We start from the raw sequence: 54,642 nt of genomic DNA, 5'->3' as shown, positions 1-54,642 counted from the left end.
TTACTCTCACGCATTCTGCTTAACCGATTAATATACCTGTTATGCCAGTTTTGATGCGCAAAAATGGCTTCAAAACTGGCATATCGGTTGCGCGTATCGACTTCACGCATAAAATAAACACATTCACACTGCAGTCTTAACACATAACATTAGGAAGAACCAACTGGAGCCTAATGGGCAACATTCTCCCCTAAGCCCCACTAGCTCCCGAAAGCCTTCGAATATACAACCTCGCCCGATCAAAAATCAGTACCCTTTTTTATTACATCATTTTGCAAGTTCTAACCGTTGTGAGCAAGGACACGTTCAACACACCTCGCTCACAACACGTGAATAAGCATAACCCACATGTTAAAGCACAAGTCTCACGTATCGGTTACTGCCAAGCCACGTTAAACAGCCCAAACAAACCAAACCCCACACTAAAATCCCACAAACTGCTGTAGATTCAGCAATAGATAGGGTTGCTTAGCATAATTGAGAGAGAACTCGCAGATACGTAGAAGTTCTAAGCACCCGCGCTCAGCGTAGCCCGCACGCTCAGCGCACCCCGCCCTCTGTTAGAGCACACCTTCAATCAACTGAGTAATCAACTCAGAGTATGGCAACCCGCTTGCTTCCCACGCCTTGGAATACATGGAAATCGGCGTAAATCCTGGCAAAGTGTTAATTTCGTTGACCAGCACATCACCTTCAGCAGTAACGAAGGTATCTACGCGACTCAATCCTGCACCATCCACAGCAGTAAATGCTCGGGCAGCTACGTCTTGCACTTTAACCAGTAATTCTGGAAGTAAGTCAGCAGGAACTTCTACGTGAGAGGCTTCGCTATCCATGTATTTGCTGTCGAAATCATAGAATTCAGTGGTATTCGCAGAATCAATAACCACTTCACCCGGCCAAGATGTGCGTGGCTCATCACCGCTGCGAGGCGCCAAAACCGCGCATTCAATCTCTCGACCGTTCACACCCTGCTCAATAAGCACACGCCAATCGTGTGATGCCGCTTCTTCAACAGCAGCCTGAAGCAACTGTTCTTGCTCTGCCGCATCTGTTACCCAGTCAACGCGCGTTACACCAAAAGAAGATCCTGCACGCGATGGCTTCACAAACAGCGGATAGCTGAGCTTTTCTTCCACAACGCGAGCGCGCAACCAAGCGCCATCACGCTCCGAAGCTTTACGAGCGTCAATGCTGAAGCCTTCTGCCACACCAATGCCCGCCTGACGCAATAATTCCTTCGTATAATGCTTATCCATGCAAGCCGAAGACGCCAAAACGCCGCATCCCACATAAGGAATACCCATCATTTCGAGCAGACCTTGCACTGTGCCGTCCTCTCCATAAGGACCGTGAAGCACAGGGAATACGGCATCAATGTATCCCAGCGATTGCAAGCTTCCATCCGTCTGCAGAGCGAAGAAACCTTCGTGCCCGCCTGCTGGATCAATCACAACGCGCCGACTTGTTTCGCTTGCACGCACCTGCGGCATACTTCCGGACTGCTGTGCCTCGTCAAGTGACCATGCGCGCGGGTCTTCACTGCCGATAATCCATTCGCCTTCGCGCGTTATACCCACGGGAATAGCGTTAAATTTTTCTGTGTCGAGAGCGTTTAATACTCCGGCTGTAGAAATGCAGGAAATAGAGTGTTCATCTGCTTTACCGCCATAAAGAAATACGATATTTTTCTTATCTGTCATCTGCTTCTCCTTATGCATGTATCTCGTCAGTTCGCGCTTCGCAACTGCATTAGTAGCTACCCTAGCTTGAACGAAACTTTACTCTTCAATAGAACCGTCAGCAAAAAGTTGGCTGAGCATTTCTGCGCAGGAAATACCCTGTTCAAGTACGTTATTCATAGCGCTTGCCAAAGGGGTTGGCACACCGTACTGCTTGCCTAAGGCTACAACTGCTGCTGTTGTTGGCACGCCTTCCGCCACGCCATTAGATGCTGCGGTAGCTTCTTCCACGCTCATTCCCTTACCGAGGTTAGCGCCGAAAGTATAGTTACGGCTGAGCGGAGATCCACAGGTAGCAATCAAATCGCCTACGCCTGCTAATCCGGAGAACGTGCGAGGGTTAGCGCCCAAAGCTTCACCCAAAGCAGTTAGTTCTGCTAAACCGCGCGTTTCAATCATAGCGGCAGTATTTTCTCCGTATCCTGCGCCACGAGCCATACCTACGGCGAGCGCGGTTACGTTCTTTAACGATCCGCACATTTCTACGCCAACAACGTCATCGGTTACGAACATCTTAAAGTAATCGTTGGTTGCTGCTGCTGCAACTTTTTCCGCAGCCTGACGGTTAACCGATGCAACTACTGCTGCTGCTGGCTGGCGCTGTGCTACTTCTTTCGACAGGTTTGGACCAGATACAGCAGCAAAACGTTCCATAGGCAGGTTCAGTGCTTCGGTGACCACTTCATCCATGCGCTTGTCTGTGCTGCGCTCAATACCTTTCATGAGCGAGACCACGATAGCATTCGATGGAATTAAGCCCGCAAATTCTTCTAATGCTTGACGTGCAAACTGCGCAGCGATAGCCACAATAATGATCTCAGCGTCTTTCACTACTTCTGCACGGTCTAAAGTTGCGCGCATGGAGTGAGGAAGTTCCTTGACCACAGGCAAACGCACAGGATTCGTATGCTTCGTGTTAATAGCATCGATAATTTCTGGCTCGATGCCCCACATCATCACATCGTTGCCAGCATCGGCCACAACTTGACCGAATGCTGTTCCCCACGCTCCTGCACCTAAAACAGTTACCTGTGCCACACTTACTCCTCTACTTCCTGATTATCGTTATGCTTATCTATTTGCGATGGTCGCGGTTTACGGCTCATCGAGCGGAAATCCCAGCGTCCCCAAGTTGGTCGTTCTTCGCCGCGAATTTCTTCCATCAGCTCTTCCATGCGGTTAGCTACACGCTCGGTCAGCTCGTCTATTGCTGACTGCGGTGCTCCGTACTCACCCCAGTTTTCGCTACCCTTAAGTAAGTCCGCATAGTCGAGAGCTGTATCGTATGCCATAACAACGTTTTTGCGCGGCCACGGGAACACATGATTAATACTGGCTGCTCCCCACGTTACTGAAACAAACAGAGGGATTTGATGTCCGAGTTTGCGCGAGGCTTCGAGAGCAATGACAGCGAGACCGGGTTTAAGACTCATCGGCCATTTTTGAGGGTCGCGCGTAACCGTACCTTCCGGCCAAATACTGAGAGGACGATTATCCTCGGTTAGGATGCTCACAGATTCGTGGATAATAGCTTCTGCCTTGCCACTGCGACGTGGCACTGGCTGCATACCCACTGTTTTGAACCAGTTACCGATGATTGGCCAGTTCGCCATTTCCGCTTTAGCCATATAGCGCGGACGACGTCCTTGATGGAACAGACCGCACATAGGTACGAAAACATCGAACTGCGTAACATGCGTTGCTGCGGTAATAAAAACGCTTTCTTCGGGAACATTTTCGAGCCCCCAGGAATACGCTTTCATGCGGGTATGCGCTACCCACGAAATCATGTCGAGCAGACGCTTGGCTTTTTTAGGCTGCTGAGAAGCTATTTCTGCATCATTATTTTTACGCTGAACACCGGTTGGTAAGTATGTAAAAGGGTCGCTGAGATGATGTTTCTGTGCGAGTTTACGTACTTGAGCATTGCTCAAAGCTGGCACAGATTTTCCTGGACTTGGTTTGCCGCGAGATACCATAGACTTTATTCTATACTGGAGGGCAACATAAACGCTCAGTAAGCCTGATACGACTCACTGAGCGTTAACGCAAATATTTTAGTTAAAGTCTGCTCCTAAAGCAGTAAGTTTGCCTCGGAAATCAGCGTATCCGCGGTCAATCAGAGAAATACCGCGAACATTTGATTCGCCTGTTGCAGTTAAAGCAGCAATCAAATGCGAGAAGCCGCCACGCAAATCAGGAACATCAATATCTCGACCTTCCAAAGGAGTCTGACCGAAAATAACAGCAGAATGCTCAAAGTTGTGCTGCTCAAAACGGCATGGCAAAGACCCCAAGCATTCACGGTATAACTGAATGGTTGCGCCCATCTTCACCAAAGGTTCAGTAAAGCCGAAACGGTTCTCGTACACAGTTTCGTGCACAATCGACAAGCCTTTCGCCTGCGTTAAAGCGACTACCAAAGGCTGCTGCCAGTCAGTCATAAATCCTGGATGAACATCCGTTTCAATAGCAACTGGCTTCAAATCTCCACCTGGATGCCAGAAGCGAATGCCCTCATCAGTAACGTTAAACTCGCCACCAATCTTGCGGTAAACATTCAAGAAAGTCATCATTTCTGGCTGAGTAGCACCCTTAACGAAAATATCTCCGCGCGTAGCCAGCGCAGCAGCTGCCCAAGAAGCAGCTTCAATACGGTCGGTCAAAGCAGTATGCGTATAGCCCTTAAGCTGCTTGACGCCTTCGATGCGAATAGTGCGATCGACATCAACAGAAATAATGGCACCCATCTTCTGCAAAATAGCAATCAAATCCATAATTTCTGGCTCAATAGCAGCACCCGACAGCTCAGTCTTGCCCTCAGCAAGCACAGCAGCAAGAAGAGTCTGCTCTGTTGCACCCACAGAAGGGTACGGCAAATGAATCTTCGTACCCTTCAAACCGTGCGGAGCAGTAATATGAATGCCGTCTTCATGCTCTTTATCTACCTCAGCGCCAAGCTTGCGCAAGGTTTCCAAGTGATAATCAATCGGACGATCTCCAATACGGCAGCCACCCAAACTAGGAATAAAAGCCTCGCCTAAACGATGCAGGAGCGGCCCAGAGAACAAAATTGGAATGCGCGAAGAACCAGACAGCGTTTCTACATCGGATACAGCTGGCATCTCCACATGCGAAGCATCAATGGTTACAATGCCCTTCTTACCATCGACAGTGGTGTCTACACCATGCAAACGCAGCAAGTCGGATACCACTTGCACATCGCGAATTTCCGGCACATTCTTCAGCACCGACGTACTCGGAGCTAACAAAGCGGCGACCATTGCCTTGGACACAAGATTTTTTGCGCCACGCACTTTAATTTCACCGCCGAGAGGCTTACCGCCTACAACATGCAATACATCGTCTTCGCGTGTCATTTTTATGCTTTCTCTTTACGGTCTTTGAAAGTCTTCAAAGTAGTCTTACTTATTCTAGTGTGTCATACCTATTGTGCGCGAGGTGTGAATACACGTTCTGAGCGAACAGCTTGTTGCGTTTGGTTCGCTTGTTTTTGTTACTTAGCGTCCGGTTGCTCGAACATCCAAGCCCAAACGAGCGTTCCACATAGCTCCCGTTGCACTCATAACCGCGCTGGCTCCGCTGTTACGGTAACTTAAGTAATCAGCTGCCGAGGTAACACCACCTACGCCAATAACATGGAAAGTATCATCCGATATTCCTAGATTATGCTGTACGCGACGCACGCGCTCAACCATCTCTAATCCTGCAGATTTAATCGCTGCCCCACACACTCCCGAGGTTTCTCGCCCTTCGCCTGGCAGAGCCTGATTGCCGTTCTTATCTACCAGTTTCGCAGAAATCGTGTTGATGGCGGCAAAGCCCTGAACCGTCCCGCGAGCTGCCGTGTGCTGAAGCATTGTTTCTACGCTTTCATCGTTAGGCATAAATGCCAGCTTGATGATCAGCGGAATATCGCCAATTTCGTTCTTGACCGCTTCCGTTATGCGCCCTACCAGTTCCGCGTTATGGCACAGCAGGCGACCATGCCCCTCGTTTGGGCAACTTGTATTCATTTCTAAGACGCGAGCGCCTGTTTCTAGGACTAACTTGGCTGTGGTGACGTGATCGGCAATGTACTGATCTTCGTTCATCCCTGGGGTGCGTGAGCCTTGGAAACTGGCCAGTAGCACTTGTGCGTTGTGGGCGTTGTGGATTGCGCGCTGCATATCTGGCTGCCACACATCAGGATCTTGGCTTGGCACGCCAAAAGAATTGGAAATAGAAATACTGCTTGGTTCACCAAAGTTTGTGTCGGCAAGCAAACCGTTTTGCGTTTCTTCAGAGTTCGGAGTAAGAGTTCCATCTGCGCTTGTTGGGTGTACAGACAGCACGTTTGGGAAAGGATTGCATCCCCACGCGCGAGAACGCACTGTTTTATAGGTAGCAATATCAAATCCAGCGCGCAAAGCCGCGGTGGTAAAGTGCTCGTTGAGCAGAGGACCTGCCGGAATGCCGAAAGGTGAGAATACTGGTTGACCAAAGAAATCAAAAAGCTCGCGGCTCTGCTCTTGAGTGGCTTGGATGGCTTGCGTATCGAGCTTGTTTAACGCCTCGCCAGCGAAGTCACCAAATGGTCCGCGTTCATAGTTGTCTTCATACGTGAGATTTACATCGTAAAAAGGCGTTGCTTCCATTGTTCTCCTATCGCAGACCTCGCGCTTTGGTTTTTTATGCAAAAGTTACGTATCTTTTTGCATGCCACTGCACTTATCTCTTAAGTGTAGCGATATGCATGATTTTATGGGAAAGGTGGTGATTGTTGAGAACTGCGGGTGAAGATGGAGGGTGTTCGGGGTTTGTGTAAGTGGTGGGGTTCACTACGGTGATTTTATTCACCCCTGGGATTGGTCTTGTTTGTTTAGTGCTGGTTGGTTGACTACGCTTGCTGTGAGGGTTCTGCATGTTGTGAGACAAGGCAGGACGTGTCAGGTTTTGTGTGTATGTGGTTTTTGTTGGATCTGGCTCGCTGGAGCAGGGCTTGATTATGTAACTGAGTGTAAGTGACATGGTCTTTCGGTAAGTCATACCCGTGAGGTGCCACTTGATGAGCGAGGTTCTTCTGTGGGGTTTTAGCGGATTCGTATGTTCCCAGACATGACGTGTTCAACGCAGCCTGATTGGGAGCAGTGTGTTGCCATGTAGCACTCTTAAAGAAGAGCAATACTTCTTATGGTTGTGTGTGCTGCACGAGAACAACGAAAGGTTATGGTGTGCACAACACACTGGCTAACCTTTTTTTAATCAACTGTGCGATGAACCAAAAATAGCTCACCATAGGGCAACCCACCATCTACACAAAAGCCCTGACACCCTCACAAGGCACGTTCGACATGCCCTAAGCTATACCATGAAAATGGGCAATAATGAGCCTCAATCGCGTGATGAGACAAGGAGCGTTCAACGTGTCTTGTCTCATCACATGCCGATTAGCAGAACTGAGGTATGAACAAACGTGCCAACGGTCACATCCGTCGTATAGTGCACACAAGCACGTCACCCGTCAACACCACGACGCAATCAGGCCCCCTGCGTTGCCACCAATAAAAATCCTCCCGTTCCTTAAACATAAATTCCCCAATCCAAGAATCGGAACGCAGTTCATCAACGCGTCATAACTCACAATAGTCAGGACCTTCAAAGCATTCTTAGTAAAGGCGAAACAGCACACCACCATGTACTGTCAAAGCCAACAATAAAACGCTCACGAGGAATCTCCCCCCCCACTCACCATCAAAAGCAAAGCGGCTGCACTCACTTGTGATGAGCACAGCCAACCACTTCTTGCTTGTGGCAAGTCATATTGAGTTATCACGTGCAGGGCGAGGCGCCGTTGTCTGCACGAGCACGTGAAATCCCAGAAAACCTATGCAGAGCCGAAGTTATCTATCTGAAAGCGGTCCATCCCATGGCACGACTACTTCAGGAGCAGACGAAACCTTTTCGGTTGCCGTGGTAAAAGCAGGAATGGTCTTTGGCTTAAACGGATACTTTACAGCACGCATCTTTTCATACGCCTCAATATCGTCTTCGTACTGAAGAGTCAAATCAATATCGTCGTAACCGTTCATCAGACGCCAACGCACGTAATCATCAACTTCAAACGGAAGCGTAACATCTGCACAGGTTACCGTGCGCTCATCTAAGTTCACAGTAATCGACAGTCCTGGTTCTTCTTCCAAGAGCTTCCACAGCAGTTCAATTGATTCCATAGGCATCAAAGCAGCAAGTACGCCATTTTTTGCCGTATTCCCGTAGAAAATATCCGCGAAACGAGGAGCAATAACTACGCGGAAACCGTAGTCATGCAAAGCCCAAACAGCATGTTCACGCGAAGAACCAATACCAAAGTCAGGGCCGGTAACGAGAACCGAGCCGTTACGGTAAGATTCCTGGTTCAAAATAAAGTTCGGATCGCGACGCCATGCGTAAAACAGAGCGTCCTCAAATCCCGTACGGGTAACGCGCTTCAAAAATACTGCAGGAATAATCTGGTCAGTATCCACGCTTGAACGTTTCAGCGGCACGCCTGTTCCTGTAAAAACAGTCAGCTTTTCCATGTCTTGAAATCCCTTACTTGTTGTCCGTCAGTAAAACCTGCAGCCCGCAAAGCTTTAGTTTTAAAACCTTTCAGTTTTAGAGCCTGTGCCTAGGCTATTGCTGCTATATTTTGTGCGTCATTCAGCGGTTCCAAATCACTTGGAGAGCTAATAGTTCCGCGCACAGCCGTAGCTGCAGCAACGAGAGGAGAAGCCAAGTGAGTGCGGCTTCCCTTACCCTGACGTCCTTCAAAGTTGCGGTTGGAGGTAGATACTGCTCGCTCATGCGCAACCATTTGATCTTGATTCATACCTAAGCACATGGAACATCCAGCATTACGCCATTCAGCACCAAAGTCAAGGAAAATCTTATCGAGACCTTCTTTTTCTGCCTGCAGACGTGCGCGCGAGGAAGCTGGAACAACGAGCACGCGGTGAAGGTTCTCCGCCTTATGACGTCCCTTCATGATTGCGGCAGCAGCACGCAGATCTTCGATGCGTCCATTCGTGCACGAACCGATGAAAACAGTATCTACTGCAATATCGCGCATTGGAGTGCCAGCCTTGAGACCCATGTATTTAAGCGCGGACTCGGCGGCAGCCTTATCGGTCGAGTCCGCGAAATCTTCTGGCGATGGAACGGAATCGTTGAGCGGAATGCCCTGTCCCGGGTTCGTTCCCCATGTAACGAATGGAGACAGCTCATCGGCGCGAAGGGTAATTTCCTTATCGAAAACAGCGTCATCATCGGTTACGAGAGACTTCCAGTATTCAACTGCTTTATCCCACATCTCGCCCTTAGGCGCATGTGGACGTCCCTTGAGGTATTCGAAAGTTGTTTCGTCTGGAGCAATCATGCCCGCACGAGCGCCACCTTCAATAGACATATTGCAGATGGTCATGCGCGCTTCCATAGACAGCTTGCGGATGGCTTCACCGCGATATTCGAAGACGTAGCCCTGACCGCCGCCAATACCAATTTTGGCAATAATTGCGAGAATAATGTCTTTAGAGGTTACGTCTGGCGAGAGTTCGCCTTCCACATTAATAGCCATGGTCTTAAATGGCTTCAAACTCAAAGTCTGCGTAGCCATAACATGCTCTACTTCAGACGTACCAATACCGAAAGCAAGAGCACCAAAAGCACCGTGCGTGGAGGTGTGCGAGTCACCGCACACAATGGTCATGCCAGGCTGAGTAACGCCTAACTGTGGCCCCATTGCATGCACAATACCTTGGTCAGCATCGCCAAGAGGATGCAGACGCACGCCAAATTCTTTACAGTTGGCTTCCAGCGTGGAAATCTGCTTAGCGCTTGTCTCGTCTGGAGAGACCTTGTCGATATTAAAAGTTGGAGTATTGTGATCCTCGGTGGCAAGAGTCAACTCGGTGTGACGCAGCTGGCGACCAGCTAGGCGCAAACCTTCAAATGCCTGAGGACTTGTTACTTCATGCATCAGCTGTAAATCAATATAAATGAGGTCAGGAGCACCATCTTCGCCTGTGCGAACGAGGTGGTCTTGCCACACTTTTTCTGCCATCGTTTTTCCCATGTAACTATTGTGCGCGACACGGTGGGATTGTCCGTGTTTGCATGTCACATATTGAGATGCCATAATACTTATATGACGAATGAGCAAATCAGTATCCACAATACGAACAGTAGCCCTGCAAAGCCTGAAATTGTAAAGTCTGGCGTGGGTGTTCTCGACAAAGCTGCTCTGATTCTCGACACGCTCGAGAAAGAGCCATGCTCGCTTGCTCAGTTGGTGAATGCCACTGGTTTAGCTCGACCAACTACACACCGCTTGGCCATTGCGTTGGAACGCCATCGTTTTATTTCTCGAGACCAGCAAGGGCGTTTTACAGTGGGCTCCCGTTTCGCAGAGTTGGCAACCGCCGCTGGTGAAGACCGTTTGCTTGCTTCTGCTGAGCCAATTTTGCAGACTTTGCTAGAGCGCACTGGGGAATCGGCGCAGATTTACCGACGTCAGGGCGATCAGCGCGTGTGCATTGCGGCTGTGGAGCGCACAAGTGGATTGCGTGATTCGATTCCAGTGGGGGCTATGCTGTCGATGGAAGCTGGATCTGCCGCTCATATTTTGCTTGCGTGGGAAGATAATGAACACATGCATCAAGGGCTGCGGCACGCTCAGTTCACTGCGCAGACTTTGAACACTGTGCGTAGGCGCGGATGGAGCGAGTCGATCAACGAGCGAGAAAAGGGTGTTTGTTCTGTCTCCGCTCCGATTCGCAACGCTGCTGGACATGTGATTGCTGCGATTTCTATTTCGGGTCCAGTTGACCGTATGGGTATTTCGCCTGGACGCCACTACGCTCCGCTGGTTATGAAAGCCGGTCGTTACCTCAGCGAAGCGATGTCGCGCGCGAAATCAGTATAACTTATAATATTTTTTACATGTTCAGGTAAATGGAGCAGTAAATAGAGCAAAATAGAATATGCCTGCGGTGTGAGGTTGAGAATATCCCTCACACCGCTTTTTGTGTGATATGGTGATTTTTGAAGCAGGTAGAGACTTAAGCGATTCCTAACACACAGCTTGAAGACTTGAGAGATTTCTGGCAGCTAACTCTTAGTTCTTGAGCCTCACACAGTTGAACAAGCTCCTGCGCCCACCAAATCAACGTGTTTTTTATCCATATGGCGAACCGCTTACAGCTATCGATAACGTTCCGCGTTAAAGCTGTCCGCACTTCAAATCAGTCTTGGAAAAGTTTTACCGAGCACAGATAAGCTCGACGGTATACGTTTTAGAGCGTGCTGTATCGTTCGTACCTACCAGTTAGCGTTACGTGGTAAAGCTTTTACCACGCGAAAGTAGAAGCCCATTTGGCTGTATCATTCATAGCTAATCACAACGATGAATAATACAGCAAACTAGTTCTTCGGACTTAGCGAGGTGTGTAGGTTACAAGTGCGCGAAAGTTGCTAGCGTCCACTTTTAAGAGTGATTGAAATCCGCGTTCATGCGTGAAGTCGATACGCGCAACCGATATGCCACGCGTGAAGCCATTTTTGCGCATCAAAACTGGCATAACAGGTGTATGAATCGGTTAAGCAGAATGCGAGAGAGTAAAAAACCCTCGAATTGAACACAGTGTAAAGACTGGTTGTACGAAACAGCTACAAGCTATGCACCTGCAAACCCCACCAACCTCCAAAACCCCCTAAAATCCCATGAGACATAACAGTTCATCGGACTTAGCAGGGGTTTATAGGTTGAGTCAGCGTGCAGATTGTGAGCGCTCAACGCCCACTGCCCTGCAACTAGCCGTCCACAGCCCCACAGCACAACAGCCCTACCCTACTTCTTCCTCCTAAAAGTCATCAGCGACACAATCCCCGCCACAACAGCAGCAACGCTCGCCAACACCTTCGGTTTACGCAGTAAATTAATGGCTTCTCCCGTATTATTTGGCATATATGTGCTCGCCAATGCATACGCCTTATTACCCGATGGCTTGCCCACTAAATCACCAAATTCCAACAGCTGCGTGCGCGGTTCAAAAGGATGCCGCACATCGAACTCGAATAATCGCGTCGCGCGCTTTTCAGGGTTTGGTCCGTAAGTACTAAATCCTGCGGTCGGCGTGCTCGTTAACAGCAAACCATCAACCACACCCGCCAAAGCGTTGCGGTGATCATGCGCAGCAGACAACGCAAAATAGTTATGCTCTTGCAAGAAACGGAATTCCCCACTGTCTTTATCCGGACAGCTAATCCCCTCACCCAAATAACTTCCTGGTAGTGTTCGTTTCTCATCAAGCACATAGCTATGGTTTTCGAAAGCGCGATATCCCTGAATAGCGTTAACCGTCGTTGCTGGTACCGAGTGTAGTAAATCATAGTATTTCTGTACTGGCATGTGCTGGAACGCTATAGCACGCACATTCATCTGACGTACTGCATGCTTCAAAAATTGCATAGCGCGCACGCTCGGCTGAGCGTAACCGCCTTCACGCGCATAATCGCCTGAATTAATAATAGTTATGCCTAAAAGATTGCTGCTGTTATATTCATCTCGCACAGGTAGCGCAAAAGTTCCCGCTTCACCTGAGTTAAGTACTTGCTGATTTTCAAGTGACGACGGCTTTTCCTCTTCGTCAGCACGAAGAGAAGGATTAATACAGCCCGAAAATTCGCGGTAAATATCTGTAAGCTCTTCGAGGCTCAAACCGCACTGAAAATCATGATTACCGAAAGTTACAGCAAAAGGAATACGACGATCAACAAGCGGTTGCAAGAACTGCGTTAAAGTTCCACGAACGATTTGACGGGTTCGCTCTTTTTCTGCAGAGTTCGGCTCGGCTGCGCGGTCAAGCCAGCGGCGCTTGATAAAAGTTGGAGAATACGCGGCATCATAGCCCGCGATTTGATTACCTGTAAAGATAACAAGATCAGGACGAGACGCATCGCAAGACGCAGCAATAAGTTTGACGGTATCTTTCGATACTTTTGGACCGTCTTGAATATCGCTTATCTGTAAGATGCGAAACTTACCGGACGCATGAAACTGAAGCTGTCCTAAACGCGCGGATACAGACGTTGACGCTGAGATTGCGTTTGATTCAGACTGCTCGCCGTCATTGTGCGATGTTTGCGTTTTTTTCTGCGTGTGTTTCTGCATATGACCCTCACTACCCATGAATTAAGCATACGGCAGGCAGCTTACGTTTTGCCTGAGAAACAAAAAATCTCTCAAGTCACCTGACTGAGAGATTTAATCGCTGGGATACCTGGACTCGAACCAAGAACGGCTGAACCAGAATCAGCTGTGTTGCCAATTACACCATATCCCAATATGGCGTGTCTTGAATGTGCACAATGTGCAACATGAAAGGCACTTCGTACCCCCAATGGGATTTGAACCCATGTTACCGCCGTGAGAGGGCGACGTCCTAGACCGCTAGACGATGGGGGCTTAAGTTATCCGTTACTTTTGACTACTGCCAACGCAACGGATACTTACAATACACTAATCCAAATGCTTGCGCAACTCGGCGAGTCGCGCAATGCTCAGGTCTTTTCCGAGAATCTCCATAGACTCGAAAAGAGGAGGAGATACGCGGCGACCAGACACAGCAACACGCACTGGCCCGAAGGCCAAGCGAGGCTTAATACCAGCGTCTTCAACGAGTACCTGAGTCAACACCTCATGCACATGTTCTGCCTTGAAATCTTCAGCTGGAATATCCTGCATTGTTTTCACAGCCATATCCAGAACCTCACCTGCAGATTCTTTCAGCTGCTTACGAGCATCCTTCTCCGGCTCAATATATTCTTCGGTCGACAGCAGGCTGCCCACCATGCCAGATACTTCGCCCAGCAAGCGCACACGTGGCTGTACCAGTTCGACGGAGTCAGTCAAAATCTCGCGCTCACGATCCGTCAAAGCATCCCAAGAATCAGCAGACACAACACCGTCCTTAAACAAGTACGGTACCGAGCGACGCAGGAAGTCAGCAGGCTCGAGCATACGGATGTGTTCGGCATTAATGGCAATCGCCTTATCCAAATCGAAGTGCGCTGGGTTAGCCTTTACGTCGCGCACGTCGAAGTTTTCAATCATCTCGTCCATGCTAAAGACGTCGCGGTCAGCTGCAATAGACCAGCCCAAACCGGCCAAATAGTTAAGCAAACCTTCGCGAATAAAACCGTTCTCGCGGTGCAAGAAGAGGTTGGACTCTGGATCGCGCTTGGACAGCTTCTTCTTTCCCTCGCCCATCACATAAGGCATATGACCGAACAAAGGCACTTGCTGAGCAATACCCAACTCAATCAAGTAACGATACAAAACAATCTGACGAGGTGTAGAGCTGAGCAGATCTTCACCGCGCAAAACAACGTTAATATCCATCATGGCATCGTCGACAGGATTGGTGAGCGTGTAGAGCGGGTCACCATTTGGACGCACGATTACATAATCTGGAACACTGCCGGCCTTGAACTCAATCTCACCACGAATCAAATCGTTAAAGCTAATGTTCTCGTCTGGCATCTTAATGCGGATAGCGGGCTTGCGACCTTCGGCACGGAAAGCTTCTTTCTGCTCTTCGGTGAGGTTGCGGTCGTAGCCGTCGTAACCGAAAGCAGCTGGACGACCAGCAGCCAAGTTACGCGCTTCAATCTCCTCAGAGGTGGAGAAGGACTCGTACGCATAGCCAGCCTCGAGCAGCTTAGACGCTACATCCTTGTAAATATCGCCGCGCTGGCTCTGACGGTATGGACCGTGAGGACCGCCCACATCGATACCCTCATCCCAGTCCAGACCAAGCCAACGCAAGGCTTCGAGAATCTGCTCGTAGGATTCCTGAGAATCGCGCTGAGCATCGGTATCTTCAATACGGAAAACGAAAGTGCCCTTGGTGTGGCGCGCTTCAGCCCAGTTAAACAAAGCGGTACGCACCATGCCTACGTGAGGAGTTCCTGTTGGCGATGGGCAGAAACGCACGCGCACGTTTTCTGGCAGTTCTGGCTTAGAAGTTGCTGCTGCATCGCTTGCCGTATCACTTATTGCACCGCTTGCTACAGCTGCGGTATTATTCACATTTGTTTCAGTGTCTTGTGTCATAGGGACTATTGTAGGTAGGAGGCTGTATGAACGCGTTTTTTGCGTGACGCGCGGGACACTACTTCGTGCGAGCAGGCTTACAAGAGCATGACCGCGCAACTGCGAGACGGGCAAGAGACCGCGCGACCATGCAACGTATGCGAGCATGACCGCACACATACAGTCCGTAATGCTGTAGGAAGCCACGGGTGGCAGCAAGAGGCAAAAGCAGCACACAAAACTGAGTAATAGTGAGTGAGTAGGTAGAAGCTTTTATGGCATCCTTAAAAACAGGTAATACGAGAAGAAAAAACGCAACAAGCGGTTCATCGAAAACAGCACAACAGCAAACTGCATCTTCCCCTCTTTCCTCGCAGGCGCAGGATTACAGTAAGTCATCTTCGCAAATCATAAACACGCTCACCGCTCTCACCACCCCTCTCACCACCGCTCTCACCCACGCAGCTCCCACCATCATCGTCCTAGCTATTGTCTGCACAGCGTGGCAAATCAGCGCAGACAAAAACCCAACCGTTGCGCGCGCTTTCGCTTCACCAAGCGCCATCATTGAAGCAGTTCGTCTCAACTGGCCCACGCTCACCATGCATTTGAGCGTTACTATTTTCGAGGCCGCATGGGGTTTTGCGCTCGCCGTCGTTATCGGCATACTTCTGGGCGTGGCGCTGTATTTGTGGTCACTTGCTAACGCAGCTTTTATGCCCATCCTCACCACAATCCAAACATTGCCGCTTATCTCAATTACGCCTTTTGTGCTGTGGTGGTTTGGTTTTGACGAAATTGGCAAGATTGTGCTCGTTGCCGTTTTTGGCGCCTTCCCTATTGCCATCCAAACTTCGCGCGGACTGCGTGCCGTTCCTCAATATTTTGCTGACGTTGCGCTCACCTGTGGCGCTACTCGCTCGTGGACGTTATGGCATGTTCTAATCCGCGTGGCTACGCGCCAAATTTTTAGTGGCATTCGCATTGCCGGCACCTACACCTTAGGCACGGCTGCCACCGCGGAATATATGGGAAGTCGTCGAGGTATCGGTATTTTCCTGCAGTCAGCCTATAACTCTTTCCAAGCGCCTCTCGTCTGGGCGTGCACGTTATCCATCGCTCTTCTCACCGGCATTCTCATGCTGGTTATTGTTGCAACCGAACGCATTATGCTGGGCGACCCTGAGCAAGATTTAATTGATTAAGCCCGCAACCATGTTTTACAATAAAACGAGTCGCATGTGAGGAGTTAATATGGCAACGATAACGTATTCACCTGCTTTCGGTGAGCCGCCCAAGCATCAACCATATTATGGCGCTAATCCGTTGCAAGCCGCGAAGCGTTTCTTTACGAAATACGCGACTTTTACCGGTCGCGCTTCCCGCAGTGAGTTTTGGTGGCCACTTTTCCTCATCTGGCTTATTATGCAAGCTTTGAACATTATCAGTTTTATTATTCCGCCTCTGGAAATTCCTGCAGCTGTTATTGACGGGATTCTTTTTATTGGCTCAATTACTCCATTTTTTGCTGTAGCAACCCGACGTATGCATGACGTGAATTTATCCGGTAAATGGCTATGGCTACTGCTGGGAGCCAGCACGATTGGCCTGTATGTATGCTTTATTATTGGCATAGCTGTGATGATTGTGACGATGAGAAATATGACTGCTTCTCTGCCTGCATTTTTCACCGCTTTTATTTTGATTCTGCTCGTTTTGGCGTCTGTTTTGTGTTGGATTGCTTTTGTTATGCTGATGGCTAAGTCAAGCGTAGATAAGGGTGTGCGTTTTGACGTAATTCGCACGGTGATTCCTATAGCAGTACCAGCGCCAGCAGCATATGCACCTGGACAGTTTGCGCAAAACCCTGCTCCAGTTCCATCCTCGTATCAAGCTTAAACAGCTCTTGGGGATTTTAGTGGGTCTTAGAAGAGGACGTTGCCTAAAATACATCGCCTCGATGTGAATGTGGTTTGGCTTCATGCGTGAAGTCGATACGCGCAACCGTTATGCCAGTTTTGAAGCCATTTTTGCGCATCAAAACTGGCATAACAGGTGTATTAATCGGTTAAGCAGAATGTGTGAGAGTAAGAACTCTTCGAATTTAACGCAGTTTGAAGTCTGATTGTGCACGCCACAGCACCACATCACCACAGCCCTACAGCTCTACTTCTTCCTTATTCGGATCGTCCTTAATATGGGCAAACTTCTCAGCCAAAGCCGCTTTACTCTTGCGCTCATCCTCTTCCTTAGCCAAACGCTTTGCCTCATCTTTATCCCACAAAATTTCATCGTGACGATACTGCCAGTGCTGAGCCGCAGTCTCTACCAATTGAATAGCAGCGGAATCATCCACACCTGACTCATACACAGTAACCAATTGCTCAGCGCGAGCAAAAGTACGCGGCGTATCGCAAGAATCCAAGTATTCGTTGGCAATCAAAATCATCAGAGCCGGACCGCTTACCAGATCTTCCGAACCATCAACAATCACTTTTGCTACAGAAGCAGCAAGCCTAAAACCGCGCACAAGGTTCGCAACATCATCACCCTCACCCTCTTCAGAAGCCTGAGCATCGTCAGCGTCAAGCAGCGCTTCAATCGTCCCCAAATCAGCAGATACAGCGCCTCCGTTAGCCAAACATGCAGCTGCCTGAACAATCGCTATTGCTTCCCCAGTCTCCTGAATCTCGTGAGCCTGCTCAAACGCATCATTTGCAGCCAACAGAGCATCTACAAGCACCTGGTTGCGCCCAGGGATCTCTTCTGCTCCCTCAAAAACATACTCAGCATCCGCAATAGTCAGGTCTGCAGCCTCAGGGCTATCTAAGCCCAGCAGCAGTTTGGCAATCTCAAAGGTCTGACGAACCTGCATATTATCGCCAAAATGTACGTCATTATCGAGCTGCTGAGCATCCGTCAGCGGCCATAGAGACTCCAAACGTGCCGCGGCTGCATGAGCCTGTTCCAGAAGAACCGCTGGAATATTGCGCGTTGACTGAACCATCGTATCTCCTCGTTGAGCTTGTTCCTCGTTTATTGTACGTCAGCGGCTGGGTCTGCGTATTCAATACTCGCCAGTTTGTGCGTTCCCACTTCGAAAGTAAAACTTGTTACCGAGGCAAGCGCCGTTTTGCGCAACAGCATATTATGCTCCGGACGGCCTTTTTCCATCAGACAGCGGAACGACCAGATAGGCGACTCATGCATGACAGCAAGAACGTTTCCTTCTGGGTATTCGTCTACTTTTTCGAAGACGAAATCCTGCACGCGCGTAGCTATCTCCTGATAGCTCTCTCCCCAGCTAGGACGCCATAAATTTTGCACGAGCTTCCAGTTACCGTTTTTCCATAGCGCGCCTTCACCATAACCGATACGTTTACCTCGAAACTCGTTACGCGCCTCGATAATACGCTCGTCTGTGGTTATAACGTCGTAAATATTTCCGCTCTGCGGCATCTTTCCGAGCTCCTCAACGATAGCAGTAACTGTGTCGATTGTGCGGTCGAGAGGTGAGGAAAAGATAGCGGTTGGATTTTTTGTTTCTGCTTTGTTGGCTAGATAACGTCCGGTTTCGTGAGCCATGCGCATACCGCGCTCAGACAGATGAAAACCCGGTAAACGCTCGTAGAGCACGTGCTCGGGGTTATAGACCTCGCCGTGACGGATAAGATGAACCGTTGTGTATGTGCGCTCTGTCATATTAGAAGTTCGATCCGTTCCAGCCCCAGTCAGCTGTAGCAGTGTAACGAATGTAGATATGATCTTGGGCGATGCCAAGAACCGAGTGGAGCGCTGCCATAATCTGTTCAGTTAAGGATTCCCAAGACTCGCGGGCGATTTGATTACGTCCCAACACATTAACTTCCACATAGGCAGCCGGCTCAGAATCATCGCCGCCAAAATAAATAGGCATATTATCTTCAAACGGACACATAAGCCATGTTTCGGATTTTCCAGGAATAGCAGTAATAGCTTGACCGTAGATAGTTTTCAGTTCCTCGCGCTGATTTTGCGTGGTTCCTACGCTGACGTGTGTATGGATAACTGGCATAATAACCCTCGTCTTTCTTGAAGTTCTCGTTCTATTGTAGCTTTTCTCTGCGTCTATTTACCATATTTCAATGACCACACGCCCAGTTTATGAGAGAAAGAGTTTTCATCGATAGAACCGTCTTTAGGTGCGTCCAGCAACCATTTACGGATAACGAAGTTCCACACTGCAACAACAACTGTAGCTGTAATCTTTCCACCGTTTGTATAGAGAGCATAGGTAGCATCTCCTGGCTTAGCACCTGCTGGAAGCATCACTTCAGTAGCAAACCACAAGATGGCAAAGTTAATGAGCAGACCGACTACTGCAGAGAAGATAAAAATAGTCATCTCCATCCAGCGAGCCATGTCGTTACGATGAACAAAAACAAACTTCATGCTGGCAAGGTAGTTAAAAATTAACGACAAACAGAAAGAAATTGTTCCTGCGACAGTAGCATTCATATGCAAGGTTGCTACTAAAACGTTAAGAATGCCGAAGTCTAGAACAGCAGCAATAACACCGACAATACCGAATTTAGCAATTTGAGCAATAAGGTTCTTCATTCTGTCTATTAAACCGCGCCCATTGGAACGTTTACTAGGAATTTAATCAGAATTGACCGAGCCTGCACAAATGTTTCATGTTCTGCGCATAACTGTTACCTGAAGGTATCTGGATATTATTGTCATGGTCAGTAGAAACTTGTACGTGTATTTTGCAGAAGAAATATACTCCTGCTACGAAGAAGGGCAAGCTCACATTGAGAACGAAGATATAGGTTACAACACCGAGTAACACGGATGCGATGAAGTTTGAGGCGATATTGAGCACGTTACCTGTAAGACATTGCACGTCTACGGACTTTTCGATAAGTTCTTCGTTATCATCCAGGACTATAGGAACAAAGCTCATTTCTAAAGCACTCATAACAGTGCTGACGAGGTTGAAAACAAAGTTAATCGCAAAAAGAGCTGTAACATGCCATCACCAGGTTAAGCAGGTAATAATGAGTATAACGAGAACAATAAAAGATATTTGGAAGATGACGAGATAAAGCTTTTTATGATTTATGCGGTCAATGATATGACCATACAAAAAGCTGAACATCGTTGGAATCATGGATACAAGCACGAATAAAGACAGCGAACTCGCCTCGATGTTATCCACCTTAACTAAACCAATAGTTACTGCCGCAGCGTAAAACTATCAGCGATATTAAGAAAACTTTTACCAAGAATAAGCTGCATGAAATCATACGTAAAATCTTTAACCGATATCACAAAGAATCACCTGCTTATTGTGCGCTATTTATAATGTAGCGCTTCACCTCGTATTTTTTTAATTATTTTGAGAAAAAATTTATATTATTTATTAATAACATGCTCTCAACCTGAGGTTATAACGTGAGGAGCAAAGTTCATAAAAATGCTGATGAACGATATGGACATAATACCGTTCATCAGCATGGAAGGAAGGTGAGAAAGGCATCGGCTTGCAGTAACCGATATTTAGCAACTTCTACTCAACATTGGCATGATTAGCGCCAGCCTGGGCATCCGTTCCGCCAAAACACAAAAATCGTCCCATCACTTTCCAATCAAAAGCAATGGGACGATTGATTTTAAATGCTTTTACAAGCCTAAAGCTTACTCAGCAACAACCTTCACAGTGAACTGTGCGGAGATTTCTGGGTGCAACTGTACGGTTGCAGTGAAATCACCAGTGGTCTTAATGTTGTCTACAGTAATAGCCTTAGCAGAAACTGCATTACCCTTAGCACTGAGAGCCTTAGCAACTTCTGGAGCAGAGATTGCACCGAAGAGCTTGCCGGATTCAGATACCTTAGCAGTAATTTCTACTGTAGTACCTTCAATAGCTTCTTTAGCTGCAACTGCATCTTCACGGGAAGCAAGAGCCTGCGCACGGCGAGCACGCTGAAGCTGCTCAATCTGTGCTGCTGCACGCTTGGTCCATGTGAAAGCATAGCCCTGTGGAATTAGGAAGTTACGTGCATAACCTGCAGAAACTTCTACAACGTCACCGGACTGACCGAGACCGTTCACAGAATCAAGGAGAATAACCTTAGTGTTCTTTGCCATGGTATTATCCCTCTTTCTTTAGCGACCGTTGGTTGCGTATGGAAGCAAAGCCATTTCGCGTGCGTTCTTAATAGCGCGTGCGATCTTACGCTGTTCCTGTACGGTTACGCCGGTAATACGACGGGAGCGAATCTTGCCGCGGTCAGAGATGAACTTGCGCAGCAATGCAACGTCCTTGTAATCAATTTCGGTAATCTTTGCAGCCTTCAATGGGTTTGGCTTCTTCTTGAAAGGCTTTACTGGTGGCTGAGGCCTTTTGCGTGACATGTCACACTCCTTAAAAATTTAACTTTAGATGCGCTTTCTTCGTGCTTCTTATATCTATCTGTTAGAAAGAAATCTCGTCAGAACCGAAATCAGGTGATCCACCGAAACTAGAACCTCCGCCGAAGGAGTCTGCAGAGTCATCGGATGCACTCCATGGATCTGTTGATGGAGCAGATGCAGCGTTATAGCTTGCACCGTTCGAGTAGTTTGGAGCCGATGCTCCGCCCTGGAATCCACCATTACCAGCTGGAGAGTTCTGTGCTCGAGGAGCAGAGAAGTTTCCTGAGTTACCAGCACCAGAAGAAATGCGGTTCACGGAGGCAGTCGCACGCAACAAGGATGGACCAATATCGGTAACACGCAATTCCACCACAGTACGGCTTTCGCCCTGCTGCGTTTGGTAGGAGCGCTGAACGAGGTTGCCCTGTGCAATAACGCGCATACCCTTCGTGAGGGACTGTGCAATATTGCTGGCCATGGTGGTGTACTGGGAATCCCAGCAGCTGCAACGCATAAAGAGCGCTTCACCGTCTTCGAACTGACCTGTAGAGCGATTGTATGTACGAGGAGTGGATGCAATAGTGAAGTTCACTACGCGGCTTCCATTTCCTGTGGTACGCAACTCAGGATCGGCAGTGAGATTACCCACTACAGTAATGACGGTTTCTCCAGCCATGACTATCTCCGTTAATTGGAAAGTAAAATCTAAAGTTTTACGTTTACTTTATTTTTTCGATCGCGTTCGCCCGGCTTAAGCAAAGCAAGCGAGCGCGGATAACAACGATTTACTCAGCGTCGGTACGAAGAATCTTCGTGCGAACGATGGACTCGTTGAGGTTCAGCAAACGATCAAGTTCGTCGCTTGTTGCTGGCTCGGCAGTGTAGTTCACTACAGCGTAGTTACCTTCGGTCTTGCCTTCGATTTCGTAAGCCAACTTGCGGCGGCCCCACACGTCAACATTGTCGACGGTACCCTTTTCGTTGGTGACTGTTTCCAGATAGGTATCAACCAACTTCTTCACTGCGCGTTCATCCAGTTCAGGATCAGCAATGAGCATGAGTTCATACTTGTGAGCAGACATCACCCACCTCCTTCGGACTTATCGGCTGCAGACCTTCTGCAGCAGGAGAATGTGTTTACTCTATGTTTGACGCAATCCGCGTCAAGACAACTCTTCTAGGATACTCGCGCCACCCGACGAGAGCAAGTTAGAGCGCACGATACGCTTCCTCGAGTTCCGCTCGGCTCGGACAGGTAGACGGACCGAACTTTTGCGTAGACAATGCGCCCGCACAATTGGCCAGTTTGAGCGCTTCCTCGAGGCTCATTCCCTCAAGCATGGCTGCGCATAGAACACCCGCATGTGCGTCTCCTGCTCCGTTCGTATCCACCACGCTGACCGTGGGCGTTGGAATATAGGCCGCGCCTTCACTCAGCCAAGCGCCCTGCTCTCCTGCCCGCAGCAAAACACGCGCAGATAGCGCTTGAGCCAAGTTTGTGCAACGCTCGGCAAGGTCGTCCGAAGCGCTGACTGCGAGGCGCCCGCACAAGATCGCGCTTTCACGTTCGTTAAGCGACCATAACGGGTTGAGATTGGCTACCGCGTCGAGACTGCTCTGTTCGATAGAGCCAACCATAGGACCGACATCGAAAAGCGTAAAACCGCTACGCCCTGCATGAGCGCGAGCAAAGCGTTCCAGAGCAATACGGTTATCCGTGTGAGCGAAAGAGTAGCCCGAGAGATACACAACATCGTCATCGGCTACTTCGAGGTTTTCGTAGAAGTCATGAGGAACGTGCGTTTCAGCTCCGCGGGTAGACACAAAAGTGCGTTCACCACTGGAATCGGTCATAGCAACACAGATGCCAGTATCCATGCTAGGAACGCGCGCACCGCAGAACACAATGCCAATCTCATCGAGCGCCTTGAGAGCCAGCTGAGCCATTGGTCCTTCTCCTACAGCGCCGACATACACAGCATCCGCACCCATCTGTTTGGCCGCGTACAGCACGTTATAGCCGCCGCCCGCGTGAACGCCTGAGTCAGAAGCGAAGACATCGCCGCCCGACTCGGGTAGAGCGTCAATGAGCAAAGTAAAGTCAATAATAACTTGACCAAAATGCAGTACGCGCGCCATAGCTACTCCTTCGAGCGAGCGCCGCCCCACGCGGCGTAAATGCCGGCGGCCAAAAGCATGGTGACGAGCCACGCCAAACCGTTCTTGCCGATAAACGTGCCGGCGAGCGGACCGGAGAACCAGACTTCATCGGCCGAAACGCGTGCGGTAACGAACAGGTAGCCGACAATAAACGCAACAACCCAGCTGACGCAGCCAGACACGTTAAAGCCGGCGGCGTACCAGTAGCGCGAACGAGGGGAAAGATCGACGAGGGAATCGCCATCATAGGTGCGGCGGTCAATCATATCGACAAGGAAAATACCTGTCCACGCGGCGAGCGGAACGGAAAGTAGCGAAATGAAGGTGATGAACGGGCCATAGAATCCGTCGAAACCGAGCGTAAAGTAGAGCGCGCCTGCCGTGGTCACAACGACGTCGACGACCACTGCCACCGTGCGTGGAATGCGAATGCCGGTAGCCAGCGTGGCTAAACCTGCGGAATACACGGACTGACTGTTGCACATGAGCAGACCTGCGAAAGCGGAAATCAAGTATGGCACAGAAACCCAAGCTGGAAGCTGATCGCGCACAGCAATCACTGGGTCGGCAGCAGAAGCGATACCGGAGCCACCGGCGGTTAAAATCGCGCCAACGGTAATAACGAGAACGAGCGGAATGCCTGCGCCGGCAGCGGCAGACCAGATGAGCGAGCTGGTTTTTACGTCTTTCTTCTGGTAACGTGCCATATCCGCGCCCGAGTTCACCCAGCCAATACCTGTTCCCGCAGCAATCGTGCCGATGCCAATCAGTACAGCGCTCAGTGAGCCAGGCTTGCCGGACAGAACGAGCGACCAATCAACGGTTGCAGCCAAATAGCCAGCGACCAGTAGCGTGAGAGCACCGAAAATCCAGGTTGCCCATTTTTGGATTTTGAGGATAAAACCGTGACCGGCCACGGCCACAATAATCGTGAGGACCACGAAAATGAGGATAAAAGCGAGGACTAAGCCTGGCGCTTCTTTCGCGGTAACCGGCGTCTTAAAGATGATTGCCCACAGAGAGAGCAGTGCGAAAGCGCCGGTAATCGTATTAACGGTTTCCCAGCCTAAACGGCTACACAAGGCAACAACTGCCGGACCGATGTTTCCGCGCACACCGAAAATGGCGCGCGATAAACCGAGCGATGGCGCTCCTCCGCGGCGACCGGCAACAGAAATAATGCCGACGAGGGCGAAGGATCCGAACGATCCGATAGCCGTAACGAGCACGGACTGCCAGACGTTCAAGCCCAACGAAATGAGCGTTGCTCCCAGTGGGATGCCCAAAATGGAAATATTGGCGGCGAACCACACCCAAAACAGCTGACCGGGCGTACCGTTGCGCTGATCGTCGGGAACTGGTTCCAAACCGCGTTGCTCAACTTTGGTGAGCATGTACGATTGCTTTGACGAATTTTCAGCCATAATTTTTCTTTCTCCTTTTCTCTTTTTGTCTCGCTCAACATGCTCACCGCGCGTTTAGCCGCGTAGAGCGCATAACTGTTGAGCAAGGGGCTCTAAGTTCAGGCGCGAAACCTGAGTGATGGTGGCGATGACGTGCTCAGGGAATGCGTTCGCCGCTCCGCTTGCGCCGAGAATGGCGCCGCACATGGCTGCAATAGTGTCGGTATCTCCTCCGAGCGATACAGCTTCGCAGAGTGCGACAAATGGTTCGTCAGCGAATCGCCAGGCCAGCGCGAAAGCTGCTGGAATCGATTCGTTGGATTCAACAGAAGTGCCACACACATTGTGCAGGAAGTGTTCAAACTCTGTATCGGTAGCATGGCTGGCGGCATTGAGCGCCACTTCTGTGCGAGCTACAACGTCTGCTTTTGCGCTCCAGGCACAGTCGAAATCGGCGATAAAGTCGCGCATGCGCGTAATGCACTGCACTGCCTCTTCAAGAGCATCGCGGGTATTCGCACCGTCAATACCGAAACTCACCGCGGCTGCAACAAGCGCCGCGGAAGTAAAACCATGCACCGTGTTATGCGTTACTTTGCAGGATTCATGCACGCGTTCAGCTAAACGGCGCACATCACTCGACGGATTCGCTATACCTACAGGAGTAACGCGCATGGCCGCACCGTTGGTTGTTCCTGTGCGCCCGGTAGTGCGACCATCTGCACCGTTTCGAATGTGTTCGAGAGCAAGTTTGGTAGAAGGTCCAAGCAGATCATGCGAGCCTCGCGCCCGCATATCGTCTTCCCAATCGAGCAGTTCGTGAGCTAAAGCGAGCGCATCAATATGCCCTTTGCCGTTAATAATTAAGCGCGCTACGATAAGCGCTTGTTCGGTATCGTCTGTGACCGAGCCGGCAGGCATGTTCGGAGCAATAGGCTGGTCGGCAATGGCATCGCGCAAACCATCGATAGTGCCGTACGCTTGCTTAATCCACTCAGCGCTCATGCTTTGCGTGGGCATACCTAAGGCATCCCCCAGCGCGAGGCCTTGTAATGCTCCTAAGGAACGAGAAAATGCTGGCGAAGGCGTAGTCATGCTCATGCAGCTTTCTGTAAGAGGTTAGGTTACGAGTAAATGCGATGACTAATAATAAAAACTACTGCATCTGATGCACACGATAACAGAGCGCATGGAGCATGTATAAAGCCGCTACGCATACTCATCGGTATACGTAGCGGCTTCAAACTATTGAAGCAAGGCTGTCCATTATTCGAGCACTGCAACACCGTGCGTTGAGGCTACGAGCTCGCCGTCCACACCCAAGCGAGCACGGAAGTCACGACCGTCCGAGCTGGTCACTTCTGTGCGACCATCTTCGAGAACACGAGACGAAAACACAACCGAGCTGCCGTCTTCTTCACTTACACGCACCTGCGCTTCGCCAAATACAGCCAAAACAGCATCCTTACCATACTCATATTCAGGCGAGGTTGCGCCTGGATGCGTTGGAATAATACTGCCATCACACACCCACAGTGGTACTGTATCGAACGCGTGGTTTTCCTTGCGCCACACGCCATGCTCAGACTCCGCTTTTTCGCCGGTAAACCAGTTCGTCCACGTGCCCGCTGGCAGATAATATTCCACATCTCCACTGTAGCTAAATACTGGCGCGACCAGCAGGGATGGGCCGAACATGTACTGGCGATCCAGCACACGCGCTGTTGGATCTTCTGGGAATTCCAAGAACATCGAGCGCATCACTGGCGTTCCATGCGCTTCTGGTTGCAATCCCAATTCGAACAGGTACGGCATCAGTTCCAGCTTGAGCAAGGTAAACTGACGCAGCACGTCGACAGCGCTCTGACCAGGTGCATTGATTACGCCGTTCTTCTCATCTTCTTCGTCGAACAACCATGGCACGCGATACACAGTCGAACCATGCAAACGCGAGTGGGAGCCGAGCATACCAAAGGCAATCCAACGCTTGTACACCGCTGGGTCTGGGAAAGCACCTTCGAAGCCACCAATATCGTGACTCCAGAAGCCGAAGCCCGACGATGTGAGCGACAATCCTGCACGCAAGCTTTGAGCCATGCCGTTAAAGGTAGATTCGCAGTCACCACCCCAATGCACTGGCTGCATTTGACCGCCCACCGTGGCAGAACGCGCATACAAGCAAGCCTTACCCTTGCCATAGGTTTCTTCGAGTCCCTCGAAAACCGTCTGATTATACAGTTGCGTATACCAGTTATGCATCGACAGCTTAGGAGAACCATCCGCCCACACAACGTCTCGAGGAATACGCTCACCAAAATCAGTCTTAATCGCGTCTACGCCATGAGCGAGCAGAGCCTTAACTTTACTCTTATACCACGCGCGCGCATCCGGATTCGTAAAATCAACCAATCCCATGCCTGCTTGCCAAAAATCAGTCTGCCAGACCTCACCATTTGGCTTCTTCACGAGATATCCGCGCTCTAAAGCTTCCTTAAACGCCGAACCGCGCTGACCCAGATACGGGTTAAGCCATACGCACACATGCAATCCCTTGTCTCCGTGCAGACTGCGCAAGCTCTTCTCCACCTGGTCAATCGTGCCGAAGAAACGCTCATCGAACTCGAAATCAGTCCACTGGAATTCACGCATCCAATAGCAGTCGTAATGAAAAGCGCTTAGCGGAATATTGCGCTCAGCCATACCATCAACAAAACTGTTTACGGTCTTTTCGTCGTACTTGGTGGTAAAAGAGGTGGTGAGCCACAAACCGTAACTCCAGGTCGGAACGCGGGTTGGGCGGCCGGTCAGCGCCGTGTAGCGCTCCAAAATTTCTTTTGGTGTCGGACCGTAAATAATGCAGAAATCAAGCGCTTCTCCCGGAACCGAGAACTGCACAGCCTCAGTATTTTCGCTACCCACCTCATACGAAACGTGACCGCGATTGTTCACGAGCACGCCATAGCCACGTGAGGTCATATAGAACGGAATATCCTTGTAGCCCTGCTCGGAAGCGGCGCCGCCGTCCTCGTTCCAAATATCGATGCTCTGGCCGTTCTTAATATACGTGCCGAAGCGCTCGCCGAAGCCATACACCTGCTCGCCCACGCCCAGATGCAGCTGGATAGAGCTAAAAACCTCAGACTCATCGCGCGCCGTTCCGTCGAGCGACACGCCAAACTCGCCCGCTGGCTGAGCCGACACAGCAGCTCCCTCAGCCAGCGCGAAATGAGCCAGAGACTTACCCGCCGAACTGGTGAGCTCCTCGCCACGCGCCTCAAAACTCAAGTTCCACGGAGCACCCTTGACTACGCGGGCAGACAGCTCGCCCGAGGTGAGCGTAACGCTCGCTCCGTCCTCGCCTGCCTCACCATCGCCGTTGCCCTGAGCCTCTACCGACACGCGTGGATTGTTGTGCACATCTTCCTCGTTGAGCGGGAAGCCTGGATACTGCGTAGCTCCTGACCAATGCTCGGATCGCACGCGGATAACGCCTTCTGCTGGGGAGCTGAGGGTTACGTCGAAAATTGGCAGGTTGAGCGTGTTCGCACGATCGTTGACTTTCATGGATGTCGCGACGATATTTACTTCTTTACGCTCTGTATCCGGATGCAGCTCATACGCTTCGCGCGCATAGATAGCGCTTACTCCGTCTCGCAGGAGCCAGTAGCCGTTCGTAAACTTCATTGTTTATCCTTCTCCGTTTCGTTTTTGTTGGTTTGATTGTATTACTTGACCGCGCCGGTGGTAATACCTCGAGCCAGTGTGCGCTGGAAGATAAGGTAGAACACCAAGGTTGGCACAATGCTAATAAGCGAGGCGGCGGCGATAGTAGTAACATCCATCAGGCGGTCGCCCGACAGCGATGCCACTGCAATTGGAATTGTTTGCGTATTGTTGTCGATCAAGAATGCCATTGGAATCATGTACTCATTCCAGGTCCAGATGAAGAAGAAGACGAGCATAACCGACAGTGTTGGCTTAGAAATTGGGTACACAATCTTGGTAAAGATAGTCCACCTGTTTGCACCATCGATGGTAGCTGCTTCCAGAATTGCTGAAGGGAATGTGCCATACACGCTAGAGAGCAAGTAAGTTCCAAATGCGCTTTGAATAACGGTGAAGATAATAACCACTGCCCACTGTGAGTTGTACAGGCCAATTTCCTTGAACATAATGTAGAGCGGATAGAGCATTGCTTCTTGTGGAAGCATATTCGCCAACATAATGAGCAGAATAATCCAGCGACGCCCCTTAACACGGCCGATTCCTAAGGCGAAAGCGTTGAACATCGACAAAATAACAGCCAGCACTGCCACCAGACCGGAAGTCCATACGCTATTCCAGAGCTTTTCTGGATAATTCACGCGGTTCCAGAACTTCATAAGGCCATCGAATTGGAGCTCGGTCGGAATGCTTAATGGCCCAGAGCTATTGTATTGCGCTGTTGTTTTAAACGCATTGAGCAGCAACACAATAAATGGGAAGAGCATAACCAATCCACCCACAATAAGGAAGGCAAGAATAAGCCAATCTCCGCCGGTGCGAATTTTGCGAGCGCGAGGAATACATGTTGATATACGTGTTGAGGTAGCCATTTTATGCCTCATCTTCCTTTGCAACCTTCTCCTGAAGGGTGGTGAAAATTACGGATACGATAACAACCACAATGGTGAGTGCGGTTGCAATTGTTGCACCGTAACCAACTTGTTGCGATTGGAAGAACTGTGTGTAGGAATAGTAGGACGGAACGATAGTGGAGGTACCTGGACCGCCTCGAGTAAGCATGTAGACTGGCCCGAATACCTTAAGTGCTGCAATGGTGCAGGTAAGAGCAACCACGAAAATTTCTGGGCGAATGGACGGCAGAGTAATGGCGGTAAAGCGTTGCCACCAGTTTGCGCCATCTAAGCTGGCTGCTTCATACAGTTCTGGATCGACGCGCTGCAGGCCAGACATAAAGATAATGAGCGGGTAACCAATTTGAATCCAAATCATAATAAGCATAAGGAAGATGAGTGCTGTATCTGGCTTTCCTAACCAGTCATGCTGCAGAGCTCCCAAACCAATTACCTTAAGAACCGCGTTGAGTGCACCGTTTTCTGGACGGAAAATCCATCCCATCACCAACGCTGCCACAGAAATCGGCAGAAGCTGAGGGAAGTAGTAGATTGCTCGGAAAGTGGAGGCTGCTTTCGCACCGAACTTCTTTTGCACAACATCGAACATAAGTGCCGACAGAACCAAGCCAATCAAAATAGGAATAATTACCATAGCGATAATCATCCAAATAGAGTTTCTAAACGAGGCCCAGAACGTGGCATCAGTCATGAGTTTCTGCCAGTTTTTAAGCCCCGCCCATACCGGCGGTTTAATGCCACGGTATGTGGTAAAGCTCAGATAGAGATTCCAGATGGCTGGGATAACGATAATCCACAGCAACATAATAAAGCCCGGAATAAGGTAGAGCCAGAACCTGTTGGATGGACTGCCCGGGATACGCGAGGCTTCAGCTGTGCGCGTTCCTGATTTATGTGATTTCTTTGATGTACTCATTGTGTACTCCACTGATTGTGCGCGAGATTGCACGCGCGTGCTGCTGGTGCTGTTGGTTGCCGAAAAAGAGCGCGCGGGGTCTTGCCGGGGAGAAAACGGCTTCCCCGCACGCATAGTTATTGGATTTTGTGAAGGTGTCTTTTTATTCTTTAACGCCAGCGTCTGCAACACCCTTGTCATAATTAGACTTCATCTGTTCCAGCGTCTTCTTTACATCAGATGTGCCATTAACCAGCTCTTGGAGAGATGCATTAAGCTCATCGTAGAAAGTGGATGTTGGCCAGTCTGGGTAGAATCCCAAACCATCATCTTTAAGAACAGTGTTAAAGGATTCGATGAGTTCCTTAGACTTTTCATCGGTAATAGCATCTGGATCTGCAGCAATTGGCAAACCACCTGCGTTGCCCATAAGGTTTTGCACTTCTGTGCTAAGAGTAATGTCGATAAACTTAGCAGCCAAATCCTTGCGTGTGGAGCGTTCTGGAACAACCCAAATGTTGCCGGACGAGCCCACAACCTTCTTACTGTCCGGGAAGGTAGAGAAGGTCCAGTTCGTGTCTGGAATTTCAGTCTGGAAGCGACCAAACCACCAGGTTCCCGAGAAGAACATCGGGTAGGTACCATTCATAAAGGCCTGACCTGCATCTTCTGCCTTCACACCAGTGGAGTCCTTAGAAATGTAGCCTTTCTTTACCCAATCAGCAATAGTTTGGGTAGCATAGGTGAGCTCTTCGTCACTCCAATCGACATCGCCCTTATACATTTCGTAGGCATCGATAAACTTGTTATCTGCCTTACTCAGAGCCAGCTGCCACCACAGGTGCTGCAATGGATATTCTGCTACACCTTCGGACAGTGGAGTTACGCCATTATCTACGAACTTTTGCATTGCAGCTTCCAGTTCGTCATAAGTCTTTGGAATTTGGATGCCGTACTTGTTGAACATGTCCTGGTTGTAGTACATCACCACATCTTCACCGTAATTGGTGATGCCGTACCAGTTACCAGAGCCCATAATGCCCTTGTCATCGTATTTTCCGGTGGCTGCCAGGCTGCCGGAAATCTTCTTATCCCAGCCGTATTCCTTTACGTAATCGCCCAAATCAGTAAGCAATCCCTGACTTGCAAGCAAACCAGCTGTTGCATTGCCCTTGTTGTATTCCATAACGTCTGGAACCTGATCGGAATTGAGAATTTGCGAAGCATTCTGACGAATCTGTTCGAAAGACTTCTTCTCGAACTCAACCTTTACACCGTACTTCTTCTCAAAAATTTCGATAGCTTTATCCCAAGCCTTACCCTGAGCACCACTTGATTCCTCATAATGCCAGACCTTGAGCGTTTTAGGATCTTTCTCCTGCTGAGTGCTTTGCGAGCCGCAGCCAGCAACAGAGAAGAGAGCAGCAACAGCTACGCCTGCAGCTACAAGTTTGGATAGCGTTTTCATGTCGTCTCCTTCGACGATGTCCTTCTTAACTCTCACCACATCTATGTGGTTCTGATTGTCTTCTCGTCCTCATCTTCGAGTCGAACAATCATGTAGTAATAGCGTACGGAGAACAGTGCAAGGAGAGCAATATAATTTCGATAAATTTCGATGGGTTTATACCTTACGTTTTTCCAAAGGAACCGGGCCAAGCGTGCCCATCGGCATGTATTCCCCATGAATAAGTTCCACCGATCCCACATCATCGCGCTGATGTTGCAAAACTTCCATAAGAACATCTACCGCGCGTTTGCAGGCGGCTGCTGGATCCATAGGAAACTCGTCGATGGGCTGAGGCAAGCGTGAAGCCCCATTTGTACAGGCAGAAATAACAGACATATCTGCTGGCACACCGATGCTGCGTTGATGCAAAATATCCATGAGCATGCCTGCGCCAGCTGTGCTACCCTGCCAAAAAATGGCTGAAATCTGAGGGTCTCGCGCAAGTCCCAGGTCAAGAGAGTGCTCAATTTCTGTTTTCGAATACCCACTCAAACTTTCAAAACTAACATGCACACCTAAATCAGCACCACACTTTTCTGCTGCGTCGCGGTAACGTACAAGATAATTCGATCCATCTTCAAACGCACTATCTACACCGCCTAAAATCAAAGCATGTGTATGACCAAGTTCATGCACTTTTATCACAGAATCACGTCCCAGCTGCTCAAAATCCAAATCAACAGCCCAAATATTTTCCGTATTATTCGGATACCCCACAGCTACCACAGGAACTGGCAAATTTTTAGCAATCTCTGCACGCGAGTCAGACAGCAAAACATCAAGCAGTAAAATACCGTCAACCATATTGTTTTCAACTACACGATACATTTCTGCATCGCCGCTTTCATGCATAAGCAATAAAATATCGTAGCCGTAACGGCGAGCGTGCTGCGCTAAAGCAAAGAAAAATACGGCATAATTCGTGTAATCCGTATACCGATGAACTGGCGAACTGAGCGCAATCACTTTCGTAGGTTTCGAGGACGATGAATCCAACAAGCCTAACTGTTGAGCAATTATACGGTTTTTCGGCACATAGCCGAGCTTTTTTGCTGTATCAAGAACGCGAGCGCGCGTTTCCTTACTAATCGAACGGTTTCCGTTAATAACGTACGATACCGTACTAACCGCCACACCGCAGTGACGAGCAACATCGCTAATGCTTACTTTCTTTGACCGCACTCTTGCATTGTATCTGCAGAAGTAAACGAGCGCACTTGGCACCTCGTACCTGCTCCAACCTCGCTACTCCTGCTTCACGGTTGGCGAGCCGAAATAACTCGTATAAATAATCATAAAGTTACGGTTTCCGTATGACGAGCACTCGTCTCCCGTACCTGTTCCTGCAGCTAAAGCGGCTGCATTCGGCTGATAAGGCGTGTAAATGTAGAGCACTGCTGTAGCGTCATTGTAAATATACACGTCGCTTGCACCGCATGCCTCGTTCGGCGAGTACCGCACAGAGTTGAGCGTTCCGGCGTGATAATTATATTGCTTTTCATGGTTGAGATAGTACTTAAAACGGTGAGCGGCGCCATAGACCTGCTTAAAGAAGCCGGCATAGTTCACGTCGCATGCCTCGGTATCTGGGCACGATAGTCCGAGCGCTTTATCCAGCTCTTCCTGAGTAACAGAAGTTTTGCTAATAAGGTTTTGTTCTTTTTGAAGAATGGTCAGCAAAACTTTTTGACTGATTCCGCAGGCACGCGCGGACGCATCGATAATCTGAGCAACCGAAGCAGTACCTGAGTCAGGGGCTGTATATGCGGAGCACTCGTTATCGGCATTTTGTGACGTAACAGGTACCGTTAAATTTTTTAAGCACAAATCTCCGCTGCAGTTCGCGCCTTTCTCCTCAAGGAAAGACTGTATTTCTGCAGTCGTCATGGAGTCGGAATCAAAAAACTGCTCGTCTGAAATAATGTAGCCGGGGTCGAAACTGTATTTAGTGTACAACGCGGTTTGTGAGTTTTGTGCTCGTTCGACCGCTTGCTGCCACGCGATAAGCTTTGACAAGCCAAACGCGAGAGCGCAGATGAGTGCTGCCGCGAAACACCATAAGGCAAGGGTGTGAGCAGACTTAGAGGACAAGGTCGAAGTTTTCTGAGCCATAATGCACCACTGTAGCGCAAAAGTGCATTTTGTTGCACGTCCCTATACACTAAAACATGGGAAATGTTCATATGTACTTCACATATACTACTTTCTCAATACATGTGCTCATGCAAAGGACAAGACAATGGTTCAGATTCGTAAAGCTGCCGAGCTCAGCGAAAACACGCCACTTCAAGCCGATGTTGTTATTGTTGGCGCTGGCTTATTCGGTTTGGTTACAGCTCAGCAGATTATTGAGCACACCGATAAAACCGTTCATATTATTGATATTCGTGACCATATTGGCGGTAACGCTTACTCCTACTTTGACAAGGAAACAGGAGCAGAAATTCACAAGTACGGCGCACACCTCTTCCACACCTCGAACGAGCGCGTATGGAATTATGTGAACCGCTTTACTGAGTTCACCGATTATGTGCATCGCGTCTACACCACGCACAAGGGCGAGGTTTTCCCGCTGCCGGTAAATTTGGGCACGATTAATCAGTTCTTCCGCGCCGCGTATACGCCGGCTCAGGCTCAGAGAGTGATTGAGGAGCAGGCTGGCGAGTTCGCGCATATTGAGCCGAAAAATTTGGATGAGCAGGGCAAGAAGCTTATCGGCGAGCCGTTGTACAACGCGTTTATTCGCAACTACACCGGCAAGCAGTGGCAGACCGACCCTAGCGAGTTACCAGCCAGTATTATTCGCCGCTTGCCTGTACGTTTTAATTACGACAACCGTTACTTTAAGGACACCTGGGAAGGCTTACCTAAGGACGGTTATACCGCTTGGTTTGAGCGCATGATTGATGATCCACGTATTACTGTGACCTTAGGCGTTGACTTCTTCGACGAGAACCAGCCATATAACAAGGCTGCTTTGGTAGGAACGGTTCCTGTTATCTACACTGGCCCAGTTGATAAGTACTTCAACTATGAGCTAGGTGAGCTTAAGTGGCGTACAGTTGATTTTAAGGAACAGCGTTACGATGAAGCTGACCACTTCGGTGTTCCAGTAATGAACTATGCTGATTCAGATGTTCCATACACTCGCGCTATTGAGTTTAAGAATTTTAATCCAGAACGTCGCGACCAGCAGAATCCTCATAAGACCGTAGTCTGGGAAGAATACTCGCGCTTTGCTAACAAGGATGACGAGCCATACTACCCAATCAACACCGAAGCCGATAAGCAACTGTATGCTCAGTATAAAGCTAAGGCAGAAGATGAGCCATCTGTGGTCTTTGGCGGTCGTTTAGGAACCTACGCTTACTACGATATGCATCAGGTGATTAACACTGCTTTGATTGCTTTTGAGAAACAGGTAGAGCCTTTACTCAACGCATAAAAACTACGAAATACAGAAAAAGTCCTCGTATCTTTCATTCCTGAAAAATACGAGGACTTTTTTACGAGTACACACTATCATATTACTGAGCGATAGGATTTTCACTCAGACCAATCTGTTCCTCAATGATATAACGTGGACGATGTTTAACTTCCGTGTAAATTTTACCAATGTACTCCCCCAATATACCTAAGGCAAAAAGGATACAGCTTCCTAGCAGCCAGACAGATGCCATTATTGATCCCCAACCAGCAACAGCTTTCCCTTCAAAAACGGATGTAATCGTATATATCAGAGCAATAATAGAGACAAAAAATGATAGAACACCCAAACACGAAATTAAGCGTATTGGCTTAACTGAGAAAGAAGTAACTCCCTCTAGTGCAAACGCAATCATTTTACCTAACGGATATTTGGATTCACCAGCTTGACGGGCAGCACGCTTATAGAATACTCGAGCTGAGTTAAATCCTAAATCTGGCACTAAACCGCGCAAGAACAAATTAGATTCCTGATACTGGGATAATGCACTAATAACAGGTGCACTCATCAATCTAAAATCGGCATGATCAGGAATAGTTTGCGTTCCCAACCACGACATCATTCGATAAAACATATGCGCAGTTCCACGTTTAAATGCCGTATCAGTGTCACGATTATTACGAACACCATATACAATATCTACACCTTCGTGATAAGCATCAATCATCGATTCAATTGCTTCTGCATCATCTTGCAAATCTGCGTCTATAGAGATTGCACAGTCACATCCGAAATCTTTCGCCTGCATTAGTCCTGCATACACGGCATTCTGATGCCCTTTATTATGGGCAAACTTAATCCCTGCAATGTCATGCTTATATGTTTTTTCTAGAGTTTTCACTTTCTCCCAAGTATCATCTCGAGATCCATCATCAACAAAAAGCACCCTACTCCGCGCATGAATTTTCTTTTTATTGCGTAGCTGTGCAATCTTACTTACTAAGACACGGGCACTCTCATCGATAACCTCGGACTCGTTAAAACACGGCACAACGATTACGCAAATCGGTGCAATATTTTGCTTTTCCTTCTCCATGACGTCGCCAATTACTCCCTTACATGGAATATAAATTCTTTTGCCTTGTTCCAACTATATCAAGTCGATGTAATCTAATTTCACACTTACCAGTAAAATATATTGAATAGTAACATTTCCTCAGACTTAGATTCAAGAAAGAGTTGTTATGCAAGACAATCTTAATACATGCATAAATAAGATGCATGAAAACAATTGTAGCGATACAGCTATTATGCAATTTGAGAGGATGTATAAAGTTTGGCAAGAAGATGATGCTGGCTGGATGCGTGAAGAGGATTTCCTTCCTTTAAGTCTTACAAATGTTCCTGCCGTGTCAGATATTTATGACTCTATGCCATCGCATGTTGCTCATTCGGCATTAGCAAAAACGGCAATCATTAAGCTTAACGGTGGATTAGGTACTTCCATGGGGCTAGATGGTCCCAAATCTCTTCTCCCTGTACGCAGGCATAAAGCTCGTCGCATGCGTTTTATTGATATTATTCTCGGACAAGTTATTAGTAAACGCGAACAAGATAAGGTTCAGTTGCCGTTACTCTTTATGAATTCTTTCCGCACTTCAAAAGAATCTTTGAATGTTGTGAATCATAATCGTCGTTTCCACCAATCTGATATACCAATAGAGATTATTCAGCACCAACAACCAAAAATTATTTCTCACAACGGCAAGCCCGTTACCTTTGATTCACAACCAGATTTGGAATGGTGTCCGCCAGGCCATGGCGATGTATATTCCACGTTGTGGGAATCAGGTATCCTCGATGTATTACAGTCGCACGGCATTGAATACATCTTCATTTCTAACTCAGATAATCTAGGCGCACGCCCCTCTAGTATTATTGCAGGGCATTTTGCCCAGTCTAAGACTGATTTCATGGTGGAAGTATCAAAAAAGACACCCGCCGATAGAAAAGGCGGACATTTTGTTATTAATAAACAAAGTAATCGCCTTAATCTTCGTGAAATGAGCCAAGTCCATCCAGACGATAAAATTCAAGCCTTAGATGAAAATATTCACCCATATTTTAACACCAATAATATTTGGATACGCATTAGCGCTCTGAAAAAAATCCTCAAAAAATACAAGGGGGTTCTTCCCCTGCCTGTTATACGTAATAATAAGAATGTTGACCCTACAAACCCTTCTAGCGCTCATATCGTACAACTAGAAACAGCTATGGGTGCTGCTATTAGCCTCTTCGAGAATTCCACCTGTATCGAAGTAGATAGGTCACGATTCTTACCGGTAAAAACGACTGAGGATCTTTTTATTCTACGATCTGACCGCTTCCATTTAACTGATTCCTATGAGTTAGAGGACGGAAATTATATTTTTCCTAATATTTCCTTGGACCAGCGCTACTATAAAAATATTCAAGATTTTAACGAGCGTTTTCCTTATGGTGTTCCATCTCTGGCTGCGGCCGCAAGTGTAACAATTGAAGGAGATTGGACTTTCGGACAAGATACACATTGTTTTGGTAGAGCTCATCTTCAAGATTTAGGTCAAGCCTCCTACGTCCCCAATGGCGAATACATTGGTCAACATGGTATTGAACCTAATGAGTGGCTCCATTAATCAATATAATGAGTATGGCAGCACTTTTATTCAAGCACTGCCATACTTTTATTCATTACGGTTTAAGATATTCTTTTAAAATACCATTGCTGATTTCCGGCATAAGGTGCTTTAGTATAAACAATCACCTTGGTACCAGACTGAACGTGACCACCGTAAATATCTAGAACTAAACTACTTGACAAAGCGGACTCTATCGTAAATGAACCATTGGCTTGCTTTACAGGTTTCCATAATTGGTTCCTCGCATCTTGACGGTCAGAATAAATAATTGTATCGGTACCTGCGCGAGAAAACTCTCCATATACATCTAATGGTTTACCTGAATTTACATCAAATAACTTTATATACCCATTCTTCTGATTAACAACACGCCATTGCTGATTCTTTGAACCATTCCTTGCTGTATAAACGTCTACAGCTGTGGCATCATTTTTAAATGCACCATACACATCAAGCGTAATATTTCTGTGAGTATTGTTTTGAATGCTATATATACCATTAGGGATAACATCCTGATTTTCAGGATAGACTGCCCAGAATTGGTGTGATGCAAAGGACGGATCAGCAGTACGAATACTTGTATCTTGGTATGCACGACCGCCGTAGACTTCAATATTCTTGGCCGATAAGACGGAGGAAAACGCCACCTGATTGTTCGCATTAAAGATTGCTGCCCAACGTTGCCAAGCACTTGATTTATTCGCGTACAAGTCTACCGGTGTGGATACGGCTCGGGACGCACCATAAATATCTACGACATACCCAGTGCTAGAATTCTGTATGGTATATATACCATTACCAACTTCAAACAACTTATATTTCTGATCTGCGCTAGATTTATAGTTGCCCAATTTGAGTTGGGCGCCCAATGTAGCTTTGCCAGATGCAGCAGAAACAGTCATGTTGCCATTAAGAACCGAACGAATTGTTACATCTAAACCAGTAGGCAAAGCTCTCGTAGAAGACAATATGAATCGCTGATTCATATTGCTATGTCCAGGTTCATACAAAATAATTGGTGTATTATCAGATTTGCCCGCAGATTGAACATCCAGAACAAAATTACCCAAAGCACTTTGGATGATGTATCCATTTCCTGCATCACGTATAAACCACCGCTGATTGTTGCCGCCGTTTGGAGACCATAGAATAACACGAGCATTATTGCGCGCTTGGCCAGACTGAACATCTAATGCTAATCCCGAAGCAGAATTAATAATGGTATATGATCCATCAGACTGCTTCACGAAACGATACTTTTGAGACTTTGCGTGTGCGTATCGATGTAGCACAATTGAATTGTTCTGATTAAGAGACTGATTATAAGTATCGATAGATGCTACATCCAACATGCTCGAATTTATGTAGTATTCTCCATCAGGAACCGTCACCTTCGTTAATGAAGAAGCTTGAAAAGCAGAAGACGATGGCGAAGTTTTTGGCTTTGTACCGTTTAAGTTACTAGTATTTTGAACGTTAAATCGATATGCATTCAAATCAACATTCCCGCTAATACCGTTCACAGATCCAGTAGAGGTATACTGCCACCCCTTTTCGTAGGAGTTAATGACAAAACGCGGTGATGATCCGTACGAAGCTACCCAACTAGTACGTGAGTGAATATTAGAGGTATTCAGTACGGATTTTAGGAAACTTGTATATGAGTACACGCTAACTTTTCCATAGCCGCTGAGTTGTACGCTCATAAAGAAATTATTCACAATAGTGTCGTACACTGCCGGACTTGTGGGATGCTTATGCCCGGCGTAAGTCCAATTCTCTAAATCATAAAAAATTGGCATACTCATTTGCTTGGAACTAGTTATCCCAGCCTTCTTTAAGATACTGACAACATTAGAACCTTCAGCCCATGCTTCTGACCAGTTACTCGCGTACGAATACAGATAGACGCCAAAAGGCAGTCCCACTCGTTGAACCTCACGAAGGTTACGCAAAGCTTTTTTATCAGTTGCATCAGTACCATAGCCAATACGAATAATAGCGCCCTGAACACCATCAGCTTTAACTGCGTCCCAGTTAATATCACCCTGCCATTCAGACACGTCAATTACCTTGCTCGCAGGCACCACAAACAGAGAACCATCTCCCTCGAAAAATGCCTGCTGCCCGTTATAACTACCCCACTTAGCACCATAGTTACTTGACCAGTTGCCTACAGAACGAACCGATGGCGCACTTGCTATATACGCAGCTGAACTAGCTTGCAACTGGGTTGGGTCATCTTGCTGAGCACTATTTTCTCTGTCTGGATTCTGAGGCGTATCTTCCTGTTGAGGAATCTCTTCTTCAGAAGTATCAGCGTCGTCAATAATTTCGCGCGCAGCTTCTACCGACACAGGAATAAAAGATTCACCATTAGTACGCGCTAAGGGATCCGGAACCTCCTCCTGCGTGCCTACTATCTTAGGATCAGTTACTTTTTCCCCAGTCTGGGCATACACTAAAGTACCGTCGTCTTTAGCAACGTATTCACTCGATACAACAGTATCTCCATTGCTAATCGAATCAGCAATATCTTCAGGAAGTTTCTGCTCCTGAGCCTGCGCTTCAACAATATCATGTTCTCGCGTAGCATCAGCTTGTTCTGCTACGGTATGTATTGTCGAAGTATTCGATACGTATGTTTGAACTTGAGACGAAAGTTGAGGGGAAAATATGGTAGCTAGGCTAGTTAGTACAGCAAAAAATACTCTCACTGTCTCTCCTCTTGGTCTTAAAAATTGTCACTCATCAATGAAATCCGATAATGAGATATTTTCAAGATTACTGGAAAAGTAATAAAAGATTGTATTCTTTAGCCTTTTTCACACCTCTAATACCTTATCTATGCCAATTCTTTACAAGTCCTTTTTATATAAACACGCCTCGAGCCATATTTGACATATTTCTTTCCCCCGTGCTATTATGAACTCCGTTGTTCTTTGAACACAGTGGAGAATTCGCCTAGTGGTCTATGGCGCACGCTTGGAAAGCGTGTTGGGTTAACGCCCTCACGAGTTCGAATCTCGTATTCTCCGCCACTCAAGCGCTCTTCTCATGAAGAGTGCTTTTTTCTTGTACCCTCCTCTATAATGTGCATAAGTTACAAAGGAGGGTGTATGACCAGCACAGCTCAACCTACAGTTTCGATTATTATTCCTGCTTATAATAAAGAAAAATATATTGGAGCTTGTTTGGACAGCGCCGTTCAACAGACTTTGAATACTATTGAAATTATTGTTGTTGATGATGGCAGCACAGATAATACGAGTGCTATTATTTCTGATTATGCGCACAGTGATTCTCGTATTATTCATCTCGCGCATGGCGTTAATAAAGGACTGCATACCACTCGCCTCACAGGAGTTGCCCGAGCTTCAGGACTTTATACAATGTTTCTTGACGCCGATGACACGCTGGCACTCACCGCTTGCGAAACCCTATATAACTTTGCTTCATCAAGACCTGACGCAGATATAATCCGTTATGGTGCACATGTAGAAGTAGCGGATACAGAAGATTCTTCCTTGGAAACCAGAGTTGAAAGTTTATTTAATGCAACTCTTGGAGACTGCAGCCATGCACAAATCCTCCAGGCATCATTTAGCCCACCTTTTGCGGCATGGGTGCCTTGGAACATAATAACTGCTTTCTTCAAGACATCACTTATTCAAGAAGCATTCAAAAATCTTTCAGTTACAAGACTCAATAAAATCGAGGATGGCTACGAATATCTAGCAATTTGCTCATTGAGTCATAAATTATATTCCTATGTTGAATATCGAGGGTTAAATTATCATTTTGGGCGAGGGATTTCCAGCCGCACCACCGCAAGTTTAGATATTTTTGATCGAGATCAGCATAGCGCTTGGGAAGTGGATCAGGAGGTTCAGGCTTTTTCGACTCATTACAGTTCAACTGAAATTAATTCTGCTGCCCGGAATTTCCACGCACGAGCACTAAAAATCGTCGGTGATGATTTTGTAGAGCGTTTAGCGTCAAATGATTATTCAGAGGGATTACGAATTCTACAAATAACATGGGGAAAGAACGATGCTTATCTTGCCCTTCATTATCACATCAACTCTCATTTATATGACGAACTTACCAAGGATGCTTTCCCTCCCACAGCAAACTTTGCGCTCTGGTCAGACCTTTTTTCCGAAGCAATAGCCGAGACTCATCTTGAGCTGAGTGAGGAGGAGCAAGCAACACACGCCAGCACACTCTATATTCTTGAACAAATTCGTACACGGACTGCTCAGCGAGAAGCAGAGCGTCAACGTGTCATATATGAAGAATCACTCCGTATTTTCAAAACGGGAACAAAAGCTCGATATTATTTTGACAAGTTTATTCCTCTAGGAACTCATCGCAGAGGTTTGGCTCGCCGTTTAGCTAAATTGATACTTCATAGATAGTATTCGTACAGCATAATGGGTGTTCTTTTCTCCTCATAGGGAAAAGAACACCCATAAAACGTTTATTTTACTTTCTAATCCTCGCCAGTAACAATAAACTTGTTATCTGCCACAGATTTCAAATGAGCTCCATACGGACTCTTTCCATAATGTTCAGCCGCTTCGAGTAACTGTTCCTTAGAAATCCATCCATGCTCATAAGCGATTTCTTCCAAGATGGCAATAGGCATACCCTGAGCGCGTTCCACAGTGCGCACAAATTCCCCTGCTTCATACAAAGAATCCATTGTGCCCGTATCTAGCCACGCAAAGCCACGTCCTAGTGTTTGAACGGTGAGAGATCCGTCATCTAAATACATCTTATTAAGATCAGTAATCTCTAATTCCCCACGAGCAGAAGGCTTCACTTGCTTGGCGAATTCAGTTACTCGATTATCGTAGAAATACAAACCTGTTACTGCATAATTAGTCTTTGGATTCTTCGGTTTTTCTACAATAGAGATTGCCTTATGATTTTCATCAAATTCTACGACGCCGTAACGCTCTGGGTCATCAACAAAATAACCGAAAACACGAGCTCCATGTTCAAGAGATGCAGCTTTTTTCAGTACTTGGGTCAGACCGTTTCCATAGAAAATATTATCTCCCAAAACCAAAGCACAGGAATCCCCATCAATGAACTCCTCACCTAGAATAAATGCTTGCGATAAACCATCTGGAGAGGGCTGTACTTTGTATTGGAAATGCACTCCAAATTGTTCACCTGTTCCCAATAAGCGCTCAAAATTAGGCAAATCATGTGGAGTAGAGATAATAAGAATATCGCGGATTCCTGCCATCATAAGCACGCTCAACGGATAATATACCATCGGCTTATCATAAACAGGGAGAAGCTGCTTCGATGTTACTGTGGTTAAGGGGTACAAGCGCGTACCCGAGCCACCAGCTAGAATAATACCTTTCATGAAAGCCTCTTTACCTCTCTAAAAGATGATGAATGTAGGCAGTCAGATTATCTTGCCATGGCTGCGGTGTAAAACCAGTAGCCACTAGCTTAGATAAATCCAAAGTACAGAAACGAGGTCGCATTGCTCCGCCCGTTGTCTTCGCATATTCTTCAACCGAATTCCGATCAATTAATGAGCTATCAGCCCCGACCTGATTGAAAATACTCACTGCAATGCCATACCACGAAGCACTATCTCCAGACCCCGTTAAATTGTACGTTCCATATGGAGCATTCTCATTGAGCAAGTGGAAAATACCATTTGTAAGCTCATCGACAAAAGTTAAGCGTCCAAATTGATCAGCAGGAGCCTGAGCAGTTGTTATACCATTTTGTTTAGATTCCTGCGCTAACGATACCATGCGCGAGACGAAGTTCTTTCCTTCACCTACAATCCAGCTAGAGCGCACAATATAGTGGCGAGGAACATTCGATACAATCGCATCGCCTGCAGCTTTTGTCTGACCATACACACCCAATGGAGCAAAAGCTTCTGTTTCGTTATGTTCTTCTCTTGTTCCATCAAATACATAATCACTGGAAATATGAACGAGGGTAATCTTATGCTCAGCTGCTATTTTGGCTAAATTAGCAACACCAGCCACATTAACTCTCCACGCAGCTTTGCGCCCCTCAGAAGTCTCAGCTTTATCTACAGAGGTAAATGCTGCTGCGTTAATAATGGTGCCGTATAAATCCCAATCATAGTTCTCATAGGCTGCTGAATCTGCAATATCAAATGTATCTGCATCTGCAAACTCGTACCCAGTCAGACCTTTTTCTTGAACATATTTAGAAATAGAGGTGCCTAACTGACCATGAGATCCTAATACCAGCGTGCGCTTAGGCATCATGGGAATAACATCCTTAAGCATAGGATGATTCAAATCAGCTTCAGATCGCTCAGTCTCTTCCAACGGTATAGGCCATTGAATGTTTAATTCTGGATCCGCAAGATTAACAAAGGTATAAGTCTTTTTCTGCTCCATACTCCAGTGAGCATTGACTAAATAGGTATAAGCAGTGCCATCAACTAATGTTTGGAACGAGTTGCCCACACCACGTGGCACGAAGATAGCTTTAGATGGGTCTAAGCGAGTGGTAAATACTTCACCAAAGCTCTTACCAGGACGCAAATCCACCCATGCACCGAATACTTCACCGGTAGCAATGGAAATATATTTATCCCAAGGCTCTGCATGAATACCTCGAGTTACACCACGCATGGTATTAAAACTAATATTATTTTGTACAGGACCAAAATCCGGCAGACCTATTTCTGTCATTTTGGCGCGTTGCCAATTTTCCTTAAACCATCCACGATTATCGCCGTGTACAGGTAAATCAAAAACAACTAAACCCGGAATATTAGTTTGTGTCGCTTTGAGCTCTTTCGAAAATTCTAATACCATGCGTAATTCCCCTAGACCTTACTGGCCCTGCTTCTTGTAACGTGCTTCAGTAGCTTCCTTTGTTTTTTCCCACCACTGCGGATTATCAATATACCACTGAATAGTCTGCTGGAGTCCTGCAGCAAAATCAGTATGCTGCGGAACCCATCCCAATTCAGTCTGAAGCTTTGTCGAATCAATAGCATAGCGACGATCGTGACCTGGACGATCTTTTACATGATCGAAGTCATTTTCATCTTTACCCATAGCTTTAAGGATTTCACGAAGAACGCTAATATTGTTCTTCTCACCATTGGCTCCGATGAGGTAAGTTTCGCCGATACGTCCCTTTGTAAGAATGGTCCACACACCAGACGAATGATCTTCTGTGTGAATCCAGTCACGCACATTCAATCCATCACCATAGAGCTTAGGGCGCACACCCGTAAGAATATTCGTAATCTGGCGAGGAATGAACTTCTCTACATGCTGGTATGGCCCGTAATTATTCGAGCAATTCGAAATTGTAGCGCGCACACCAAAAGTGCGATGCCATGCACGTACAAGCAAATCGGAGCTCGCCTTTGTTGACGAGTATGGCGAAGAAGGATGGTATGGAGTTTCCTCAGTGAACTTTGCAGGATCGTCTAAGGCAAGATCTCCATACACCTCATCAGTAGACACATGATGATAGCGAACATCGTACTTGCGAGCTACTTCCAGTAGACGGTAGGTACCTTCAACATTTGTTTTGAGGAATGGTTCCGGATCTGCAATGGAATTATCGTTATGTGATTCTGCAGCATAGTGCACAATAGCATCCACACCAGGAACAATCTTATCCAATAATTCTGCGTCACAAATATTACCGTGTACGAATGTCACGCGATCTTCTGGTAACCCTGCAATATTTTCGATATTACCTGCATAAGTAAGCGCATCCAGAACAGTCACATGAACTTCAGGATGATTATTCACCACATAATGCACGAAGTTAGATCCAATAAAACCGGCGCCACCGGTGACGATAATGTGCTTTGGCTCAAACAGTTCACTCATAATTTCTATCCTAACTGATTATTTATAGATGCGCGCGCATTACTTCAAAAGCTTCATCAGGTTTACCATCAAAAATCTGATGCGATTTAGAAATCACAATGCATCGATCAGCAAGCGCCTTAATCTGATCTTCGCTATGAGAAACCAACACCATGGTTTGACCTTGCTTTTGCTGCTCCTTTAATCGCATAATGCACTTATGCTGGAAAGCTTCATCCCCCACAGCTAAAATTTCATCAATTAAGAACACATCAGGATCAGAATGTACAGCAACAGCAAAAGCTAAGCGCAAAAACATACCTGAGGAATAAAACTTAACCTCTGTATCCATAAAAGGTTCAATCTCGCTAAACGCGACAATGTCATCATATTTGGCGTCGATTTCTTCTTTAGACATTCCTAAAATCGCACCATTGAGGTAAACATTTTCGCGACCTGTTAAATCTGGCGAAAAACCTGCACCCACTTCAATCAAACCTGCAATAGTGCCACGCACCAAAACCTCACCATCATCAGGTTGCATAACACCCGACATTAATTTAAGGAGAGTGGATTTTCCAGAGCCATTCACACCAATCAAGCCAACGGTTTCACCACGTTTAATATCAAAATTAACATGATCTAAAGCAGTAAAAGTCTCGTTAGGACGACGCTTCGATTTTGGCGTAAAAGCCTTAACAATCGCTTCTTTAATTGAACGATTCACTCGAAAGTGGAAGCGTTTAGATACATCGGATACACGAACAGATACATCATCAGGAAGTACATTATCTGCCACTACTATCACCTACATTTCCTGGGCAAAATTGCCTTCAAGCTTACGGAATGTTATTTCACCAATAATGAGCGCAATCATAGAAATAACTAGACTGGCAATTAAACTCACTGTCCAACCATGCGCAAAAGTAAAGCTTCCGTCTGTTGCCCCCCACCAGAAACCACGATGGAATGCCTCAACAGCAATAGCAATAGGATTTGCCATATATATCTGGAACGCCCACCCTGGAACTTGACTTGCCACTTGATGCCACGTATAGAAACTAGGAGCTAACCACATTGCAACCATAGCGACTAAATCAGTAACATTTTGGGCGTCTCGGAAGAAAACATTAACGGAGCCAAAGAAGAGACCCAAACCAAAAGCAAACATAGTTAAAGATATAAAAGCAACTAAGGCCACTACAAGACCCGCTAAGTCTGCTTTCCATCCCAGAAGAATAGAACCCCCAACGAGAACCAACCACTGAGGAAAGAAATGCACTAAAGAAACGCGCAAGGACGCTAGAGGAAAAAGCTCTCGAGGCATATATATTTTCTTAATCAGCCCCGCATTAGACACAACACTCATCGTGCCACTCATAAAAGCTTCTGTAAAGAAATTTGTGACAATAATGCCTGCAAAAAGATAGACGGGGTAATTTTGTATACCGCCTCCACGCCCGATACCTAAGAAGATTCCCATGGCAACATAAAAAACAATGAACTGCGTAAGAGGCTTCACATACGTCCACACCATGCCCAGCCATGATCCGCGGTAACGTACCCGCACTTCTTTCTGGACAAGTAAATCAAGTAGATAACGATAGCGCGAAACATCGAAAATGCCCCGGCTCCTACCCGGTTGTGAAACAATTTCAGAAGTACCTGCCACGGGGAACCTTTCTGTAGATTTTGCGTGAAAACGCAACTTTACTCCATATAGTTTAGCTCAAGGTACATATACCACTGCTAGACTAGGAAATTATGACAAAGAAAATTTTGGTTACAGGAGCAGGCGGATACATTGGACGTCATGTAGTAACTGCACTTCTGGATGCAGGACATGATGTTGTTGCAGCAGATATTCGCACCGAAGGAATTGACGACAGGGCAACAAAGATTCAGTTTAATCTTTTTGAATCGCAGGATAACATTTTTGAAAAGTTAGGGTCTCCAGATGTGTGCCTTCATATGGCATGGCGTGATGGCTTTAAGCATGACTCTGACGCTCATTTAGCAGATCTTTCCAGCCACTATTCATTTATTGAAACTCTGCTGAATGCAGGTTTGAAGCAGATTGCAGTAATGGGCTCGATGCACGAAGTCGGCTACTGGGAGGGCGCCATCGATGAAAATACACCATGCGCCCCCGCTTCCATGTACGGTATTGCCAAAAATGCTCTACGCGAAGCTACGAAACGTCTAGCTGAACGTTACGATGCCACTTTCCAGTGGATTCGCGCTTACTATATTGTTGGAGATGATGTCCATGGTAATTCCATTTTCTCCAAACTATATCAGGCTGCTCACGAGGGAAAAGACAAGTTCCCTTTCACTACTGGTAAGAATAAATATGATTTTATTGATGTAGATGAGCTAGCGCGTCAAATCGCTGCAACAGTAGGTCAAAATAAGATTAATGGCGTTATTAATTGTTGCACTGGTCAGCCAATGAGTTTGGCTGACCGCGTAGAACAGTATATTCACGATAATAATCTCAGTATTATTCTCGACTATGGTGCTTTCCCAGATCGCCCTTATGATTCTCCAGGCGTGTGGGGAGATGCCACTAAAATTCATGACATTCTTGGGGCATAAAGCGTAACTCTTTTTCTTTGTATTGAGGCTCAGTAATCCATATGGATTACTGAGCCTCAATTTGTATTTTCTATGGTCAACTCTTAGTGAGAACCCTCCCTATTGCTGTTCCGCCTCGTACAATAAACTTTTCTACGTAGAACAAAACAACGGATGCTATAGCAATAATCACGTAATCAAGCAGGAATAAACCGTATATGTGTAATTGAGACCAGTGCATATAGTCGGAGAACAATGCGAATACATCCACAATAATTACATGATGCGTTAGGAAAATCGCATAGGAGAATTTGGATACCCAGTTGACTGGATATTCAATAACCTTCGATGGTTGTCCAATAAGCTGGCAGAGCCATACAAGTGCTAAGAAGAATGCAATTCCTACAAAGGTAACTGCTAATGGCCCAGACAAGAACTCTTTCCACTGTTGCAATATCAAGAAGATCATAGAACCAACACCCACAGCATGTGATACGTGCTTTATGTAACGCACAAAATACATACCAAAAATAATCTCAGGAAGACGCACAGTCAAGAGTAAATCTTGAGGTAATTGCAGAACAGTAAAACTGCTCAGAATAGTCACGACATAAAGAATACCTACAATAACTGCAGTTGGTACAGGATATTTTTTCACTCCTACTCGAAGTAGCGGGAAGATCGCGTAAAAAATAAGAATAAAACCTAAGAACCACTCACCTAGAGTGTAGAAAGTAGACACATGCATATTAGCAACATAACCATCCACCGCAAAAACTGAGAAAATTATTCTCCACCATGGGGTTTGCCCAAATTGCCATCCGCTACGCCACAAATGGAATAGGTTCGCCACTAGAAAAGCAATCCAGAACATAGGGTAAATCGTTAATGCTCTTTTAGAGTAAAAAGTTCTCAGATTAAGCTTTTCCTTATCTCCTTGCGTGTACATGAGTGCAGCACCGGAAATAATCAGAAATAGGGAAACGCCTAATCCTCCAATATAAATTCCAAATGGCGAGTTTGCAAAAACTGGACGAGTTACCAAAAAAGGATTATTAAAATGCGTAATAACAATCAATATAGCTGCAAAAGCGCGCACAGCATCTAGGTAAAATAACCGTGGTCGGCGTGATTGCACTGTTTGGCTCACTTCTACTCTCCTCAATTATTTCGCTTGGCGTCGTTTACGCTGATTATACAAGCGTCGAGCAATGCCCCGTACACCTGGAATTGCCTTAGCAATTCGCTTAAGATTAAGCACCACCAAAGTACGTAGATGGCCGCGGAAACTTTTTCCCCCATAAATTGCTTGCGTTGTTTGATACAAATCAGGACGAATCCATGGGCTAGAAATTGCTTTTGTCAATTCGCGTACTTCGTACTCCAGATTGGTTATCTCTACACGCGCGAATCGTTGGGAGAAGATATACGCTGTGAAAAAACCGTTAGCTTGAGGTACATAACCATATGCACGTTCAATAAAATGTAATAAAGTGCCATCAATGCCATTAGGTTCTGCAGGGAAATCCTCGTAATTCCAATCACGGTCGAGCAAACCATGTAGCGCTTCAGGTCTAAACCAGAACATTGTACCTAACGGAGCAACAACTTCTTTACCTTCATCTAATGGCACTTTCATGGAGAGTGTGTCTTCCATAAATTTCTTTGTGCCTTCAAAATTCGGCCCCCAGTTAAAGGTAAAGCCTGGGAAATACTCGGCATGATTTGGTCCCGTAGGCATAGCCATACCGAGGCGCGGATTAGACTCGAATAAATGGATCACCTGTGATACGTATGCTTTTGACGCTAACATATTTTCAAAGCATTTAATACGGAAACCATCACCCTTAGTGCCGGGAGTCAGTTGCGTTACTTTCTTATCATGCATGAAAGCTACATAATCGTATGCTATTAAATCTTTTCCAGCTCCTACTAGGAAAGCAGAGACATCTCGACCACGATTTTCAATACGACGAATATCTACGTTATACGGCATATCTTTCGTCTTATCAGTAAGTAAATCGATGAGCTCTTGGGATCCCACCGTTAAAATGAGGTCTGATCCTTCTGGCATTGCATAAGCATAGTGTAAGGTTTGATCTACTAAATCTGGGTAGTATATATGCATGACCAAAGCATATTTTTTATTCTCAGGCAAAGACACGGCTAGCTGATCTGGAAGCACAAAATCCAAGTGCAAATTCTTGTGAATATCAGCCATATTCATGCTACGAAGTGCATTTTCCCAAATGAGATCGGTATCAAAATTAGTGTAATCACGCAAATACTCGAATAGTTCCAAGGCTGCTGTGCCAGCAGACTGCGTCATACTATCGGAATACGGATGGAAGAAAGAACGACGCTTGAAAATAGGCATACGCTTTTTTTCAATGAGTTCTTTAGCTGCAAAAGTCACAGGTCCATAAGAGAAGCCTTCCATATCTGAGGTATCTACATATACATCCCATGTAAAACCAAGGTCAGCAAAGCGCTTAGTAAATAATGATTCGTGCATTCCTACTGATTGTGTGTAGTCTTTAATTTCTGGCAAGTTATCCCAGTAATTCTTAAATGCCTCCGATGTGTGCAAAGATTTCCTATATGCATGGAAATGTGACTGAATATGCTCTGGCAAATAGCCAAAAGGACTGTATCCGAAAGGATCTCCATCTACTTTATGGAATTTTGTAATACCCCAGAAGTCTAAGTCTTTCTGCCCCATAGCGTTAAACATTTCAGCAAAGGGATAAACTGGACCCATAATTGTGGCGTTAAATAAAACAATTTCGTCAAAATCCGCTAGCTTATCCCAGCCGTAACTATCAAGTGCTGTTTTATAAGCCCATACGTCTAAGCCTTTATTTTCACGCACAATAATCTTGTGGGAAAACTTTTCAAGTTTAGCCTTACCTTCGTCGTTGAGCTTGCCGTTAACTACCACAGTAAGGTCCGCGAAAAATGGCTGAAAACCCGCGAGTAATGTAGATACATAATCATCTACCACACCTTGTCCATCGTAAAAAAAGAAAATTCCCAAACGATTCACACCGTCAGTCTGCGGTAATAACATAAATACTCCCATAGTGTGCGCTAGAATCAATAAAATAACTATACCAGTGTATGACTCCTCTATGAACACTTCATAAAATGAAGAAAGAAGAATATCAATGACGTACACAACGAACACGCATTCCGTACCTAAAATCAGCGAAGGCGTTAGCCGTCCTGCACACTACTCATGGAGTGGATTTAAAAGTTATGCATGGACTATTCGTTGGGAATTTTCGCTTTCGCTCCTATTTCTCCTTGCATCTTTTGGGCAAAAGCTATTCTCTAATACTCTCTCTATTGACACCCAAGCGATTATTCAAAATCATGATGCACTCTACAAATCCTGGATTCAATTAAGTCGTTACGGCTTTGTTTGGCTAAAAAAAATAGCCGGAACATATTGGTATAACAATGCTTTGTCTGGTTTCTTAACTGTTGTTCTCTTCGCCCTTACAGTTTTTATCTGGGGTTATGTATTTTATGAGATTTCACACCATAAAAAGCAATGGCATATTGCCTTTTTTGCAATTCCTATTTTTGTTTCTCCTGTTATGGCTGAACAATTAGGTTTTCTTTTGCAATCTCCTTCCGTATGCATTGGTATGACTATAACCGCCTTTGCAGTGATGGCTTATGTTAATGCATCCTTCCTGTTATCAACTAGCCATAATACACAGAAACGGCTAGAGATAGATCCGTTATTCTCAAATCTCTTAAAACTAGATAAGAAAGTAATTATTACAATTTATTATTTAGCAGCAGTAGTTCTTCTTGGCGCTGCTTTTAGCCTTTATACAGCACAATTGTCATTATTCATTTCAGCTGTAGCGATGGTTTTTGTATATTACTTCTACGAATCGGAACAGAATACTCGAAAGCAAGAACATTCTATTCGTAACTTTATTATTGTCCCAGCCGTGTTATGTATTCTGGGATACCTTCTGTATGCTCTTGTCAATAAACTGGCGCTCTTCTACTATCACACAGAAACAAGTGACTATGTGAAAGACCAAATACGTTGGGGAAAAGATGGGCTCAGAGTTATAGCAAGAAATATTATTCACCATGCTCAAAGCATGTATTTGGGCGAAAGAATTTATTATTCTGTAGCTTTTACATGCTTAGCCGCCTTTGTCCTTATTGGATTATGGATTAGATTCATACTAAAGAAAACCCCTGCTTCAGTTGCTCTTATTGCACTACCCCTTTTTATTTCTCCATTGCTAATGAACGTCTTGTTAGGTGGCATATCAAGCATTCGTACTGAGTATGTTTATGCTTATGCCTTCGGGTTCTTCTTCATGACTGCCTATGAAATTGCAACTCAATCAACATTACGTGCACCTAAGACTGTTGCTGTTATATCTTGGATATTGTTATTTTCTGTAGGTTTCGTGCAAGGTTCAGTCTCAAATCGAATTTTCTACACAGAACAAGTTATTTACGAACAAGATGTACGATTAGCCGCTCAACTTGCTGAGCGTATCGGAGAGGTTGCTAATACAGAGCATCCTTCAGAACCAGTTGTCTACATCGGTACTCATACTGCCACTGGCAATGCAGATACTTACAAGAGTAATGATTTAGATCTCATCGGTAGATCCGTGATGGAAATTTCATTCAGTACAATGCATGGAGATTCGATCAAGAATCAATTTATGGGAACCCAAGGTTATAGCTTTGCGCTACCAAACGCCCAGCAAGAGAAGGAGGCAGAAAAAGTCGCGCAATCTATGCCACATTGGCCTGCTCAAGGAAGCGTGCAAAAAATCAATGGGATAATTATCGTTAACTTCTAAAATACACTAACTACACAATAGCTTGACCCCTGTTAAAGTTAACAGGGGTCAAGCTATTGTGTATCGGATTGAAAGATGGAATGAGAGCCCTTCACTTCCTAGATTTCTTCTTATAACAGAGGATTTCTCTCTTCAACAACCGAGTGCACTCATCAAATAGCTAAATACGGCTATTATTCGTATATCTTCATAAAACCAGTATTTTTTAAGTAATTCTTTCCAGCCGTAATATCGTATTGAATCAGCTTGTAATCGTCCAAAAGCTGCTTGGTTTGTTCATCAGCCTGTGACACATCCAAATAATTATCCTCATTATCCAAGTACAAAGCCTGACCATCAGGTGTATCTAATGCTCCTTGAACCATAAAGCTAGCTTTAGGCTCCATGGCAGGAACTTTGGCGTGTAGAGCTGTTAAGAACGCAATATAAGGGCTCACCTTAGCGTTGAGATGTTCAGCCAACTAAGCCGTAAAGAAATTAGGAGACGTATACGCACTATTCGTAGCCGTTTGAGCAGCCTGCGCATTATCCACACCAGACGCTTTATTCGACCAAATAAAATAATCAGTCTCATGCAAAGCCACAGAATTATCAGGATCATCAGAAGCAGTCTGATAAATGCCAAGTAAGTGGTCACCATAGAATACCACAGTTACAGGCTTATCTAGAGGATCAAGTTCATTAAGAAAGTCTCTCGTAAATTGATCAGTATATTCGATTCCTTTAGAATAATTACGAATAGCTTCTTGTTCCTTATCCTTTAACAGAAATCCTTCTGCGGGACTAATTTCGATATTATTATCCGGATAGTAGGCATAGTATGGCATGTGGTTTTGCATGATAAAATTGGGAGCCTTGACTAGATTCTTTTAAGGAATTAAGAACTGCAAGATAGGTTGCGTTATCGGCTGCATAAAACGACGATCCGAGACTAAAATTAGGATTAATATATTCTGGATCACTCAACGAATAAAAATGTGAGAATTCGAAATTGTTATATACGCTATTACGGGAATACATATTCGAATAGTATGGGTGGTATGCCAAGGATTCTTGCTCTCCCCACAACTGGTTCACACTCGCCGACCACTTTTGCGTAGGAACCAACTGCTGATACGGAGAACTCAAAGACGGAGCAAAATTACTCATCGACAAACCCGTCAACGCCATATACTCCAAATTAGCCGTACCACCACCATAACCAGACGACAACATCAAACCAGACGTCGTCTTCGATTTAAGCTCACGCACAAAAGGCATCACATCTTTACTCACCTTCAACCCCGGCACACGAGAGGGATCCGAGAAAGACTCCGACAAAATATAAATCACCGTCGAATCCTTCAAACGAGCACTGCGATGCACATTCA

Annotated in this window: 45 protein-coding genes, 3 tRNA genes and 1 pseudogene; 9 read left to right on the top strand and 40 right to left on the bottom strand. The window is 46.5% G+C overall.

The window, feature by feature from the left end; genetic code table 11:
- Nucleotides 1-560 precede the first annotated feature (560 nt).
- The 7 genes from G464_RS0105995 to leuC all read right to left on the bottom strand — a co-directional run bounded on the left by G464_RS0105995 (nt 561) and on the right by leuC (nt 9,855).
- Complete coding sequence (locus tag G464_RS0105995) at nt 561-1,703, bottom strand: D-alanine--D-alanine ligase family protein (RefSeq protein ID WP_022857131.1); 1,143 nt, start codon at nt 1,701-1,703, stop codon at nt 561-563.
- A gap of 78 nt (nt 1,704-1,781) precedes the next feature.
- A complete protein-coding gene (locus tag G464_RS0105990) occupies nt 1,782-2,780 on the bottom strand; it encodes an NAD(P)H-dependent glycerol-3-phosphate dehydrogenase (protein ID WP_021617558.1) in 999 nt (332 codons plus the stop codon).
- 2 nt (nt 2,781-2,782) lie between these two features.
- Nucleotides 2,783-3,721, bottom strand: a complete 939-nt coding sequence (locus G464_RS09145) for a lysophospholipid acyltransferase family protein (RefSeq protein ID WP_022857130.1) — start codon at nt 3,719-3,721, stop codon at nt 2,783-2,785.
- A 78-nt stretch (nt 3,722-3,799) separates the two neighbouring features.
- Nucleotides 3,800-5,122: a UDP-N-acetylglucosamine 1-carboxyvinyltransferase gene (gene murA, locus G464_RS0105980; protein WP_022857129.1), complete on the bottom strand. Its 1,323-nt coding sequence runs from the start codon at nt 5,120-5,122 to the stop codon at nt 3,800-3,802.
- Nucleotides 5,123-5,263: 141 nt separating this feature from the next.
- Nucleotides 5,264-6,400 carry a beta/alpha barrel domain-containing protein gene (locus tag G464_RS0105975; protein ID WP_022857128.1) on the bottom strand — a complete coding sequence of 379 codons (1,137 nt, stop codon included), beginning with the start codon at nt 6,398-6,400 and terminating at the stop codon, nt 5,264-5,266.
- 1,245 nt (nt 6,401-7,645) lie between these two features.
- Nucleotides 7,646-8,323, bottom strand: a complete 678-nt coding sequence (leuD, locus tag G464_RS0105970) for a 3-isopropylmalate dehydratase small subunit (RefSeq protein ID WP_022857127.1) — start codon at nt 8,321-8,323, stop codon at nt 7,646-7,648.
- Nucleotides 8,324-8,412: 89 nt separating this feature from the next.
- Complete coding sequence (gene leuC / locus G464_RS09140; RefSeq protein WP_022857126.1) at nt 8,413-9,855, bottom strand: 3-isopropylmalate dehydratase large subunit; 1,443 nt, start codon at nt 9,853-9,855, stop codon at nt 8,413-8,415.
- A 72-nt stretch (nt 9,856-9,927) separates the two neighbouring features.
- Here leuC and G464_RS0105960 point away from each other — a divergent pair, with 72 nt between their 5' ends.
- Nucleotides 9,928-10,704, top strand: a complete 777-nt coding sequence (locus G464_RS0105960) for an IclR family transcriptional regulator (protein WP_021617551.1) — start codon at nt 9,928-9,930, stop codon at nt 10,702-10,704.
- 924 nt (nt 10,705-11,628) lie between these two features.
- Here G464_RS0105960 and G464_RS0105955 read toward each other — a convergent pair.
- The 4 genes from G464_RS0105955 to gltX all read right to left on the bottom strand — a co-directional run bounded on the left by G464_RS0105955 (nt 11,629) and on the right by gltX (nt 14,895).
- Nucleotides 11,629-12,951 (bottom strand): metallophosphoesterase, encoded by a 1,323-nt coding sequence (locus G464_RS0105955; RefSeq protein ID WP_049188157.1) that lies wholly within the window; start codon nt 12,949-12,951, stop codon nt 11,629-11,631.
- A 100-nt stretch (nt 12,952-13,051) separates the two neighbouring features.
- Nucleotides 13,052-13,123 (bottom strand) — tRNA-Gln (locus G464_RS0105950).
- Nucleotides 13,124-13,172: 49 nt separating this feature from the next.
- Nucleotides 13,173-13,245: transfer RNA gene (locus tag G464_RS0105945), tRNA-Glu, on the bottom strand.
- 54 nt (nt 13,246-13,299) lie between these two features.
- Complete coding sequence (gene gltX / locus G464_RS0105940) at nt 13,300-14,895, bottom strand: glutamate--tRNA ligase (RefSeq protein ID WP_022857124.1); 1,596 nt, start codon at nt 14,893-14,895, stop codon at nt 13,300-13,302.
- 254 nt (nt 14,896-15,149) lie between these two features.
- Between gltX and G464_RS09135 the strand changes: the two genes are divergently transcribed.
- Both G464_RS09135 and G464_RS09720 read left to right on the top strand, forming a co-directional pair.
- Complete coding sequence (locus G464_RS09135) at nt 15,150-16,079, top strand: ABC transporter permease (RefSeq protein WP_022857123.1); 930 nt, start codon at nt 15,150-15,152, stop codon at nt 16,077-16,079.
- A gap of 49 nt (nt 16,080-16,128) precedes the next feature.
- Complete coding sequence (locus G464_RS09720; protein ID WP_022857122.1) at nt 16,129-16,773, top strand: DUF805 domain-containing protein; 645 nt, start codon at nt 16,129-16,131, stop codon at nt 16,771-16,773.
- A 259-nt stretch (nt 16,774-17,032) separates the two neighbouring features.
- Here G464_RS09720 and G464_RS0105925 read toward each other — a convergent pair whose 3' ends face one another.
- From G464_RS0105925 to G464_RS0105840, 18 genes are all read right to left on the bottom strand, one after another.
- A complete protein-coding gene (locus tag G464_RS0105925) occupies nt 17,033-17,881 on the bottom strand; it encodes a hypothetical protein (protein ID WP_022857121.1) in 849 nt (282 codons plus the stop codon).
- A gap of 29 nt (nt 17,882-17,910) precedes the next feature.
- Nucleotides 17,911-18,576, bottom strand: a complete 666-nt coding sequence (locus tag G464_RS0105920) for a histidine phosphatase family protein (RefSeq protein WP_022857120.1) — start codon at nt 18,574-18,576, stop codon at nt 17,911-17,913.
- A 1-nt stretch (nt 18,577) separates the two neighbouring features.
- Nucleotides 18,578-18,928, bottom strand: coding sequence for a phenylpyruvate tautomerase MIF-related protein (locus G464_RS0105915; protein WP_022857119.1), 351 nt, complete (start codon nt 18,926-18,928; stop codon nt 18,578-18,580).
- A 53-nt stretch (nt 18,929-18,981) separates the two neighbouring features.
- On the bottom strand, nt 18,982-19,473 hold the full coding sequence (locus G464_RS0105910; protein ID WP_022857118.1) for a GtrA family protein: 492 nt from the start codon (nt 19,471-19,473) through the stop codon (nt 18,982-18,984).
- Nucleotides 19,474-19,519: 46 nt separating this feature from the next.
- Complete coding sequence (locus G464_RS10355) at nt 19,520-19,837, bottom strand: hypothetical protein (RefSeq protein WP_022857117.1); 318 nt, start codon at nt 19,835-19,837, stop codon at nt 19,520-19,522.
- Nucleotides 19,838-20,556: 719 nt separating this feature from the next.
- A complete protein-coding gene (gene rplI, locus G464_RS0105900; protein ID WP_021617537.1) occupies nt 20,557-21,009 on the bottom strand; it encodes a 50S ribosomal protein L9 in 453 nt (150 codons plus the stop codon).
- A gap of 18 nt (nt 21,010-21,027) precedes the next feature.
- On the bottom strand, nt 21,028-21,276 hold the full coding sequence (gene rpsR / locus G464_RS0105895; RefSeq protein ID WP_018142554.1) for a 30S ribosomal protein S18: 249 nt from the start codon (nt 21,274-21,276) through the stop codon (nt 21,028-21,030).
- A 61-nt stretch (nt 21,277-21,337) separates the two neighbouring features.
- Nucleotides 21,338-21,952 (bottom strand): single-stranded DNA-binding protein, encoded by a 615-nt coding sequence (locus tag G464_RS0105890; protein WP_022857116.1) that lies wholly within the window; start codon nt 21,950-21,952, stop codon nt 21,338-21,340.
- 109 nt (nt 21,953-22,061) lie between these two features.
- Nucleotides 22,062-22,358: a 30S ribosomal protein S6 gene (rpsF, locus tag G464_RS0105885; protein ID WP_021617535.1), complete on the bottom strand. Its 297-nt coding sequence runs from the start codon at nt 22,356-22,358 to the stop codon at nt 22,062-22,064.
- A 127-nt stretch (nt 22,359-22,485) separates the two neighbouring features.
- Entirely contained in the window at nt 22,486-23,415 is a 930-nt protein-coding gene (locus G464_RS0105880; protein WP_022857115.1) for a PfkB family carbohydrate kinase, read from the bottom strand.
- A gap of 2 nt (nt 23,416-23,417) precedes the next feature.
- Nucleotides 23,418-24,860: a purine-cytosine permease family protein gene (locus tag G464_RS0105875; RefSeq protein WP_021617533.1), complete on the bottom strand. Its 1,443-nt coding sequence runs from the start codon at nt 24,858-24,860 to the stop codon at nt 23,418-23,420.
- A 54-nt stretch (nt 24,861-24,914) separates the two neighbouring features.
- Complete coding sequence (locus tag G464_RS0105870; protein ID WP_021617532.1) at nt 24,915-25,940, bottom strand: ADP-ribosylglycohydrolase family protein; 1,026 nt, start codon at nt 25,938-25,940, stop codon at nt 24,915-24,917.
- A gap of 165 nt (nt 25,941-26,105) precedes the next feature.
- Entirely contained in the window at nt 26,106-28,523 is a 2,418-nt protein-coding gene (gene yicI / locus G464_RS0105865; protein ID WP_022857113.1) for an alpha-xylosidase, read from the bottom strand.
- Nucleotides 28,524-28,564: 41 nt separating this feature from the next.
- Nucleotides 28,565-29,434 carry a carbohydrate ABC transporter permease gene (locus G464_RS0105860; RefSeq protein ID WP_022857112.1) on the bottom strand — a complete coding sequence of 290 codons (870 nt, stop codon included), beginning with the start codon at nt 29,432-29,434 and terminating at the stop codon, nt 28,565-28,567.
- 1 nt (nt 29,435) lies between these two features.
- On the bottom strand, nt 29,436-30,392 hold the full coding sequence (locus tag G464_RS0105855) for a carbohydrate ABC transporter permease (protein ID WP_022857111.1): 957 nt from the start codon (nt 30,390-30,392) through the stop codon (nt 29,436-29,438).
- Between the two features lie 142 nt (nt 30,393-30,534).
- On the bottom strand, nt 30,535-31,839 hold the full coding sequence (locus G464_RS0105850) for an ABC transporter substrate-binding protein (protein ID WP_022857110.1): 1,305 nt from the start codon (nt 31,837-31,839) through the stop codon (nt 30,535-30,537).
- Nucleotides 31,840-31,995: 156 nt separating this feature from the next.
- A complete protein-coding gene (locus G464_RS0105845; protein WP_026472650.1) occupies nt 31,996-33,063 on the bottom strand; it encodes a LacI family DNA-binding transcriptional regulator in 1,068 nt (355 codons plus the stop codon).
- Nucleotides 33,064-33,126: 63 nt separating this feature from the next.
- Complete coding sequence (locus tag G464_RS0105840; RefSeq protein ID WP_021617525.1) at nt 33,127-33,993, bottom strand: hypothetical protein; 867 nt, start codon at nt 33,991-33,993, stop codon at nt 33,127-33,129.
- 127 nt (nt 33,994-34,120) lie between these two features.
- On the opposite strand from G464_RS0105840, the gene glf reads away from it, so the two are divergent.
- Nucleotides 34,121-35,326 (top strand): UDP-galactopyranose mutase, encoded by a 1,206-nt coding sequence (glf, locus tag G464_RS0105835; protein ID WP_022857108.1) that lies wholly within the window; start codon nt 34,121-34,123, stop codon nt 35,324-35,326.
- Nucleotides 35,327-35,408: 82 nt separating this feature from the next.
- On the opposite strand, the gene G464_RS0105830 is transcribed toward glf, so the two are convergent.
- On the bottom strand, nt 35,409-36,404 hold the full coding sequence (locus G464_RS0105830; RefSeq protein WP_022857107.1) for a glycosyltransferase family 2 protein: 996 nt from the start codon (nt 36,402-36,404) through the stop codon (nt 35,409-35,411).
- A 148-nt stretch (nt 36,405-36,552) separates the two neighbouring features.
- Here G464_RS0105830 and G464_RS0105825 point away from each other — a divergent pair, with 148 nt between their 5' ends.
- Nucleotides 36,553-37,986: a UTP--glucose-1-phosphate uridylyltransferase gene (locus tag G464_RS0105825; RefSeq protein WP_022857106.1), complete on the top strand. Its 1,434-nt coding sequence runs from the start codon at nt 36,553-36,555 to the stop codon at nt 37,984-37,986.
- A gap of 62 nt (nt 37,987-38,048) precedes the next feature.
- On the opposite strand, the gene G464_RS09120 is transcribed toward G464_RS0105825, so the two are convergent.
- Nucleotides 38,049-40,706: an RICIN domain-containing protein gene (locus G464_RS09120; protein WP_022857105.1), complete on the bottom strand. Its 2,658-nt coding sequence runs from the start codon at nt 40,704-40,706 to the stop codon at nt 38,049-38,051.
- Between the two features lie 236 nt (nt 40,707-40,942).
- Between G464_RS09120 and G464_RS0105815 the strand changes: the two genes are divergently transcribed.
- Both G464_RS0105815 and G464_RS09115 read left to right on the top strand, forming a co-directional pair.
- Nucleotides 40,943-41,030: transfer RNA gene (locus G464_RS0105815), tRNA-Ser, on the top strand.
- A 78-nt stretch (nt 41,031-41,108) separates the two neighbouring features.
- Nucleotides 41,109-42,410 (top strand): glycosyltransferase family 2 protein, encoded by a 1,302-nt coding sequence (locus G464_RS09115; protein ID WP_022857104.1) that lies wholly within the window; start codon nt 41,109-41,111, stop codon nt 42,408-42,410.
- A 74-nt stretch (nt 42,411-42,484) separates the two neighbouring features.
- Here the strand turns inward: G464_RS09115 and rfbA are convergent, their stop codons facing one another.
- From rfbA to G464_RS0105785, 5 genes are all read right to left on the bottom strand, one after another.
- Nucleotides 42,485-43,375: a glucose-1-phosphate thymidylyltransferase RfbA gene (rfbA, locus tag G464_RS0105805; protein ID WP_021617519.1), complete on the bottom strand. Its 891-nt coding sequence runs from the start codon at nt 43,373-43,375 to the stop codon at nt 42,485-42,487.
- 10 nt (nt 43,376-43,385) lie between these two features.
- Nucleotides 43,386-44,828: a sugar nucleotide-binding protein gene (locus tag G464_RS0105800; protein ID WP_022857103.1), complete on the bottom strand. Its 1,443-nt coding sequence runs from the start codon at nt 44,826-44,828 to the stop codon at nt 43,386-43,388.
- 18 nt (nt 44,829-44,846) lie between these two features.
- Nucleotides 44,847-45,866, bottom strand: a complete 1,020-nt coding sequence (rfbB, locus tag G464_RS0105795) for a dTDP-glucose 4,6-dehydratase (protein ID WP_021617517.1) — start codon at nt 45,864-45,866, stop codon at nt 44,847-44,849.
- Between the two features lie 22 nt (nt 45,867-45,888).
- On the bottom strand, nt 45,889-46,548 hold the full coding sequence (locus tag G464_RS0105790) for an ABC transporter ATP-binding protein (RefSeq protein WP_375712276.1): 660 nt from the start codon (nt 46,546-46,548) through the stop codon (nt 45,889-45,891).
- A 105-nt stretch (nt 46,549-46,653) separates the two neighbouring features.
- Nucleotides 46,654-47,517 (bottom strand): ABC transporter permease, encoded by an 864-nt coding sequence (locus G464_RS0105785; protein ID WP_022857102.1) that lies wholly within the window; start codon nt 47,515-47,517, stop codon nt 46,654-46,656.
- A 92-nt stretch (nt 47,518-47,609) separates the two neighbouring features.
- On the opposite strand from G464_RS0105785, the gene G464_RS0105780 reads away from it, so the two are divergent.
- Nucleotides 47,610-48,443 carry an NAD-dependent epimerase/dehydratase family protein gene (locus tag G464_RS0105780; protein WP_022857101.1) on the top strand — a complete coding sequence of 278 codons (834 nt, stop codon included), beginning with the start codon at nt 47,610-47,612 and terminating at the stop codon, nt 48,441-48,443.
- A gap of 76 nt (nt 48,444-48,519) precedes the next feature.
- Here G464_RS0105780 and G464_RS0105775 read toward each other — a convergent pair whose 3' ends face one another.
- Together G464_RS0105775 and G464_RS0105770 are read right to left on the bottom strand one after the other, a co-directional pair.
- The gene (locus G464_RS0105775) at nt 48,520-49,572 is read right to left on the bottom strand and encodes an acyltransferase family protein (protein WP_022857100.1); all 1,053 of its coding nucleotides are present in this window, start codon (nt 49,570-49,572) and stop codon (nt 48,520-48,522) included.
- A 15-nt stretch (nt 49,573-49,587) separates the two neighbouring features.
- The gene (locus tag G464_RS0105770; protein ID WP_026472645.1) at nt 49,588-51,492 is read right to left on the bottom strand and encodes a rhamnan synthesis F family protein; all 1,905 of its coding nucleotides are present in this window, start codon (nt 51,490-51,492) and stop codon (nt 49,588-49,590) included.
- 97 nt (nt 51,493-51,589) lie between these two features.
- Between G464_RS0105770 and G464_RS0105765 the strand changes: the two genes are divergently transcribed.
- Nucleotides 51,590-53,272, top strand: a complete 1,683-nt coding sequence (locus tag G464_RS0105765) for a glucosyltransferase domain-containing protein (protein ID WP_022857098.1) — start codon at nt 51,590-51,592, stop codon at nt 53,270-53,272.
- 173 nt (nt 53,273-53,445) lie between these two features.
- On the opposite strand, the gene G464_RS10350 is transcribed toward G464_RS0105765, so the two are convergent.
- Together G464_RS10350 and G464_RS10425 are read right to left on the bottom strand one after the other, a co-directional pair.
- A complete protein-coding gene (locus G464_RS10350; RefSeq protein ID WP_022857097.1) occupies nt 53,446-53,733 on the bottom strand; it encodes a hypothetical protein in 288 nt (95 codons plus the stop codon).
- Nucleotides 53,734-54,547 (bottom strand): annotated as a pseudogene (locus G464_RS10425) (LTA synthase family protein).
- Nucleotides 54,548-54,642 lie beyond the last annotated feature (95 nt).

Origin of the sequence: Alloscardovia omnicolens DSM 21503, from assembly GCF_000420505.1 — a bacterium.
GTDB classification, from domain to species: domain Bacteria; phylum Actinomycetota; class Actinomycetes; order Actinomycetales; family Bifidobacteriaceae; genus Alloscardovia; species Alloscardovia omnicolens.
This window is presented reverse-complemented; position numbering and strand designations above follow the sequence as displayed.

What these genes read in the sequence shown, in the direction of transcription:
- G464_RS0105995 (WP_022857131.1), bottom strand. Translation starts at nt 1,703, where the DNA reads ATGACAGATAAGAAAAATATCGTATTTCTTTATGGCGGTAAAGCAGAT.
- G464_RS09145 (WP_022857130.1), bottom strand. Translation starts at nt 3,721, where the DNA reads ATGGTATCTCGCGGCAAACCAAGTCCAGGAAAATCTGTGCCAGCTTTG.
- murA (WP_022857129.1), bottom strand. Translation starts at nt 5,122, where the DNA reads ATGACACGCGAAGACGATGTATTGCATGTTGTAGGCGGTAAGCCTCTC.
- G464_RS0105975 (WP_022857128.1), bottom strand. Translation starts at nt 6,400, where the DNA reads ATGGAAGCAACGCCTTTTTACGATGTAAATCTCACGTATGAAGACAAC.
- leuD (WP_022857127.1), bottom strand. Translation starts at nt 8,323, where the DNA reads ATGGAAAAGCTGACTGTTTTTACAGGAACAGGCGTGCCGCTGAAACGT.
- leuC (WP_022857126.1), bottom strand. Translation starts at nt 9,855, where the DNA reads ATGGGAAAAACGATGGCAGAAAAAGTGTGGCAAGACCACCTCGTTCGC.
- G464_RS0105960 (WP_021617551.1), top strand. Translation starts at nt 9,928, where the DNA reads ATGACGAATGAGCAAATCAGTATCCACAATACGAACAGTAGCCCTGCA.
- G464_RS0105955 (WP_049188157.1), bottom strand. Translation starts at nt 12,951, where the DNA reads ATGCAGAAACACACGCAGAAAAAAACGCAAACATCGCACAATGACGGC.
- gltX (WP_022857124.1), bottom strand. Translation starts at nt 14,895, where the DNA reads ATGACACAAGACACTGAAACAAATGTGAATAATACCGCAGCTGTAGCA.
- G464_RS09135 (WP_022857123.1), top strand. Translation starts at nt 15,150, where the DNA reads ATGGCATCCTTAAAAACAGGTAATACGAGAAGAAAAAACGCAACAAGC.
- G464_RS09720 (WP_022857122.1), top strand. Translation starts at nt 16,129, where the DNA reads ATGGCAACGATAACGTATTCACCTGCTTTCGGTGAGCCGCCCAAGCAT.
- G464_RS0105925 (WP_022857121.1), bottom strand. Translation starts at nt 17,881, where the DNA reads ATGGTTCAGTCAACGCGCAATATTCCAGCGGTTCTTCTGGAACAGGCT.
- G464_RS0105920 (WP_022857120.1), bottom strand. Translation starts at nt 18,576, where the DNA reads ATGACAGAGCGCACATACACAACGGTTCATCTTATCCGTCACGGCGAG.
- G464_RS0105915 (WP_022857119.1), bottom strand. Translation starts at nt 18,928, where the DNA reads ATGCCAGTTATCCATACACACGTCAGCGTAGGAACCACGCAAAATCAG.
- G464_RS0105910 (WP_022857118.1), bottom strand. Translation starts at nt 19,473, where the DNA reads ATGAAGAACCTTATTGCTCAAATTGCTAAATTCGGTATTGTCGGTGTT.
- G464_RS10355 (WP_022857117.1), bottom strand. Translation starts at nt 19,837, where the DNA reads ATGAGTGCTTTAGAAATGAGCTTTGTTCCTATAGTCCTGGATGATAAC.
- rplI (WP_021617537.1), bottom strand. Translation starts at nt 21,009, where the DNA reads ATGGCAAAGAACACTAAGGTTATTCTCCTTGATTCTGTGAACGGTCTC.
- rpsR (WP_018142554.1), bottom strand. Translation starts at nt 21,276, where the DNA reads ATGTCACGCAAAAGGCCTCAGCCACCAGTAAAGCCTTTCAAGAAGAAG.
- G464_RS0105890 (WP_022857116.1), bottom strand. Translation starts at nt 21,952, where the DNA reads ATGGCTGGAGAAACCGTCATTACTGTAGTGGGTAATCTCACTGCCGAT.
- rpsF (WP_021617535.1), bottom strand. Translation starts at nt 22,358, where the DNA reads ATGTCTGCTCACAAGTATGAACTCATGCTCATTGCTGATCCTGAACTG.
- G464_RS0105880 (WP_022857115.1), bottom strand. Translation starts at nt 23,415, where the DNA reads ATGGCGCGCGTACTGCATTTTGGTCAAGTTATTATTGACTTTACTTTG.
- G464_RS0105875 (WP_021617533.1), bottom strand. Translation starts at nt 24,860, where the DNA reads ATGGCTGAAAATTCGTCAAAGCAATCGTACATGCTCACCAAAGTTGAG.
- G464_RS0105870 (WP_021617532.1), bottom strand. Translation starts at nt 25,940, where the DNA reads ATGAGCATGACTACGCCTTCGCCAGCATTTTCTCGTTCCTTAGGAGCA.
- yicI (WP_022857113.1), bottom strand. Translation starts at nt 28,523, where the DNA reads ATGAAGTTTACGAACGGCTACTGGCTCCTGCGAGACGGAGTAAGCGCT.
- G464_RS0105860 (WP_022857112.1), bottom strand. Translation starts at nt 29,434, where the DNA reads ATGGCTACCTCAACACGTATATCAACATGTATTCCTCGCGCTCGCAAA.
- G464_RS0105855 (WP_022857111.1), bottom strand. Translation starts at nt 30,392, where the DNA reads ATGAGTACATCAAAGAAATCACATAAATCAGGAACGCGCACAGCTGAA.
- G464_RS0105850 (WP_022857110.1), bottom strand. Translation starts at nt 31,839, where the DNA reads ATGAAAACGCTATCCAAACTTGTAGCTGCAGGCGTAGCTGTTGCTGCT.
- G464_RS0105840 (WP_021617525.1), bottom strand. Translation starts at nt 33,993, where the DNA reads ATGGCTCAGAAAACTTCGACCTTGTCCTCTAAGTCTGCTCACACCCTT.
- glf (WP_022857108.1), top strand. Translation starts at nt 34,121, where the DNA reads ATGGTTCAGATTCGTAAAGCTGCCGAGCTCAGCGAAAACACGCCACTT.
- G464_RS0105830 (WP_022857107.1), bottom strand. Translation starts at nt 36,404, where the DNA reads ATGGAGAAGGAAAAGCAAAATATTGCACCGATTTGCGTAATCGTTGTG.
- G464_RS0105825 (WP_022857106.1), top strand. Translation starts at nt 36,553, where the DNA reads ATGCAAGACAATCTTAATACATGCATAAATAAGATGCATGAAAACAAT.
- G464_RS09115 (WP_022857104.1), top strand. Translation starts at nt 41,109, where the DNA reads ATGACCAGCACAGCTCAACCTACAGTTTCGATTATTATTCCTGCTTAT.
- rfbA (WP_021617519.1), bottom strand. Translation starts at nt 43,375, where the DNA reads ATGAAAGGTATTATTCTAGCTGGTGGCTCGGGTACGCGCTTGTACCCC.
- G464_RS0105800 (WP_022857103.1), bottom strand. Translation starts at nt 44,828, where the DNA reads ATGGTATTAGAATTTTCGAAAGAGCTCAAAGCGACACAAACTAATATT.
- rfbB (WP_021617517.1), bottom strand. Translation starts at nt 45,866, where the DNA reads ATGAGTGAACTGTTTGAGCCAAAGCACATTATCGTCACCGGTGGCGCC.
- G464_RS0105780 (WP_022857101.1), top strand. Translation starts at nt 47,610, where the DNA reads ATGACAAAGAAAATTTTGGTTACAGGAGCAGGCGGATACATTGGACGT.
- G464_RS0105770 (WP_026472645.1), bottom strand. Translation starts at nt 51,492, where the DNA reads ATGTTATTACCGCAGACTGACGGTGTGAATCGTTTGGGAATTTTCTTT.
- G464_RS0105765 (WP_022857098.1), top strand. Translation starts at nt 51,590, where the DNA reads ATGACGTACACAACGAACACGCATTCCGTACCTAAAATCAGCGAAGGC.